58 protein-coding genes (2 of these 58 only partly in view) are annotated in these 54,955 nt (G+C 68.5%); 24 read left to right on the forward strand and 34 right to left on the reverse strand.

The genetic code is table 11. The features are described from left to right. Positions 1–390, forward strand: partial view of a multiple monosaccharide ABC transporter permease gene (gene mmsB, locus ACX80H_RS09460; RefSeq protein ID WP_459312813.1) — the end only. It extends 819 nt beyond the left edge of the window; the window shows 390 of its 1,209 coding nt (coding positions 820–1,209); its start codon lies beyond the left edge, outside the window; the stop codon is at positions 388–390. 81 nt (positions 391–471) lie between these two features. Here mmsB and ACX80H_RS09465 read toward each other — a convergent pair whose 3' ends face one another. The 11 genes from ACX80H_RS09465 to ACX80H_RS09515 all read right to left on the reverse strand — a co-directional run bounded on the left by ACX80H_RS09465 (position 472) and on the right by ACX80H_RS09515 (position 13,899). After that, positions 472–1,260 carry an alpha/beta fold hydrolase gene (locus ACX80H_RS09465; RefSeq protein WP_459312815.1) on the reverse strand — a complete coding sequence of 263 codons (789 nt, stop codon included), beginning with the start codon at positions 1,258–1,260 and terminating at the stop codon, positions 472–474. A 45-nt stretch (positions 1,261–1,305) separates the two neighbouring features. Continuing rightward, positions 1,306–2,364, reverse strand: a complete 1,059-nt coding sequence (locus ACX80H_RS09470) for a class I SAM-dependent methyltransferase (RefSeq protein ID WP_459312817.1) — start codon at positions 2,362–2,364, stop codon at positions 1,306–1,308. Between the two features lie 115 nt (positions 2,365–2,479). Continuing rightward, positions 2,480–4,066 (reverse strand): AAA family ATPase, encoded by a 1,587-nt coding sequence (locus tag ACX80H_RS09475; RefSeq protein ID WP_459312819.1) that lies wholly within the window; start codon positions 4,064–4,066, stop codon positions 2,480–2,482. Between the two features lie 40 nt (positions 4,067–4,106). Beyond that, the gene (locus ACX80H_RS09480; RefSeq protein WP_459312821.1) at positions 4,107–4,502 is read right to left on the reverse strand and encodes a hypothetical protein; all 396 of its coding nucleotides are present in this window, start codon (positions 4,500–4,502) and stop codon (positions 4,107–4,109) included. 46 nt (positions 4,503–4,548) lie between these two features. After that, positions 4,549–5,166 carry a DUF308 domain-containing protein gene (locus ACX80H_RS09485; protein ID WP_459312823.1) on the reverse strand — a complete coding sequence of 206 codons (618 nt, stop codon included), beginning with the start codon at positions 5,164–5,166 and terminating at the stop codon, positions 4,549–4,551. Beyond that, on the reverse strand, positions 5,166–7,757 hold the full coding sequence (locus ACX80H_RS09490; protein WP_459312824.1) for an AMP-binding protein: 2,592 nt from the start codon (positions 7,755–7,757) through the stop codon (positions 5,166–5,168). Before ACX80H_RS09490 ends, ACX80H_RS09485 begins: the two co-directional genes overlap by 1 nt. Before the next feature lie 38 nt (positions 7,758–7,795). Continuing rightward, positions 7,796–8,950 (reverse strand): ABC transporter ATP-binding protein, encoded by a 1,155-nt coding sequence (locus tag ACX80H_RS09495; RefSeq protein WP_459312826.1) that lies wholly within the window; start codon positions 8,948–8,950, stop codon positions 7,796–7,798. Next, the gene (locus tag ACX80H_RS09500) at positions 8,947–10,635 is read right to left on the reverse strand and encodes an ABC transporter permease (protein ID WP_459312828.1); all 1,689 of its coding nucleotides are present in this window, start codon (positions 10,633–10,635) and stop codon (positions 8,947–8,949) included. The genes ACX80H_RS09495 and ACX80H_RS09500 overlap by 4 nt, the downstream gene beginning before the upstream one ends. Further along, positions 10,632–11,654, reverse strand: a complete 1,023-nt coding sequence (locus ACX80H_RS09505) for an extracellular solute-binding protein (RefSeq protein WP_459312830.1) — start codon at positions 11,652–11,654, stop codon at positions 10,632–10,634. Before ACX80H_RS09505 ends, ACX80H_RS09500 begins: the two co-directional genes overlap by 4 nt. A 117-nt stretch (positions 11,655–11,771) precedes the next feature. Continuing rightward, entirely contained in the window at positions 11,772–12,440 is a 669-nt protein-coding gene (locus tag ACX80H_RS09510; RefSeq protein ID WP_459312832.1) for a DNA alkylation repair protein, read from the reverse strand. Positions 12,441–12,537: 97 nt separating this feature from the next. Next, positions 12,538–13,899 carry an MATE family efflux transporter gene (locus ACX80H_RS09515; protein WP_459312834.1) on the reverse strand — a complete coding sequence of 454 codons (1,362 nt, stop codon included), beginning with the start codon at positions 13,897–13,899 and terminating at the stop codon, positions 12,538–12,540. A gap of 77 nt (positions 13,900–13,976) precedes the next feature. Here ACX80H_RS09515 and ACX80H_RS09520 point away from each other — a divergent pair, with 77 nt between their 5' ends. Both ACX80H_RS09520 and ACX80H_RS09525 read left to right on the forward strand, forming a co-directional pair. Then, positions 13,977–14,333 carry a hypothetical protein gene (locus ACX80H_RS09520; RefSeq protein WP_459312836.1) on the forward strand — a complete coding sequence of 119 codons (357 nt, stop codon included), beginning with the start codon at positions 13,977–13,979 and terminating at the stop codon, positions 14,331–14,333. A 203-nt stretch (positions 14,334–14,536) separates the two neighbouring features. After that, positions 14,537–15,631 (forward strand): S1C family serine protease, encoded by a 1,095-nt coding sequence (locus ACX80H_RS09525; RefSeq protein ID WP_459312838.1) that lies wholly within the window; start codon positions 14,537–14,539, stop codon positions 15,629–15,631. A 248-nt stretch (positions 15,632–15,879) separates the two neighbouring features. Here the strand turns inward: ACX80H_RS09525 and ACX80H_RS09530 are convergent, their stop codons facing one another. Further along, the gene (locus ACX80H_RS09530; RefSeq protein WP_459312840.1) at positions 15,880–16,617 is read right to left on the reverse strand and encodes an ANTAR domain-containing protein; all 738 of its coding nucleotides are present in this window, start codon (positions 16,615–16,617) and stop codon (positions 15,880–15,882) included. A 338-nt stretch (positions 16,618–16,955) separates the two neighbouring features. After that, positions 16,956–17,720 (reverse strand): metallophosphoesterase family protein, encoded by a 765-nt coding sequence (locus ACX80H_RS09535; RefSeq protein WP_459312842.1) that lies wholly within the window; start codon positions 17,718–17,720, stop codon positions 16,956–16,958. Positions 17,721–17,836: 116 nt separating this feature from the next. Here ACX80H_RS09535 and ACX80H_RS09540 point away from each other — a divergent pair, with 116 nt between their 5' ends. Continuing rightward, on the forward strand, positions 17,837–18,121 hold the full coding sequence (locus ACX80H_RS09540; protein WP_459312844.1) for a DUF6766 family protein: 285 nt from the start codon (positions 17,837–17,839) through the stop codon (positions 18,119–18,121). A gap of 49 nt (positions 18,122–18,170) precedes the next feature. Further along, entirely contained in the window at positions 18,171–19,055 is an 885-nt protein-coding gene (locus ACX80H_RS09545; protein ID WP_459312846.1) for a putative protein N(5)-glutamine methyltransferase, read from the forward strand. Here ACX80H_RS09545 and ACX80H_RS09550 read toward each other — a convergent pair. After that, positions 19,020–19,433 (reverse strand): hypothetical protein, encoded by a 414-nt coding sequence (locus tag ACX80H_RS09550; RefSeq protein ID WP_459312848.1) that lies wholly within the window; start codon positions 19,431–19,433, stop codon positions 19,020–19,022. The genes ACX80H_RS09545 and ACX80H_RS09550 overlap by 36 nt on opposite strands. 224 nt (positions 19,434–19,657) lie before the next feature. After that, a complete protein-coding gene (locus ACX80H_RS09555; protein WP_459312850.1) occupies positions 19,658–20,320 on the reverse strand; it encodes a hypothetical protein in 663 nt (220 codons plus the stop codon). A gap of 153 nt (positions 20,321–20,473) precedes the next feature. Here ACX80H_RS09555 and ACX80H_RS09560 point away from each other — a divergent pair, with 153 nt between their 5' ends. Beyond that, complete coding sequence (locus tag ACX80H_RS09560; RefSeq protein ID WP_459312852.1) at positions 20,474–20,830, forward strand: PadR family transcriptional regulator; 357 nt, start codon at positions 20,474–20,476, stop codon at positions 20,828–20,830. Further along, positions 20,830–22,176, forward strand: a complete 1,347-nt coding sequence (locus tag ACX80H_RS09565) for a permease prefix domain 1-containing protein (protein ID WP_459313399.1) — start codon at positions 20,830–20,832, stop codon at positions 22,174–22,176. Before ACX80H_RS09560 ends, ACX80H_RS09565 begins: the two co-directional genes overlap by 1 nt. Positions 22,177–22,215: 39 nt before the next feature. Here ACX80H_RS09565 and ACX80H_RS09570 read toward each other — a convergent pair whose 3' ends face one another. The 5 genes from ACX80H_RS09570 to ACX80H_RS09590 all read right to left on the reverse strand — a co-directional run bounded on the left by ACX80H_RS09570 (position 22,216) and on the right by ACX80H_RS09590 (position 26,221). Beyond that, on the reverse strand, positions 22,216–22,563 hold the full coding sequence (locus tag ACX80H_RS09570) for an iron chaperone (RefSeq protein ID WP_459312854.1): 348 nt from the start codon (positions 22,561–22,563) through the stop codon (positions 22,216–22,218). 117 nt (positions 22,564–22,680) lie between these two features. Then, on the reverse strand, positions 22,681–23,088 hold the full coding sequence (locus tag ACX80H_RS09575) for a universal stress protein (protein WP_459312856.1): 408 nt from the start codon (positions 23,086–23,088) through the stop codon (positions 22,681–22,683). Continuing rightward, positions 23,085–24,605, reverse strand: a complete 1,521-nt coding sequence (locus ACX80H_RS09580) for a tripartite tricarboxylate transporter permease (protein WP_459312858.1) — start codon at positions 24,603–24,605, stop codon at positions 23,085–23,087. Before ACX80H_RS09580 ends, ACX80H_RS09575 begins: the two co-directional genes overlap by 4 nt. Before the next feature lie 9 nt (positions 24,606–24,614). Further along, positions 24,615–25,208, reverse strand: coding sequence for a tripartite tricarboxylate transporter TctB family protein (locus tag ACX80H_RS09585; RefSeq protein ID WP_459312860.1), 594 nt, complete (start codon positions 25,206–25,208; stop codon positions 24,615–24,617). Next, positions 25,205–26,221 (reverse strand): Bug family tripartite tricarboxylate transporter substrate binding protein, encoded by a 1,017-nt coding sequence (locus ACX80H_RS09590; protein ID WP_459312862.1) that lies wholly within the window; start codon positions 26,219–26,221, stop codon positions 25,205–25,207. The genes ACX80H_RS09585 and ACX80H_RS09590 overlap by 4 nt, the downstream gene beginning before the upstream one ends. Before the next feature lie 135 nt (positions 26,222–26,356). Here ACX80H_RS09590 and ACX80H_RS09595 point away from each other — a divergent pair, with 135 nt between their 5' ends. From ACX80H_RS09595 to ACX80H_RS09615, 5 genes are all read left to right on the forward strand, one after another. After that, complete coding sequence (locus ACX80H_RS09595; protein WP_459312863.1) at positions 26,357–27,241, forward strand: LysR family transcriptional regulator; 885 nt, start codon at positions 26,357–26,359, stop codon at positions 27,239–27,241. Positions 27,242–27,377: 136 nt separating this feature from the next. Beyond that, on the forward strand, positions 27,378–28,292 hold the full coding sequence (gene kdgD, locus ACX80H_RS09600) for a 5-dehydro-4-deoxyglucarate dehydratase (protein ID WP_459312865.1): 915 nt from the start codon (positions 27,378–27,380) through the stop codon (positions 28,290–28,292). A gap of 10 nt (positions 28,293–28,302) precedes the next feature. Next, positions 28,303–29,913, forward strand: a complete 1,611-nt coding sequence (locus ACX80H_RS09605; RefSeq protein ID WP_459312866.1) for an aldehyde dehydrogenase (NADP(+)) — start codon at positions 28,303–28,305, stop codon at positions 29,911–29,913. Continuing rightward, a complete protein-coding gene (locus ACX80H_RS09610) occupies positions 29,910–31,241 on the forward strand; it encodes an enolase C-terminal domain-like protein (RefSeq protein WP_459312868.1) in 1,332 nt (443 codons plus the stop codon). The genes ACX80H_RS09605 and ACX80H_RS09610 overlap by 4 nt, the downstream gene beginning before the upstream one ends. A gap of 38 nt (positions 31,242–31,279) precedes the next feature. Further along, positions 31,280–32,461 carry an L-talarate/galactarate dehydratase gene (locus ACX80H_RS09615; RefSeq protein WP_459312870.1) on the forward strand — a complete coding sequence of 394 codons (1,182 nt, stop codon included), beginning with the start codon at positions 31,280–31,282 and terminating at the stop codon, positions 32,459–32,461. 85 nt (positions 32,462–32,546) lie between these two features. On the opposite strand, the gene ACX80H_RS09620 is transcribed toward ACX80H_RS09615, so the two are convergent. Together ACX80H_RS09620 and ACX80H_RS09625 are read right to left on the reverse strand one after the other, a co-directional pair. Beyond that, positions 32,547–33,434 carry a DUF4031 domain-containing protein gene (locus ACX80H_RS09620; protein ID WP_459312872.1) on the reverse strand — a complete coding sequence of 296 codons (888 nt, stop codon included), beginning with the start codon at positions 33,432–33,434 and terminating at the stop codon, positions 32,547–32,549. A 17-nt stretch (positions 33,435–33,451) separates the two neighbouring features. Continuing rightward, complete coding sequence (locus ACX80H_RS09625) at positions 33,452–34,009, reverse strand: dihydrofolate reductase family protein (RefSeq protein ID WP_459312874.1); 558 nt, start codon at positions 34,007–34,009, stop codon at positions 33,452–33,454. A 138-nt stretch (positions 34,010–34,147) separates the two neighbouring features. Between ACX80H_RS09625 and ACX80H_RS09630 the strand changes: the two genes are divergently transcribed. Together ACX80H_RS09630 and ACX80H_RS09635 are read left to right on the forward strand one after the other, a co-directional pair. Further along, a complete protein-coding gene (locus ACX80H_RS09630) occupies positions 34,148–35,170 on the forward strand; it encodes a sigma-70 family RNA polymerase sigma factor (protein WP_459312876.1) in 1,023 nt (340 codons plus the stop codon). A 186-nt stretch (positions 35,171–35,356) separates the two neighbouring features. Continuing rightward, a complete protein-coding gene (locus ACX80H_RS09635) occupies positions 35,357–35,689 on the forward strand; it encodes a histone-like nucleoid-structuring protein Lsr2 (RefSeq protein WP_087071895.1) in 333 nt (110 codons plus the stop codon). A 252-nt stretch (positions 35,690–35,941) separates the two neighbouring features. On the opposite strand, the gene ACX80H_RS09640 is transcribed toward ACX80H_RS09635, so the two are convergent. After that, on the reverse strand, positions 35,942–36,376 hold the full coding sequence (locus ACX80H_RS09640) for a hypothetical protein (RefSeq protein ID WP_459312878.1): 435 nt from the start codon (positions 36,374–36,376) through the stop codon (positions 35,942–35,944). 198 nt (positions 36,377–36,574) lie between these two features. On the opposite strand from ACX80H_RS09640, the gene ACX80H_RS09645 reads away from it, so the two are divergent. From ACX80H_RS09645 to ACX80H_RS09655, 3 genes are all read left to right on the forward strand, one after another. Beyond that, entirely contained in the window at positions 36,575–37,669 is a 1,095-nt protein-coding gene (locus ACX80H_RS09645) for a WD40/YVTN/BNR-like repeat-containing protein (protein ID WP_459312880.1), read from the forward strand. Between the two features lie 8 nt (positions 37,670–37,677). Beyond that, complete coding sequence (locus ACX80H_RS09650) at positions 37,678–37,974, forward strand: MoaD/ThiS family protein (RefSeq protein ID WP_459312881.1); 297 nt, start codon at positions 37,678–37,680, stop codon at positions 37,972–37,974. Between the two features lie 172 nt (positions 37,975–38,146). Next, the gene (locus tag ACX80H_RS09655; RefSeq protein WP_459312882.1) at positions 38,147–39,433 is read left to right on the forward strand and encodes an ammonium transporter; all 1,287 of its coding nucleotides are present in this window, start codon (positions 38,147–38,149) and stop codon (positions 39,431–39,433) included. Between the two features lie 280 nt (positions 39,434–39,713). Here ACX80H_RS09655 and ACX80H_RS09660 read toward each other — a convergent pair whose 3' ends face one another. Further along, positions 39,714–40,088 carry a GNAT family N-acetyltransferase gene (locus ACX80H_RS09660; protein WP_459312884.1) on the reverse strand — a complete coding sequence of 125 codons (375 nt, stop codon included), beginning with the start codon at positions 40,086–40,088 and terminating at the stop codon, positions 39,714–39,716. 185 nt (positions 40,089–40,273) lie between these two features. On the opposite strand from ACX80H_RS09660, the gene ACX80H_RS09665 reads away from it, so the two are divergent. Beyond that, positions 40,274–40,765 carry a winged helix-turn-helix transcriptional regulator gene (locus ACX80H_RS09665; RefSeq protein WP_459312885.1) on the forward strand — a complete coding sequence of 164 codons (492 nt, stop codon included), beginning with the start codon at positions 40,274–40,276 and terminating at the stop codon, positions 40,763–40,765. Further along, complete coding sequence (locus ACX80H_RS09670; protein WP_459312886.1) at positions 40,762–42,102, forward strand: MFS transporter; 1,341 nt, start codon at positions 40,762–40,764, stop codon at positions 42,100–42,102. The genes ACX80H_RS09665 and ACX80H_RS09670 overlap by 4 nt, the downstream gene beginning before the upstream one ends. Positions 42,103–42,114: 12 nt before the next feature. Here the strand turns inward: ACX80H_RS09670 and ACX80H_RS09675 are convergent, their stop codons facing one another. The 6 genes from ACX80H_RS09675 to ACX80H_RS09700 all read right to left on the reverse strand — a co-directional run bounded on the left by ACX80H_RS09675 (position 42,115) and on the right by ACX80H_RS09700 (position 47,420). Next, positions 42,115–43,680 carry a 5-oxoprolinase subunit B/C family protein gene (locus ACX80H_RS09675; RefSeq protein WP_459312887.1) on the reverse strand — a complete coding sequence of 522 codons (1,566 nt, stop codon included), beginning with the start codon at positions 43,678–43,680 and terminating at the stop codon, positions 42,115–42,117. Next, positions 43,667–44,425, reverse strand: coding sequence for a LamB/YcsF family protein (locus tag ACX80H_RS09680; RefSeq protein ID WP_459312889.1), 759 nt, complete (start codon positions 44,423–44,425; stop codon positions 43,667–43,669). The genes ACX80H_RS09675 and ACX80H_RS09680 overlap by 14 nt, the downstream gene beginning before the upstream one ends. A gap of 83 nt (positions 44,426–44,508) precedes the next feature. Next, positions 44,509–44,760, reverse strand: a complete 252-nt coding sequence (locus tag ACX80H_RS09685) for a CDGSH iron-sulfur domain-containing protein (RefSeq protein ID WP_459312891.1) — start codon at positions 44,758–44,760, stop codon at positions 44,509–44,511. Next, a complete protein-coding gene (locus ACX80H_RS09690) occupies positions 44,757–45,791 on the reverse strand; it encodes an iron-containing redox enzyme family protein (RefSeq protein WP_459312893.1) in 1,035 nt (344 codons plus the stop codon). Before ACX80H_RS09690 ends, ACX80H_RS09685 begins: the two co-directional genes overlap by 4 nt. Positions 45,792–46,044: 253 nt before the next feature. Continuing rightward, positions 46,045–46,506: a DUF4383 domain-containing protein gene (locus tag ACX80H_RS09695; RefSeq protein WP_459312895.1), complete on the reverse strand. Its 462-nt coding sequence runs from the start codon at positions 46,504–46,506 to the stop codon at positions 46,045–46,047. Between the two features lie 32 nt (positions 46,507–46,538). Further along, positions 46,539–47,420 carry a manganese catalase gene (locus ACX80H_RS09700; RefSeq protein WP_459312896.1) on the reverse strand — a complete coding sequence of 294 codons (882 nt, stop codon included), beginning with the start codon at positions 47,418–47,420 and terminating at the stop codon, positions 46,539–46,541. Positions 47,421–47,701: 281 nt separating this feature from the next. On the opposite strand from ACX80H_RS09700, the gene ACX80H_RS09705 reads away from it, so the two are divergent. The 3 genes from ACX80H_RS09705 to ACX80H_RS09715 are packed head-to-tail and all read left to right on the forward strand — an operon-like array spanning position 47,702 to position 49,679. Continuing rightward, positions 47,702–48,535, forward strand: coding sequence for a hypothetical protein (locus ACX80H_RS09705; RefSeq protein WP_459312898.1), 834 nt, complete (start codon positions 47,702–47,704; stop codon positions 48,533–48,535). After that, entirely contained in the window at positions 48,535–48,987 is a 453-nt protein-coding gene (locus ACX80H_RS09710) for a phage holin family protein (protein ID WP_459312900.1), read from the forward strand. The genes ACX80H_RS09705 and ACX80H_RS09710 overlap by 1 nt, the downstream gene beginning before the upstream one ends. Further along, the gene (locus ACX80H_RS09715; RefSeq protein WP_459312902.1) at positions 48,984–49,679 is read left to right on the forward strand and encodes a DUF3618 domain-containing protein; all 696 of its coding nucleotides are present in this window, start codon (positions 48,984–48,986) and stop codon (positions 49,677–49,679) included. The genes ACX80H_RS09710 and ACX80H_RS09715 overlap by 4 nt, the downstream gene beginning before the upstream one ends. A 94-nt stretch (positions 49,680–49,773) precedes the next feature. Here the strand turns inward: ACX80H_RS09715 and ACX80H_RS09720 are convergent, their stop codons facing one another. Further along, positions 49,774–50,319 (reverse strand): cysteine hydrolase family protein, encoded by a 546-nt coding sequence (locus tag ACX80H_RS09720; protein WP_459312904.1) that lies wholly within the window; start codon positions 50,317–50,319, stop codon positions 49,774–49,776. A 28-nt stretch (positions 50,320–50,347) separates the two neighbouring features. After that, the gene (locus ACX80H_RS09725) at positions 50,348–50,731 is read right to left on the reverse strand and encodes a hypothetical protein (RefSeq protein ID WP_459312906.1); all 384 of its coding nucleotides are present in this window, start codon (positions 50,729–50,731) and stop codon (positions 50,348–50,350) included. 333 nt (positions 50,732–51,064) lie between these two features. On the opposite strand from ACX80H_RS09725, the gene ACX80H_RS09730 reads away from it, so the two are divergent. Beyond that, the gene (locus ACX80H_RS09730; protein ID WP_459312908.1) at positions 51,065–51,985 is read left to right on the forward strand and encodes a DUF2382 domain-containing protein; all 921 of its coding nucleotides are present in this window, start codon (positions 51,065–51,067) and stop codon (positions 51,983–51,985) included. A gap of 229 nt (positions 51,986–52,214) precedes the next feature. Beyond that, positions 52,215–52,637: a MarR family winged helix-turn-helix transcriptional regulator gene (locus tag ACX80H_RS09735; RefSeq protein WP_087071876.1), complete on the forward strand. Its 423-nt coding sequence runs from the start codon at positions 52,215–52,217 to the stop codon at positions 52,635–52,637. Here the strand turns inward: ACX80H_RS09735 and dnaB are convergent. Both dnaB and rplI read right to left on the reverse strand, forming a co-directional pair. Continuing rightward, positions 52,634–54,010 (reverse strand): replicative DNA helicase, encoded by a 1,377-nt coding sequence (gene dnaB, locus ACX80H_RS09740; protein WP_087071875.1) that lies wholly within the window; start codon positions 54,008–54,010, stop codon positions 52,634–52,636. The genes ACX80H_RS09735 and dnaB overlap by 4 nt on opposite strands. Positions 54,011–54,720: 710 nt before the next feature. Next, positions 54,721–54,955, reverse strand: the 3' portion of a protein-coding gene (gene rplI, locus ACX80H_RS09745; RefSeq protein ID WP_087071874.1) for a 50S ribosomal protein L9. It continues 215 nt past the right edge of the window; 235 of the gene's 450 nt are visible here — the last part of the coding sequence; the start codon falls outside the window, past its right edge; its stop codon occupies positions 54,721–54,723.

Here is a 54,955-nt window from a genome sequence, read left to right on the forward strand (position 1 = left end):
CACGTCTACGCGATGGGTGGGAACCTCTACGCGGCGATGATGTCCGGGGTGAAGACGAAGTGGGTCAACTTCTTCATCTTCGTGAACATGGGCTTCCTCGCCGGTCTTGCCGGCGTGGTCAGCACGGCCCGCGCGGGCAGCGCCGTGGCATCCGCCGGTGGAAGCTTCGAACTCGACGCCATCGCGGCCGTCTTCATCGGTGGAGCTGCGGTGCAGGGCGGGGTCGGGACGGTCGTCGGCGCGGTGATCGGCGGCCTGGTCATGGGTGTCCTCAACCAGGGGCTGTCGATCCTCTCGGTCGACGCGGCATGGCAGCAGGTCATCAAGGGCCTGGTGCTCCTGCTCGCGGTGGCGTTCGACGTCTACAGCAAGCGCCGCACGGGCCGCTAGGCGTACGGAGCCGGAGCGCCGGTTGCATGGCGGATGAAGACCTCTTGTGTCGGTGGTTGCACGACGACGACCAAGGGGTCTTCATCCTTTTTCGATGGAGTCGAAGAACGTCAAGGTGTCGCGCGCGACCAGGTCCGGGCATTCCCAGAGGACCATGTGAGCGACCCCCGGGTAGATCTTCACTGTCGAGCCGGGTATTCGAGCCGCCAGGGCTTGCTGGTCCTTCCGAGGCAGCAGTCCGTCATGCTCGCCCCATAGGAGCAGTGTGGGAACGCGGATATCCCCCGAGTCGGTCGGTGGTGTCGCGGTGCTCAAGCCCTGCAGGATGCCCTTCCAGGCATGGGCGGGCATCGTGACACCGTCGAGGACCCGGTCCTCGATGAACCACGAGGGAACCTCGTGCAGTAGCGGATACCAGGAGAGCGACTCCCGGACCCAGTTCTCGTCGACGGGATCGGTCAGGCGCTCCACTTCATCCGCGAACGGGGCCCGTCCGTGAAGACTCAGGGGAACACCCGCGAGTACCAGCGCCGAGACTCTCTCCGGGTATGTGACGGCCAGCTGCTGAGCGACATATCCACCGCTGGAGGAGCCAAGAATGCAGACCGTCGGCACGTCGAGTGCGTCGAGGATCGCGGCAACGTCTTCCGCCTGGTCCGACAGGGAGTAACCGGACTCCGGTTTGTCCGCGTCGCCCTGCCCGCGGAGATCGGGGGCGTAGATCCTGCACCCGGGAAGCAGCGGTACGAGCCGGTCGAAACACCGCCGGGACTCGCCCCACGCGTGCAGCAGCAGTACGGGCCGCGCGTCGACGTCGCCGTGGACGAGACACGGTACCGATATGCGTGTCCGGAGCTTCAGATCCAGCACCTGTGATTCCATCACCCGGCTGACCGACCTCCCTGGGCAGTGCAGCTAGGGCACCAGCTCGTAGAAGCGGAAGAACCCGAAGTCCTCGATCGGCAGGATCCTTACCTCGGTGAACCCGGCGTCCAGTGCGTATCGGCGCAGCGTGTCCGGTCGCATGACGGTGCCGGTAGCGGCACTGTCGGGGTGAGCCATTCCGTCGGGCAGGCAGATCAGCAGACTGAAGCCGTACATGAGCCGCTCCAGATCGTCGCCCGGAGGAGCGAAGGATGCGGCCACGGCCTCGTCCATGACGATCACGGTGCCGTCCTGCCGGAGCGCCCTGCGCGCCGCAGCCAGCACCTCGACCGGGTACGGCATGTCATGGATGCACTCGAAGGCGAAGATCGCGTCGAACTGGGCCGCGGGCAACTCCGTCGCGTCGGCGTGCTCGAAGCTGACCGCACTGCCCGCATCGGTCGCGTTGGTCCGGGCGAGCTCGATCGACTCGGTGTCGATATCGAATCCTCGTACCTGCGCCGTCGGAGACATCCGGGCAAGTGCGATCGTCGACCAACCGGCGCCACAGCCGATGTCGGCGATCCTGGCCCCGTCGGCCTGCAATCGGGACATCAGCGAAGGTACTTCACCCAGCGCTCCGGCCAGTCTCGACTCGAACCAGGGTCGGTTCATATCAGCCTGGGACTCGCGGGCATCAGCGCCGAACTCGGACCACGGGACTCCGGTGCCGGTCCGATAGGAACGGTGCAGCGCAGGAAGCTGAATGGCCGCACCCGCGAAGATCCGGGCCAGTGGTGCAAGGTAATTGAGGCTGCTGCTGTCCGTGAGGACTTCGGCCGAGCCCTGCGGCAGGGTGAAACGGCGGCTGCCGTCCTCCGTGACTGTCAGGAGGCCTGTGATGGCCTGTTGCTCGAGCCACTCGCGGACGTATCGCTCGGGAGTGTCCGTGCGATCCGCCAGTTCGGACGACGACGCAGGCCCCTCCCCTGCAAGGCTCCGGTACCAGCCGAGCCGGTCACCGAGGTAGATGGCGAGTATGTCTACCGTGCCGAGCGCCGCAGTGAGGATGCGTTCTGCGACAGCTTCGGCATCCGGCTCTGGGCGCATTCTTCCTCCGACGATGGTGTGCTCGTGGAGCTCAGGATGTACCCGTTGGAGACCGCTGGCAAGGCATAGGTAGTTGCGTCACCTGCCGCGGGGGTTCCGCAGCGGCCTGGCGGACCTAGTCCGGGCCCTCCGCCCGGTCGATGCCTTCCACGCCGTCCCCCTGGAAGCCGTCCTCCGAATAGCCCCCGTCGGCGAGGCCCTGCTGCACCTGCTCCTCCGGGGACGCGGAGAACGCGGACCCGTACTCCGGCAGGTAGATGCCGGAGTACGGCGCCACTCCCGGACCCGCAGGGAGGGTTTCCTGTCCTTCGGAGAAGCCGTCCGCCGTTGCGGGACCGTTGCTGCCGAGCAGGCTCCTCGTCAGGGATGCCGCGTCCGCCATGAGCTCGTCCACCGCCGCGAGCAGATGATCGTCCGCCACCGGCACGCCCTGCAGCGCGGCGGCGAGGACCGCGCGCCGCACCAGCTCCCGCGTGAAGGACGCCGTCGTGCCCTCGATGCGCGCGGCAGCGGAGCCGATGACGCCGGGGCTGAACGGGAGGTTCCGGGCGTAGAGCCGCAGCAGCTCCGCCCGCTCGTGCTCGGCGGGCAGGGGCACCTCGACGGCCAGGTCCACGCGGCCCGGGCGCTGTGCGAGCGCGCGTTCGAGCATGTCGACACGGTTGGTGGTGAGGACGAAGGTGACGTCGGCGTCGTCGTCGAGCCCGTCCATCGCATCCAGGACCTCGAACAGCAGGGGCTGGGGGCCGTGACCGAAGCTGCGGTCCTCGGCGATCAGGTCGCAATCCTCGAGCACCACGATCGACGGCTGCAGGGCACGTGCCATCCGGGCCGCCTCCCCCACATGGGCGAGGGTGCCGCCGGACAGCAGGATCGCCGTCGTTCCCGTACTCGCGCTCAGCAGGAAGCGGACGGTGTGGGTCTTGCCCGTCCCCGGCGGACCGTACAGGAGGATGCCGCGCTTGAGGTGCTGGCCGGCCGCCACCAGCGCTTCGCGGTGGGCTGCGATACCGAGGGCATGCTCCGTGACCCTCGCCAGGAGCCCCTCGGGCAGGATGACGTCGTCTGCCGTCAGGGTGGGGCGCGCGTGGAACGTCACGCCGGCGCTGCTCGGCCCGAAGTCCTCCATCGTGAAAGACAAGATCTGGCCCTTCAGCACACTCTCGCGCTGCATCCGCCGCCGGAATTCAGCAAGGAAGTCGGCGGTCACCGCGGGGTCCGGGCAGAGCACCTCGAGGGAGGCGGACTGCCGCCCGTACCGCGGATCCGCCTTGCGCTGCAGGAGCGCGACGGGCACACCCGCGCGGCGGAAGAGCCGGAGGCCGAGTGCCACCGTCTGGCGCTGCCGGTCGGGCGCGACCGGCAGGTTCGCATAGTCCGGCTGCGCCAGCGGGAAGTTCGGATACAGCGCGGACTGCTGGAGCATGTCGCTCAGCGACATGTGGTGGCGCTGGTCCCCTCCTCCGATGCCCACGAGCCGCCCGTCGGGCCCCGTGAGGGACACGAGGATGATGTCCGCGTCGACGTAGCGGCTGCCCGAGACGTCCTCCACGACGACGGGAACGCTGCCCGCCTCAGCACCCAGATGGGCGCTGAGGGTGTCGAGGAGTTCCCTGCCGCGGGCGGTGGAGGGCTGCGCCTCCTGCGCGAGGCGGACCAGCGTGCCGAAGGTACTGATGAATCCTGCTACGTCATCCTGCATGAGGGGAGGCTAGCAGTAGCGTCAAGAGGGCGTGCGGGGATCAGGTGTCCTGCTTCGGCAGGCGCTCCCCGTAGCGAGGCTCCTCGTCGGGCCAGGGCTCCGCATCGGGCGATGCCGACGACGCGGACTGCGCGGGCGGTGCCTGCCGGTCCGGCCTGGCGGATGAGCGGTTGATGCCGGAACCCTTGCTGAGGTGCTCCGAGTTCGGCGTCTCGGCCATCATGAGCATGGCGCAGATGACGAGCGAGGCGATGAACGCGATACCCGCAGCCGTCAGGCCCAGGTCGACGCGCAGCTCCTTGCTGCCGCCGCCGGTGGCGAAGATCGACGTCGCGACCCCGGCCACCACGGCCAGGACCGCGGAGAAGACGAGTGGTGCCTTGATGCCGTGGCGGAATCGTCCCTGCGTGGGCTTCCCCGGCTGGCGCTTGGCCACGGGCACTCCTTCCGGTGATACGAGATTTCTACAAGACGTAGAGGCTCTAGTTTACGGGGTCCGGCTCGCCCTGGGCGCCGGAAACGGACGGTGCGCTGAACGCTGAATCGTGCCGGTAGCCGAGGGCGGCGATACCGAGGACGACGGCGGTCACCAATGCGCCCCCACCGGTCACGCCGAGCAGGGCGTGCGGACCGAGCTCCTCGACGAACGGGAGGATCGCGCCCGTGGCCAGACCGATGGCTCCGGCAGTGACGAGGTCCCGGGCGGCAACGTGGCCGCGGACCGCGAGCCCCCGTACCAGTTCGGCGGCACCGGCGACGACCAGCGCGACGGCGCCGGCGAAGGCGAAACTGCGGTCATCGAAGAAGACAAGGCTGGCGATGCCCGCACCGATGAGCAGGCCGCCACCGACCTCGGTCAGCAGCTTGAACCGGGGCCCCCAGTGCGTTCTGCGGTGCGTCCACAGGTAGGCCCCGCCGTCGAGCAGCAGATAGAGCCCGCCTGCGAGGGACATCACCAGTGTCGACGGGTCGCGCCAGAAGATGGTGACGAGCCCGAACACTGCGCTCACCACGGCGCGGACCAGGAACGGCTTCCAGACCGTGAGCTGGGCGTCATCGGAGCCGGGGCCGGCGCCAGGGGCAGGCGATGCAGCAGCCATCAGGGGCCTTCCTGGACGGGGTACGGGGGCTGGGAGATCGCGTCCAGTTTAGTCCTCCGCGCCCGGCGCCCCATCGACGGTGGAGCCGGTGACGCCGGGACCACCGACCGCCGCCGGCGCATGATCGCAGCGGGCGACCAGCTGCACAGCGCCCAGTAGGCCACGCCCATCACGAGCGAACCCCCCACGGCCAGGACCGGGCTGAGCGGGAGCAGGACCGGATAGACGAGCCAGTGGGTGAGGTAGATGTACAGGGACGCTGCGGCCAGCCAGCCCACCACGCGGCGCAGGACCGTCGGCACCGGCAGCGCCGGCACCCAGATGAGCAGCAGGATCCCGGTGGTTACGGTGGCCTCATGGACGGTGCTGGTGGCGCTGCTGGAGAAGCCGGGAACACTGAGTACCGTCAGGACCGAGACCGTCCACCGGTGCATGCCGGTCCGGGCGCCGGCGAGGGCCCAGCCGAGGGCGAAGAGCCAGAACACGGGCGCCGGCTTCGGCAGCCCGGGATCCATGATGTCGTAGCGGCTGATCAGCCCCACCACCACCAGGCCCAGTGCGAAGCCGAAGGGTGCCCGGCGGTGGAGCCGGTCGACCCACGGCACGGCCAGAAGGGCCGTCACCCCGATGAGGATGTAGGTCAGCATCTCCACGAACCAGAAGTGCCACTGGGTCGTGAGCTCCTGCGGTCCCACCATGCCGTTGAGCAGGAAGACGTTCGCGACGCCGTAGTCGTCGGTGAGCAGGTAGGCCACCGCGATGAACGCCACGCAGGGCACCACGATCCGCGTCAGGCTGCGCAGGTGGCGCCGCAGCCGCGGAGCGCGTTCGCCGCCCAGCTGGAATCGCGCGAAGTTGTACCCCGCCACGGCGAAGAGGAGGTGGGCGGTCTGGAAGTGGAAGAGGTGCACGTGCGTCGCCACGATGCACACGATCGCCACGGCGCGCAGCACGATCGACGTCTCCAGGAAGGACACGACGCGACGCCGGGGCTTCCGGCGGCGCTCCAGTTCGCGGACGGACAGGAGGTGCCAGTCGGCCGGAAGCCGGCCGATCGCCTGTTCCAGCCGCACCGACACGGCGACATAGGAGAGGGAATCACCGTCGAGGGAGACGAAGGTGTCGCCGTCACCGATGTCGGTCCGGTCCAGCGCCTCCGCGAAGATGCGTCGTACGTCGTCGCGATCACCGCTCAGGGGCTCGGGGGCGGCCGTGGGTGCCTGGGCGGCCAGCCGGCGCACGGCCGGGTAGTCGACCTTGCCGGTCGCCAGCCGTGGCAGGTGCTCCACGGAGTGCATCTCGACCGCCGCGCGCGGCAGGCCCACGCTGCCGGCGAGGACCTTGGTCAGGAGCGAGGAGTCGTGCTCGCCCTCGACGGCGATGACGAGGCCGTCGTCGGACCCGGCGGCCGCCGCCGGGACGCCCAGCTCGGCCAGGATGCGCTCGACCTGCCCGAGGTCGATGCGCAGGCCCGCGAGCTTCACGAACCGGCTGCGCCGCCCGACCACTTCGTAGAGTCCGTCGGCGTTCCTGCGGGCGAGGTCGCCGGTGCGCAGTTCGTGGATCTCCCGGCCCAGGGCGAGGTCGGCGGGACGTTCGGCATAGCCGAGCATGACGTTGGGGCCGGAATAGACGAGTTCCCCGTCCTCCAGGTCCTCCACCGGCTCGATGCGGAAGGATCCGCCCGGGACCGGCACCCCGATGGACCCCGGGTGTTCGGCGGCGAGGTCCGGCGGCAGGTAGGCCATGCGGGCGGTCGCCTCCGTGGCCCCGTACATGACGACCAGGTCCCAGCCGCGGCGCCGTCCGACCTCGGCCCAGGAGCGCACTTTCTCGGGCGCAAGCCTGCCGCCCGCCTGGGTGACGTAGCGCAGGTGCGGAAGGTCAGCCTCCGCGAAGCCCACGCGTTCCAGCAGGTCGAAGGTGTAGGGGACGGCCGCGAAGGACGTCGCCCGGCTGTCCCGGAAGAGGTCCCAGAAGCAGGGGTCGACGACCGAGAGGTCCGTGAGGACCAGCCCGGCCCCGCGCATCAGGTGGCTGTTGACCACGGACAGGCCGTAGCAGTAGTGCAGGGGCAGGGTCGTTGCGGCGCGGTCGTCCGGCCCGATACGGAGGTACTCCGCGATGGAAGCGGCGTTCGCCGTGAGGTTGGCATGCGAGAGCCGCACGAGCTTCGGGGAGCCGGTGGATCCCGAGGTGCTGAGCAGCAGGGCCAGGTCGGGATGCAGCTCGTGCCTCGAGCCGGGACGGCGTTCCTCGATGACCGGGGCGCCCTCACCGGGGCGCAGCACCACGTCGGGATCGTAGGCGGCCACCAGGGAGTCCAGTGCTGCGGGCTTGTCCGCCGGCACCAGGAGCAGGGGATGTCCGGCCGACAGCGCGGCCAGGTAGCCCACGAGGGAGTCCAGCGCGTTGCGGGCGGCCAGCAGCACCAGCCGGCGCTCCGTGCCCAGGCGGGCGGCGAAATCGTCCACGCGCCCGGCGAGCTCACGGTACGTGATCACGCCGTCGTCGGTGACGACGGCGGGCCGTCCACCGTGGCGGGCGAGGTCGGTGAAGGCGATCTGGGCGAGTTCGGGCTGCGCGGTCACAGCGCTGCCGTCCCGGGATCAGTCAACAAGGTGGAGGCCTAACGTAGCGGAAGGGGGTCGGATGACGGCCGTGCCAGCGAGCTGCTCGGCGGCGGAGACGTGATGGCCCGGTCGCCCAGGAGCAGCGTGGGCGTCGTACCCGCGGTGACGGAGACGGCTACTGCAGTTCCCACCGGGTGGCGTACGGTGTGGGGCTGCCACGAGCGCAGGGTCCGGCCGGAGGCCAGCCGGACATGGTGGAGCACGAACGCGCCGTGGTACTCGACCGCGCTGACACGGGCGGACGCGGTCGGGTCCGGCCGCAACGCCACCTCGTGCGGCCGCAGCACGACGTCGACGTCCAGATCGCTGTTCGCCCATCCCGGGACCGTCGAGACGATCCCGATCTCGCAGGTCAGCAGGGCGCGGTGCACGTGCGCCGGGAGGAAGTCGGCATCGCCCATGAAGGAGGCGACGAAGCGGGTCGCGGGTTGCTCGAACACCTTCTCCGGCGTATCGGCCTGTTCGATGACGCCGTCGCGCATGACGACGACGCGGCTGCCCACGGAGAGGGCCTCGGTCTGGTCGTGGGTCACGAGCACTCCCGTGGTGCCGGTCTCGCGCAGGGTCGCCACGGTGTCGCGGCGCACCTGCGCGCGCAGGGACTCGTCCAGGCTGGAGAAGGGCTCGTCGAGGAGCACGACGGCTGGCCGGGGCGCCAGCGCACGGGCCAGGGCCACCCGCTGCTGCTCGCCGCCGGAGAGCTCATGGGGATAGCGGTGCGCGAGGTGGGACAGCCGCACGAGGTCCAGGACCTCACCTGCCCGCGCCCGTCGTTCGCTACGACCCAGCCGGTCGAGGCCGAACTCCACGTTGCGGGCGACCGTCAGGTGCGGGAAGAGGGCATGGTCCTGGAACACCAGCCCCACCCGGCGCTGCTCGGGTTCCACGAAGCGGCGCCCGTCGGCCATCACCTTGCCTGCGACCCGGATGATGCCGGCGTCCGGCCGTTCCAGTCCCACGGCCAGGCGGAGGGTCGTCGACTTGCCGCAGCCCGACGGGCCGATCAGGGTCACGAGTTCGCCGGCCGTGACCGTCAGGTCCAGTGCATCCACCCCCACCGACCGGCCGTAGTGCCTGGACACCCCCTCCAGCGACAGGGCGGCAGGGACGCCGTCGGCGGGGAGCCGGGCTTCCGTCATCCGTGGAGTCATGCGCCCGCCCTCCCATGGGTCTCGGCCCAGCGGGCCTGGCGGACGAGGACGACGACGGGCAGGATCGCGGCGGTGACGATGACCAGCGCGGGCAAGGAGGCCTTCTCCCAGAAGTTCTCGCGGGCCAGTTCGTAGACCCACACGGACGCGGTCGTGAAACCGAAGGGCCGCAGCAGCAGCACGATGGGCAGCTCCTTCACGGCGTCGATCATCACCAGCATCAGGGCCACGGCCACCCCGGGCCTGGCAAGGGGGGCATGGACGCGGGCCAGGATCCGGCGCGGAGTGGCGCCGAGGCTCAGGGCCGCGAACGTGACGGTCGGGGGTATCTTCGCGAGGCTTGCGTCCACCGCCTGGTAGGCGGGGGCGAGGAAGCGGATCACGTAGGCGTAGAGGATGCCCAGGACCGACCCGGTCACGAGGATCCCCGTGCCACCCGGGACGCCGGCGCGCTCGAGGGCCGTATCGACCGCCGCGAACGCGATCAGGACCCCGATGCCCACGACGGCGCCCGGGACGGCGTAGCCGAAGGTGGTCAGCTGGGCCGCGGAGGCGGCGATCCGCCCCCCGCTGATGCGCACGGCATGGCTCACCGCCACCGAGAGCACCACGCAGACCACGGCGGTCACCGATGCGACGAGCAGGGTGCTGGCAAGGTACTCGCCGAAACGGGGGTCTGCCAGGACGCCGGACTTCCCTGCCTCGCCGACCGCCCATACGAGCAGTTGCAGCACGGGGATCAGGAAGCCCGCGGCGAGAGCCGCGATGCACAGCGCGGTCGCCGCCCAGCCGCGTGCGCCGCGGAGCCGCTCGGGCTGCAGGCCCTGTCCCCGCCCGCCCTGCTGGTGGTAGCGCGCACGGCCGCGCAGCGCCCGCTCACCGGTCAGGACGGCCACGGCGAACAGCAGCACCAGGACCGCCAGCTGGGTCGCGGCATGGAAGTCGAACGTGCCCTTCCAGACGAGGTAGACGCCCACGGAGACGGTCTGCACATTGAAGTACTGCACCGTCGCGAAGTCGGTCAGCGTCTCCATCATCACCAGGGACAGTCCCGCCGCCAGTGACGGCCGCGCCAGCGGAAGCAGCACCCGGCGCAGCGTCCGCCCCCGCCCGGCACCCAGGGTGCGCGCCGCATCGTAGGTGCCGGCGGACTGCTCGATGAGCGCCGCACGCACCAGGAGGTAGACATAGGGGTACAGGGACAGGGACATCACCAGCACCGCGGCCGGCAGGGAGCGCACCTCCGGCACCCAGACATCGGGGCCCAGCACAGCGCGCAGCGCCGACTGCACCGGTCCCGAGACGTCGAAGACCGAGAGGAAGACGAAGCCGAGGATGTAGGCCGGCACCGCGAGGGGCAGGACGAGCAGCCACACCAGGACGTTCCGGAGGGGAAAACGGTACGCGGTCACCAACCACGCCAGCCCGCCGCCCACCAGGAGCGTACCCGCTGCCACGCCCACCATGAGGGCCAGAGTGGTGAGCACCATCGCGACGATTCCTCGCGGCGGGGCGGTATCCCCCACGCTGCCCACGCCGTCGAGCACGACGGCCAGGACGGGCGTGGCGACGATCAGTGCCACGACGACGACGAAGGCGGACCACGCCGGACGCCCGGCTCCGGACGTCCGGCGGAGGCTACGCGTCGGGGTCCTCGCCTCCGCAAGGACCCCCGTGCCGGTCACTTGTATCCGGCCTCGGCGAGCAGATCGACGGCCTCCGCGTTGAGGTCACCGTAGGCCTCCGCGTTCAGCGGCATGCGCTTGAACTCGCCGAACTCCGCGATCAGCGGTTCCGGTGCCGCCGCGGGGTTGACCGGGTACTCGTGGTTCCCGTCCACGAAGGGGTTCTGCCCGTCGGTGGCGAGCCATTCGATGAGCCGCTGCGCGTCCTCGGCGTTGTCCGAGCCCTCGACGACGCCGGCACCGGAGATGTTCACGTGGGTCCCCGCCCCCTCCTGGCTCGCCCAGAACAGGTCCACGTTCAGGTCCGGGTTCTCCGCGAGGGTCCGGGCGAGGTAGTAGTGGTTGTTGATGCCCACGTCACAGGATCCGGCATCGATGGCCTCGAGCAGCAGGACGTCATTGCCCATGATCTCCACGTCGTTGGCAACCCACCCCTGGACGATCTTCAGGGCCTCCTCCCGGCCGTGGAGGTCGATCAGGCTCGCGACGAGGGACTGGGTGTAGGCGGAGGTGGCGTCGCGCATGCACAGCCGTCCCTTCCACTTCGGGTCGGCCAGCCCCGCGTAGGTCTCGGTGGCGTCGAACTCGGCGGGATCCACGGCATCCGGGTTGTAGGTGACCGTGCGGGCGCGCATGGCCAGTCCGTACCACTGGCCCTGCGCGTCGCGGAGGTCCTCGGGCACGGCGTCGTCGAGCACCGGCGAGTCGAGCTCGGCCAGTTCGCCCTGCCGGGCCGCGTTCCAGAGGTTGCCGGCGTCCACCGTCATAAAGACGTCGGCCGGCGTGTCAGCTCCCTCGGCCTTCAGACGTTCGAGGAGTTCGGCGTCGTCACCGCTGATGAACTCCACGGTGATCCCCGTCTCGTCGGTGAACTGCCCGAACGCGCCCTCGAGGTCGTAGTGGCGGGCGGAGTAGATCTGGAGATCGGCCGACTGTCCGCCGATGATGCCGCAACCGGTCAGTGCGGCTGTGAGGACGGTGAGCCCTGCGGTGGCTGCGATCAGGGGGCGCGGGTGCATCGGGGGCTCTTCTCGGCGAGGGGCAGTACGGCGACCCCGGTGGGAATTTGGCAAGGAAAGCCTAACTTAATTCCTCGCCCGGTTCCCCTTCGCGTGCACCGGAGCGGGCCCGCTGCCTCAGGATCCCCGCCGGGCCACCATCTCGTTGATCCAGAGCGGGGCGAACGGGGACGTGCAGTTCGGCGGCGTCGGGTAGTCCTTGAGGACCTCCAGCCGCTCTCCGATCGCGAGGGCTCGCTCCCGGTGGCCGGCGTGCTCGATCCCGATCTGCGCCAGCGTGGTGTTCATGGCCCACTGCAGCCGGTCGGGGGCCTCCTTCATCTCCGCCTCGATCTCATCCAGGAGGCCGTCGAGGTCGAGGCCCTGCGGATTCTTCACCACCCGTTCGCCCGTGAGCGCCCATCCCGCGCTCGCGACCACGGGATCCGCGTCCGCCCTCCATTCCATCCGGAGCCGCTCCGCGTGCGGGCTCTTCTTCACGACGTAGTTCACGAGCCAGTCGTGCACCTTCGGAACACGGGCCTCGCGCAGCATCGTGTCCAGCTCGTCGTGCCCGAAATCCTTCGGCCGGCAGACCAGCAGCGACAGCAGCCGTGCGGGGGTTCCACCCGTGGCCCAGAGATCGCGGGCCAGCTCCTGCTGGGTCTTCAGGCGCCTGGCCATCGCACGGACGGCCGACAGGTTCACGCCGTGGTCGTCGCCGTGCTTCTCGTTCACCGCGCGCATCCGCGGATCCTCGAGGGCGGACAGTTCCGCCAGCAGCTGCTCCACCGTCGTCTCGGACATTCCCTGCCTCCGGTCTTCCTGGACGCCATTCCGCGGCTCCCGTGACAATGGTCCCGCCCGCGCGGGGATTGCGCTACCGGACGGAGCGCGACGGCGGCTATGCGGCGCGCGCAGCCCTGCCGCGCGTCGCACCGGTCACCATCCACCGGTCGTCCCGCACACGCCAGCCCAGGGTGGCGGCCCTGGCCAGCATGTAGCCGACGCCGAAGGCGAGCCACAGCCACACGATCCCTTCCGCGCCCGTGAGGTCCGCCGTGGCGACGAGGACCAGCAGCGGCAGGTAGGCCACGAGGTTCACGACACCCGCGACGGCCAGGTAGCGGGCATCACCGGCACCGATGAAGACGCCGTCGAGCACGAAGACGAACCCGCAGACCGGCTGGGCCGCTGCCAGCACCCAGAGCCCGGCGGCGAAGGCTGCCTGCACGGCGGGATCCGGTGTGAAGATCCAGCCCAGGAACGGTGCCACGGCGGCCAGCAGCCCTCCGGTGAGCACACCGAACCCCACCCCCCAGATGATCATCCGCCGCGTCAGCGCGTGTGCCAGGGGCCGGTTCCCCGAGCCGAGTTCCTTGCCGATGAGCGCCTGCGCGGCGATGGCGAGCGCGTCGAGCGCGAAGGCGAGGAAGGTGAAGACGGTCATGACCAGCTGGTGCGAAGCGAGGCTGAGGGGCCCCTGCGACGTCGCCACGAACACGGTGGCGAGGATCGCCACCCGCAGGGACAGGGTGCGCAGCATGAGCCACGAGCCCACGCCCGCTGTGGCGCGGATGCCGCGGAGGGTGGGCCGCAGGGGCACCCGTTCCCTCCGCGCGGCCCGCACGATCAGGACGACGTACACGGCCGCCATGCCCCACTGGGCGAGACTCGTCCCGAGGGCGGAGCCGGCCACCGACATCCCGGCGCCGTACACGAGCAGGTAGTTGAGGACGATATTGACGCCGAAGCCCGCGCCCGCGACGACGAGCGGCGTGCGCGTGTCCTGCAGCCCCCGCAGCACACCCGTCGCGGCGAGCACCAGGAGCATGGCGGTGAGACCGGGCATGGACCAGCGCAGGTAGTCGACGGCGAACGCGTGCACCGCGCCCTCGGCACCCATCAGGGAGGCGAGCTGGGGCGCCGTGGCCCAACCGATGCCGGACAGCAGGAGCCCGAGCACGACGGCGAGACCCACGCCGTCGCGCCCTGCCGCGAGCGCGTCCGGCAGGCGGCCGGCTCCGAGGAGGCGCGCGACGGCGGGAGTCGTCGAGTAGGCGAGGAAGACCATGAGCCCGACGGCGGTCTGCAGCACCGTGGAGGCGAGTCCTACCCCAGCGAGCTCGGCGACTCCGAGGTGCCCGACGATCGCGGAGTCGGCGAGCAGGAAGAGCGGCTCGGCGATGAGGGCACCGAGCGCGGGCACGGCGAGGCGGAGGATACTGCGGCTGAGCAGGCGGTTGCCGGGAAGGGTCTCGTGCACCAGTCCAGCCTAGGCGGGGCGGCGGCAGGGCCTAAGCTGGAGGAACCCGAACCGCCCGCACGGACACCAGGGGAGTCATGAAGCTCGGCACCAGGCAGTACCTGGCAGGACTGGTCCTGCTGTTCCTCAGCACGCTCTTCGTCCCCCAGGCAGTGTCGGACTTCGCCCGCGCCGAGTCCACCGGCACGCCGGCGCCGGCGGCGGCACCCCTGCTCCTGGCGATCGGCCTCCTCATCATCCTTGCCGCGGCGGCCTGCATCGGCTGGGGCTACTGGCTCACCCACCGGCACGGCGCCCCGCGGAAGCGCAATCCCGAGGACGATCCCGACGAGCCGTTGCTGCGCCCCGGCTACGGCCCCGCCCCCTCGGAACGCGATGCGTGGCGCGAGCATCCCCTGCGCCGCCCCGACCGGGACGCCGACGGCCGCTCGTAGGCTCCACGTCAGCGTCGGCACGCCTCCGCAGGATGCGCGGGCGGGACATCCTCTCCTGTCCAGTCCCGCGGCTCCATTTTTCCTTCTTGTCCACCGGGTGATGCCCTTCGTACGGTCGTAGGCAGGAGCGGATACCGCGTGACGCGGACGCCGCATGCGCCCTGCTGCCCCGTCGACGGGGACGTACCGAGGAGGATCACTGCATGACGACGAATGCCGGCACCCGGACCGCAGCCGTTCCGCTGACCCTCGCCCTGCTGCTCGCCGTCACCGGGTGCACCGACGGCGGCCCCACCGACTCCGCGTCGAGTGCCCCACCCCAGGTGCAGGGCACGGCGGACGCCTCGTCGGGCGAATCGTCCTCGGGCGGGACGCAATCGGACGGACAGCAGGCGGACATGAGCATCCCCGATATCGTCGACATGGTGCAGCCCTCGGTGGTCACCATCTTCACCGAGGGCGGCCTCGGCAGCGGCGTGATCTACACCGAGGACGGCCTCGTCCTCACCAACGAGCACGTGATCAGGGGCAACGAGGACGTCGAGGTGGCCTTCGCCGACGGACAGCGGGTGTCAGGGACGGTCGAGGCCGCAGACGCCGTCTCCGACCTGGCGCTCGTGCGTGCCGACCGCACCGACCTCCCCGCAGCGACCTTCCAGTCCGGCCTGCCGCGGATCGGCGAACTCGCCGTCGTCATCGGATCGCCCCTCGGCTTCGAGAACACCGCGACGTCGGGCATCGTCTCCGGCCTGCACCGCGAGATCCCGGGGTCCGCGTCCACGAGCCAGTCGCTCGTCGACCTCATCCAGACAGACGCGGCCATCAGCCCGGGCAACTCCGGCGGCGCCGTCGTGAACGGCCGTGGCGAGATCATCGGCATCAGTGAGGCGTACATCCCGCCGTCCCAGGGCGCTGTGGCGCTCGGCTTCGCGATCCCGGCTCCCACCGCCACGGAGGTGGCCGAGGAACTGCGCGAGGACGGCACGGCGGACCACGCGTTCATGGGGCTGGCACCGGGAGCCATCACGCCCCAGATCGCCCAGCAGCTGAACCTCGAGGACACCACGGGTGTGGTGGTCCTGTCGGTGTCGCAGGGCGGACCGGCGGACGACGCCGGGATCCGGCCGGGTGACATCATCACCCGGATCGGTGACGAGGACCTGTCGGCGCCCGAGGACCTCCTCGCGGCGCTGCGCCGGCACGACCCGGGCGAGACGGTCGCCGTCGAGGCCCGACGGGGTTCGGAGACGGAGACCGTGGATGTGCGGCTGACGGACCGGCCCTTCGCGGAAGGCTGACGGGACGCTCGGAGGATGCTCCACGCCTTCCAGCCCGGGAACACCTCGTGCTGCATCTCCTGCGCGAGGAGCTCGAGGTCCTGGTCCGCCTCACCCACCGCAGACTTGATGAACTGACGGTCGTCCGCGAACAGCGCGAGGGTCGCCACTTCACACCCGAACCGTTCCGCAGCCCGCCGGGTGATCCGGTCGAACCGGCCGGCGTCCTTCGTTCATCGCTCCCCGTTCCCCGTTCCCCGGAGTCCGCCCTACTCGAAATGCGTCTTCGCGGGCCCGTGGCCGAGTGACTGCAGAACGGAGGCCGCCACGTCCCGGAGCTTGATGTTCCTCGCGCTGGAGGCCGCCTTGAGGATCGACATCGCCTGGTCCTGCGAGCACCTGTTCTGCCCCATGATCACACCCACGGCCAGGTCGATGGTGGTCCTGCTCTCCATCGCGGCACGCATGTCGGCGCTCGAATCCGTCAGTTTGGCGATGCGCACCGCCAGGCGGAGCGACACCGAGGCCTCCTCGGCGAACCTCCGGGCAGCGTCGATCGCCTCCTCGCTGAACGCATCCGTCAGGGGCGAGTAGAAGTTCAGTGCCGCCGTCGCCTCGCCCTCGAGTGGAATCGGAACGCCCAGGGCGGACTTGATGCCGTGCCCGCTGATCGCCCTGCTGTACTCGGGGAAGCGTTCCTCGGTGTCGAAATCACTGACGTAGTGGACGACGCCCTTGCGTGCCGCGCGCAGGCACGGTCCGTCGTCGTACTCGTACTGGACCTCGTCCATCTTCTGGGCTTCGATGCCGTTGGTCGCGACCGTCGTCTTCGTCCGCGCCCGCAGCAGGGTGACGCCGCACAGGACCTCGTCGTCCTCGGCCGACAGGGTGGAACCCGCGATCTTCACCAGTTTCGTCAGGAAGTCCTCGACATCGGCGCTGTCGAGGACCATGTCCTGGAGCAGGCCCGGAACCGCCGGGCCCCTGTCTCTTTCACGATCAACCAACGGGAAAACCTTTGCGTCAACCCTTTTGAGCCACGCGCGATGCCGGGCAAGGGAACGTGGTGGACCGCCTGCTGCTAAACGGTCAAGGAAATATTACCGAGTTCCGCAGGCTCCCCGGTGATCGTCGCCGACGGCCCCACCCCGGGAGTTCGACTGTCAAGCTGAGGCGATCTCGGGGCAGCTCACCTCAGGGCGTGAGGAGCACGGCGGACACTGGAAGTACGCAGCAAATGGCCCGGACCTGTCCGCCGACTGACGCTGAATACATCGAGGTGCTTGCACGGACATGGGGCCGCCGGTCAGGAGTCAAGCAGCCGGCTCCCGACCGACAGTCCGCCTCACGGCTCCAGACGCAGCCCCAACACGGCATGCTGCCCGCGGTAGACGGCGGTACGGAGTTCGATCGCGTAGGGTTCGAGGGCCGGCATGCCGAGCGCCGCGGCGGCCGCGATCTCCGCTTCGATGTCGTACGGCACGCGCACGAACTGGATGCCGAAAGGCGCCGACCGACCGCCGTCCGGCTCCCCCTCGAGAATCACGTAGGACGCCTGCGGCTCGTCCAGCGGGTTGCCGACGCTCCCCACATTGACGAGCGTGCGGCCCCGGTAGGTCGAGACGAACGCGTCATGGATGTCGCCGTAGCAGACCGTGTCCGGCCGGGGCCCCTTCCCGGTCAGTTCCGTCGCCGCGAACATCCCCTCGAAGTCGTCGTCGGTGTGCCGGGCATGCACGCGGTGGTAGACGCTCTTCGCCGATGCGTGGAACATCCGGATGCGCCGCCCGCTCAGCACGATGTCGTGGGAGAGCGGGAGCGACTGCAGCCAGCGGCGGTCCTCCGGCGTCAACTCGTTGTGCCACCACCAGCCGGCGTCGTCGCGCCATTCAGGCGCCTCGCCGGGCAGGAAATCGTCCCAGTTGCCGCGCACCGTGACGGCACAGTGCAGGCGGCTCAGGCGCACGCACTCCGAACCGCGGGGCCCCTTCCCGGCGACGTCGCCGAGGTTGTAGACGGTGCTGATGCCGCGGTGCCGGAGATCCTCCAGCACGGCCGTGAAGGCCGTGACGTTCCCGTGGAGATCCGAGATCACCGCAACGCGTTCCATGCGGTTCAGGCTATCCGCAGCCCGCCGCACCCGCGACCGGGGGGCCTCGGGAGCACTGTGCAACTCCTGATGCGGCGCAGGTTCCGCTTGCCGCCGCCGTCGTGCCCTTCCTAGCGGTGAGGAGACGCGAAAGTGCACTTGGTCAACGGAAGGACGGGTACCACGATGAAGCACTGGATGCGGGACCACGGCCTCCTGCTCACGAATGGGGCACTGGGGAGCCCGGGACCACTGTGCTGGGCTACATGAGCACGTCGCGGTTCTGGTTCGAGTCCTTCCAGAACTGGCAGAGCGAATGCATGGTCATCGCCCTGATGATCGGGGCGTCCGTCTACCTGCGCGAACGCGGGAGCGTGGAGTCCAAGCCGGTGGCCATGGCCCACAGCGACACGGACACCTGATCGCCGCTATCCTCGTGGTGCCAGGCCGCCTCCGCCGAAGGGCCCTTCGATGCCGCACCACCTGCAGGGCCCTCCTGCCACTCTCCGCCTCACGGAGGCCGAACTGACGGTGCGGCTCCGTGCCGCGGGCTGCGTGTTCGCCGAGGACGAGGCCCGCGTGCTCGCGGGGAGCGGCGCCACGGATGACGCCCTGGCTGCGATGCTCGACCGCCGGGTCTCCGGGTTTCCGCTCGAACACATCCTGGGCTGGGTGGACTTCCGTGGGCTGAGGCTGGAGGTGGGACCGGGAGTGTTCGTACCGCGCCAGAGATCGGCATTCCTCGTCGCCTGCGCCGCGGACCTGACGACGGCGGGGGCGACCGTCCTGGACCTCTGCTGCGGTTGCGGGGTGCTCGGAGTGGCGCTCGCGGACGTCGTGCAGGGTCTGCGGCTGCACGCCTCGGACATCTCCCCGGCCGCCGTCACCCTGGCCCGGCACAACGTCGCCGGCCTCCGGGCGGAGCTCTACGAGGGCGATCTGTTCGACCCGTTACCCGTGTCCCTCAAGGGGACCGTGGACACGCTGCTCTGCAACACGCCCTACGTGCCCTCAGCACGCCTGCAGACCCTTCCGGCTGAGGCGAGGGTGCACGAGCCCCTGATCAGCCTCGACGGTGGGGAGGACGGACTGGAGGTGCAACGCAGTGTGGCACGCGGGGCACCCGACTGGCTGGCCCCGGGTGGGCACATCCTGTTCGAGGTGGGAGAGGACCAGGAGCAGGAGTGCCTCCGGCTCCTGCGGGACGAGGGCTTCGATGCCTGGTCCCGCAGCCTCGAGGACGAGGGGGCGACGGTGGTGATCGGGCGTCATGATCCTCGTCCGGGCGCGCCCGAGCCGCCGGCAACTGCTCCGGATGGGTCACCGTTCCCGGCGCACTGTCCGACGGGCGGGTAGCTGCGGCGAAGGCTGGTGGACCCGACGTGCTGCGGTCCCGGGAGGACCGTCCGGCAGGGTGACGGCCCCGGGACGGCTGTAGCCTGCTGCCGTGCAGGTGCTGAAGGTGGAAGCACTCCCCGAGCCGCCGGCCGCGGAACCGCTGTAGGGGGCGCGGCAGCAGGCGCGCGGGCCCATTCTGGCGCGGTCGTCGAGGAGTTCGTTCACGGCCTGCGCGACGCAGTCCCGGTCGGCATCGGGGAGGGTCATCATCCCGTGGAGGTAGGCATCGACCTCGAACTGTCCGACGGACCCTCCCATGTTCAGGAAATGGTCCCAGACGAGCACCAGGGGCAGGTCCGCGTGCCTCATCGCGGTATAGGTGAGCAAGCCTTGCATTGGCGGATTCCTTCGGGCGGCCCGGACGGGGGCAGGAAGCCGCTCGGTAGCCGCCACCCGGCGGGCAGCGCGGCAAGGTACCCTCGGCAGCCGGCTTCCTGACTATCCGGGGAAGCACCGGCGCGTGCCGGGGACCCTTGTTCTCTTCATTCTGGCATCGGCACTGCACCCTCTGCAGGGCTTTTCTGCGACTGGACGAGTCGGGAATGAGCGGGTATTCCCGTTCACGTCAGCGGACGCAGCGCGGACAGCACGACGACGACGCCGACGCCGTAGTCGGCGTCCCAGCGCGCCTGGAGGGAGCCGTCGTCGTACACCACCGTGATCGTGAGGTACCCGTCGCGGACTTCTCCGCTGAGCGGCAGGTCGTCACCGGCCCCGGAGAAGAGCTCCTGCTGGATCCGCTCCAGCTCCTGCGGGTTCGCCGGGCCCCGTCCCCCCTCGGGGAGACGGGGATCCTCGAAGGGCAGGGCGTCGTAGAGGGACAGTGGGACCGGCGCGCCGGTCCTCGTGAGGACCGTGCCGTCCCACGTGCCCGTCACCGCGTAGGCGCCCCAGGTGACGCCGGATGCCGTCTCGGACTGCCCGGCGAGTGCCCAGTCCCAGTTGTCGATCCGGGGTCCGCTGCACTGGGGCGGATAGGACTCCATGACACCGCCGAGGCAGAATCGCGGCGGGGTGTCGCCGACCTGCAGCACCGTGCCCTGTCCGATCAGCTCGCGGTCGCCGGTATGGGCAGCGGGAGCCGGCGCGGACGCAGGCTCGGCGGCGGAAGGGTCGGGGCCGGGCGCGGGGACGGGCTCGGCACCGGGGTTCCCCGGTATCGCACACGCAGCGAGGAGGACTGCTGCAAGGGCTGCAAGGCCCGGTCGAGCCGGCCATGTCATGCACCCATGATCGACCGCTCCCGGCCGGCAGGCACTGCTCGGACCGTAATCGGCGCCGAACCGTGACCCCGGGCGGGACGGATCCCGGCCGGGTCTTGTCATACCTGGCGCTGCTATGCTTCCATACCTGGTAGTCCTAGGTATGGAGGCATCGTGCGCATCGACAAGGACCTGGTGGCCGCATCGGCCACACCACTGGTGCTGGGCATCCTCGCAGGAGGCGATCTGCACGGCTACGCCATCCTGAAACGGGTGGGCGAGCTGTCCGGCGGAAGCATGCAGTGGACCGACGGTATGCTCTATCCCCTCCTGCACAGGCTCGAGCGGCTCGGGTACGTCTCGTCGTCCTGGGGGTCCTCCGAGATCGGCCGCAGACGGAAGCACTACACCATCACCCCGTCGGGCCTCGATGCGTTCACCGAACGGCGGCAGCAGTGGACCGTCGTCGCCGACACGCTGCGGCAGGTCTGGCAGGACGCGCCGCCCACCGCGACAGAGGCCTGGGCGTGATGGACGCACACGCGGGACTGGAAGGACAAATCGATCGCTGGCGAGGCTACGTCCTGCGCCACCGGGCGATCTCCGCCGCCGACGTGGAGGAACTCGAGGACCACCTCCGGGAGCAGATCGCCGACCGCCGCGCCACGGGACTGGACGACGAGGAGGCCTTCCTCGTCGCGATCAAGCGCCTCGGCAACCTGGACCAGATTTCCCGCGAGTTCGCCCGCGAGCACTCCGAACGGCTGTGGAAGCAGCTCGTACTCGTCCCGGCCGATACGGGCGGAAGCACGCCACCGTGGCGTGAACTCGTCGTCGTGCTCTGCCTGGCCCTCGGCGCAGGCGCCGCCGTGAAGGCCGGGATCGCCGGAATCGGCAACGGGTCGGCGCTCGTACGGAACCTCGCCCTCCTGGTCGTGCCCTTCGTCGCCGCGTACTTCGCCTGGAAGCGGCACCTCGGCCGGCCCGTCCTGGCAGCGATCGCACTGGCCTTCGCGGCCCTGGCCGCGGTCCTCAACCTGTACCCCTTCACCGCGTCCGGCTCCACCGAGGTCCTTGCCGCACTGCACGCGCCCGTCGTGCTGTGGCTGCTGCTGGGGCTCGCGTATGTCGGGGGCCGCTGGCGTTCGGACCGGCGGCGCATGGATTTCGTCCGCTTCACGGGTGAACTGGTCATCTATCTCGCCCTTCTGGCACTGGGCGGGGCCGTCCTGGTCGGGCTCACGCTCGGGACCCTCTCACTGATCGGCGTGGACTTCGAGCCGGTCCTCGAGGACTGGATCCTGCCCTTCGCGGTCCCCGGCGCCCTGGTCGTGGCCGCGTGGCTCGTCGAAGCCAAGCAGCAGGTCGTCGAGAACATCGCCCCTGTGCTGACCAAGGTCTTCACTCCACTGACGGTGGTCATGCTCCTCGTCCTCCTCTCCGTGCTGGTGGGCGCGGGAGGCCTGAACGGCATCGACCGGGACCTGCTGATCCTCATGGACGCCATCCTCGTGCTGGTCCTCGGCCTGGTGCTGTACTCGATCTCCGCACGGGACCCCCTCGCACCGCCGGGGCTGTTCGACGCCCTGCAGGTGGTGCTGGTCGCGCTGGCCCTGGCGCTCGATGCCGTGATGCTCACGGCGATGCTCACCCGCCTCGCCGAGTTCGGGGCTAGCCCCAACAAACTCGCTGCGCTGGGCCTCAACATCCTGCTGCTGGTCCACCTGGTCCGCGCACTCTGGCTGGCCGTCGGATTCCTGCGGGGGACACGGACCTTCGCCGCCGCCGAACTCTGGCAGACCCGATATCTACCGGCCTACGCGCTCTGGGCCGCCGTCGTCGTCGTGGTCTTCCCTCCCCTTTTCGGCTTCGCCTGACCGACTCGGCTTAGCCTGACCGACGCCGTCCGCCGGAGCCTACTCCCCCGTGATCTCGAGGCTCCGAAGCCGTACGACCTCCCGCACGACGGCGTCGGGCAGCGGGTTCGCCGCCGAGAACCGGATGGTCCCCCTCGAGAGGGAGAATCCGCCGAGCGACGGCGCGACGGCGTCGATCACCGCGGGAGAGAACGGATAGAGCGAGAGATGCTTCGCTGCGGCGGCGACGGCGACGAGCGGTTTCCCCTCGAGCAGAAGGGCCGGGAGCCCGTAGCTCCTGCCGTCCTCTGCGTCCGGCCGGGCCGCGCGGGCCACGTCGACGACGTGCTGGAGGCAGGCCCGATCGGGTTCCCGCAGTTCGCCGATGGTGTCGTCGAGCGATCCCATGCGCCGATGCTAGACCCCTGCAGGATCGGAGGAAAGAACCGGGGCCACCCTGCCGCGCTATCGGTTTTCAGGATGGCCCCGGAGTTTCTGGTGCCGGTGTCCGCCGGCAGGAAACCGTCAGCGGGCGGAATCGCTCGTCGCCTTGACGGCGAGGACGGGTCGGTCGACCTGGAGCAGGATCCGCTGGGCGTGACTGCCCATGATGAACTTGCCGACCTGGCTGCGCTTCCGCAGCCCGATGACGATGAGGGAGGCATCGATCTCCTCGGCGAGATCGATGAACTCGTCGGTGAGGTCGTCCGTGTGTCCGGGTTGCCGGACGACGGCGTCCACGCCGGCAGCCCGAGCCCGCCGGACCAGCTCCGCCACCTGGTCCTCCGGGATGAGGACGGGATCCACGGGGGCTCCCTTGCGCGGCGAGTTGAGGATGACCGCGTTGGTGCCCCGGAGCTGGGCCTCTTTCAGGCCGGCTTCGAGGGCGGCCTCTCCCTCGGGAGTGGGGACATAGCCGATGAGGATGCTCATACCGATTCCTTGCGCTTGGTGTCGATGGTCGTGGCCGTCCGCTTCTTTCGAGCCTTCTGGATGAAGGGAAGCATCAGAACGACGATGAAGATGAAGAGGAGGACAGCACTGATGGGGCGACCGGCGAACTGGGTCGCATCACCGCCGAAGAGCAGGAGTGACCGGCGGAGGCTCTCCTCGAGCAGCGCCCCGAGGACGAACGCCAGGACGAGCGGTCCGGGTTCGAACCCGAACTTCTTCATCAGGTACCCGACGACGCCGAAGAAGATGACGAGCCAGATGTCGAAGATGCTGTTGTTGATCGTGTACACCCCGATGAGGGTGATGAGCACGGTGACCGGTGCGAGGATCGCCGGGCGGACACGGAGGATCCGCACGAAGACGCCGACGAGGGGGATGCTCATGATCAGCAGCAGGATGTTGCCGATGTACATGGAGTTGACGACGCCCCAGAACAGCTCGGGGTCGTTCTGCACGAGCTGGGGACCCGGTGTGACGCCCTGGATGAGCAGTGCCCCGAAGATGATGGCCATGGTGGCGTTCGCCGGGATGCCCAGCGTGAGCAGCGGGATGAAGGAGGACGTCGCGGCCGCATTGTTGGCCGACTCGGGGGCGGCGACGCCTTCGATGGCGCCCTTCCCGAAACGTGACGGGTCCTTGGCGCGCTTCTTCTCCATGGCGTAGGCGGCCAGGGACGAGAGGGTCGCACCTCCGCCGGGAAGGATACCCAGGAAGAAGCCGAGCACGGATCCTCGGCCGATGGCCCCGGATGCCTGCTTCAGGTCCTTGCGGGAGGGCCAGACGTTGGCCACCTTGGCGGGGGCCGAGACCTTGTTGTGGCGTTCTTCGAGGTTGTAGAGGATCTCGCCGAGCCCGAAGATGCCCATCGCGATCGGGACGAAATCGAGTCCGTCGGCGAGCTCCAGGCTGCCGAGGGTGAAGCGGGACTCGCCCGTGAAGCCGTCGCGGCCCACGGTGGCGAGCAGGAGGCCGATGGCCGCGGCGATGAGCGATTTGATCCGGCCGCCGTTGCTGACGGTGGCGACCAGGAGGATACCGAGCAGGGCCAGGGCCGTGTACTCGGGTGGGCCGAAGTCGAGGGCGAAGCCGGCGATGACGGGAGCCAGGAAGGTGAGGCCGATGATGGCTACGGTGCCACCCACGAAGGATCCGATGGCGGCTATTCCGAGTGCGGTCCCTGCCCGACCCTGCTTGGTCAGCGCATATCCGTCGAAGACGGTGACGACGGAGGATGCTTCTCCAGGGAGCCGGAGCAGGACCGAGGTGATGGTCCCGCCGTACTGGGCGCCGTAGAAGATGCCGGAGAGCATGATGATGGCGGTGACGGGCTCGACGCCGTAGGTCAGGGGCAGCAGGATCGCGATGGTCGCCGCCGGACCGAGGCCGGGCAGGACGCCGATCAGCATGCCGATGACGACGCCGAGCAGACAGTACAGGAGGTTCGTCGGCTCGAGGACGACGCCGAAACCGTTCAGTACCGGTTCAAAAAATTCCATGGGGGTTCCCTAGAACAGATGCGGGATGGGCACGTTGAGGGCGGAGACGAAGAGCAGGTAGAACGCGACGGTGATCCCCACGCTGAGCAGGGCGGTCATCCGCCAGGTCTCCCGGCCCAGGAAGCGGAGCCAGACCACGGTCAGGAGCAGCGCCGGGATCTCGAATCCGATCCGTCCGATGAGCAGGGTGAAGACGACGAGGCTGGCCAGTCCGGCGACGACCTGGAGGCTGGAGCGGGAGAACTTCTCAGCATCGAGGACGTTCCTGCCGAACAGGGCGAGGGCGATACCGAGGATCACGAGCAGGACACTGATGAGGAACGGCCACAGCCCCGGTTCCGGCTCGGCCGGGGATCCCAGTCCGAGCCGCACGGAGCCGATGGTGCCGGCGATTCCGAGGGCGGTGACGACGACGGCTGATGCGATGTTCGCGCCCGGTCCGGCGGCGGGTGGTTTTTCCTGCTCCCACTGCGCGGCGAGGTCCTCCGGCGTCAGGTCGTCAACGAGGTGGTGCCCGTGGTCAGGAGCTTGGTGTTCGGGCTCCGGGTGGAGGGGGTGCGAACCGCCGGCTGCCCGGCGGTTCGCGTCGGAAGCGGAAATCACTGCTTGCCGCCGAGGTCGATGTCGTACTTCTCCACCAGTTCCTTGTACTTGGCAGCGTTGGCCGTCCATTCCTCGGTGACCTGTGCGCCGTCGATCTCGTGGGGGGTGAAGAGGTTCTCCTCGTTGAAGGTCTTGTACTCCTCGCTCTCGAACGCGGCCGAGACGGCTTCGCGGAGCTTCTCCAGCGCCGGCTCCGGGGTACCCTTGGGCGCCGCGATGGCACGGTATTGGGACACGGGGACGTCGTACCCTGCCTCAAGAGCGGTGGGTACGTCGGGGAGGTACTGGTTGCGCTCCTCGGAGAACGTCACGATCGGCCTCAGGGTGCCGGCTTCGATCTGTGGCATCGCCTCGCCCAGCTGGATGGTGGCGAAGTCGACCTGGTTCCCGAGGATCGCCGTCATGGCCGGGGATCCGCCGTCGAAGGGCACGTCGGTACCTTCGACGCCTGCCTGCTTGAAGAGCAGCGCCTGTGCCAGCTGGCTGCCCGTGCCGACGCCCGTGGTGGCGAAGTTGAACGGCTTACCTGCAGCGACGATGTCCTCGACCGTCTCGTACTCGGACTCGGCGTTGGCCACCAGCACGTAGTCGTCCTGGGAGATACCGCTGATGACTTCGAGGTCATCGAGGCTCACGGCTTCGTCCTCGCTCACAGCCAAGGGCGTGATGGCGATCAGGGAGGCATTGAGGAGGATCAGGGTCTGGCCGTCCGGCGTCGCATTGGCGACTTCCTGGGTCGCCAGGGCGCCGTTCGCGCCGGGCTTGTTGACCACGGGAATCGGGACCCCGAGGGCATCCGTGGCGTTCTCGGCGATGGCACGACCGATGAGGTCGGTGCTGCCCCCCGGGTCCTGGCCGATGGTCAGCGTCACCGGACCGGAGGGGAACTCGCTTGCCTGCTCGCTTCCACCGGAGCCGGCGACGTTGCCACCGCAGGCGGAGAGAGTCAGTGCCAGGACAGCTGCCACACCCATGGTCGACGCTGAGCGACGGGTGAACTTCGTGGAAAACATGAAATCTCCTTTGATGGAGGTCTAGGAGTGACCGTCTGTGATGGCAGTCACCCTGAGCCTGTTACCGAAAGCTTAGGAATCCTCGTCATGCATGTCTAAGCCCAATAAAGTATGAGCTGATACCCTCTGTGCATCATGTACTCCCTCGATCAGTTACGCGGATTCGTCACGGTCGCCGAAGAACTGCACTTCGGCAGGGCCGCCGAACGTCTCCGCATGACCCAGCCACCGCTGAGCCGGCAGATCCAGAAGCTGGAGAAGGCTATCGCCGTCCAGCTGTTCGAGCGGGACAGTCGTGGCGTCACCCTCACGGCCGCCGGCACAGCGTTCCTCGGGGAGGCGCAGCGGTTGCTGGCACTGGCCGAAAGCGCCCCGGATCTGGCCCGGCGCATCTCGAAGGGGTCGGCCGGGTCCATCCGGCTCGGTTTCACGGCGGCGTCGACCTTCGGCATCCTTGGCGCCCTGCTCAACGAGATCTCCAGCGAGTTGCCCGAAGTCGACGTCGAACTGCGGGAGATGGTCACGCGTGAGCAGATCGACGCCCTCCGGGACGGCGACATCGACCTGGGGCTCGCCCGTCCCCCCTTCGACGAGCAGGTCTTCGGATCCCGCTTGCTGTACCGCGAGCCCCTCGTCGCAGCAGTCCCGGAAGGCCACCGCCTCGCCACCCTGGGCCGGCCCGTGACGATCGAGGACCTGAAGAGCGAAGCGCTCATCATGCACTCCCCCACCCAGGCCAAGTACTTCTACGACCTCATCGTCCGCCTCGCCCCGGCCGGCCAGCTGCACTACGTCCACACGGTGGCCCAGATCCTCACGATGGTGTCCCTCGTGGCAGCGCACCGCGGCATCGCCCTGGTGCCGCACTCGACCACGGTTCTCGGCATCGACGGCGTGCAGTACTGCGACCTCGACGGCTTCGGCTCGGACCCCGTGGAGCTCTTCGCCATCTGGCTCAAGGAATCCAAGAACCCCGCCCTGCACCGCGCCCTCGATGCCATGACCGAGCGCCCCGACTAGGACAAGTGATACCGAGAAGGTATCAACCCATTCTAAAACAGTCTTAGACACGTATCGCTGGTGTTCATACGCTGGGTCCTATCGAACTTCCCTGGCGCCCTCGACGGTCGCGCCACCTCTACCGAAGGGTCTCCCCGTGGCTCACCTGAATCCCTCCGAGCTGGCGCAACGCATCAAGTCGGGCCTGCTCTCGTTCCCCGTCACGCACTTCGACCAGCAGCTGCAGTTCGACGAGGCCCGGTACAGGGAGCACCTGGCATGGCAGTCCGACTTCGATGTCGCCGGGCTCTTCGCTGCCGGCGGCACGGGCGAGGGCTTCTCCCTGACGACCGCCGAGATGGACCGGGTGGTCCGGGTCGCCGTGGACGAGATCGGAGGCAAGGTCCCCGTCATCGCCCCTGCCACCGGCGGGACGTTCTCGGCCATCGGGCACGTGCGGGCAGCCGAGGAGGCTGGAGCGGACGGCATCCTCCTCATGCCGCCCTACCTGACGGAGGCCGATCAGGAAGGCCTGATCGAGCACGTCAGTGCGGTCTGTGCAGCGACAAGCCTGGGCGTCATCGTCTACAGCCGCGCGAACGCCGTCCTGACCGACCGCTCCGTCGCCATCCTTGCCGACCGCAACCCGAACCTCATCGGGTTCAAGGACGGCATCGGGAACATCGAGCAGATGACCCGGATCTACGCCCGGGTCGGCGAGCGCCTCACCTACATCGGCGGCCTGCCGACCGCGGAGACGTTCGCACTGCCCCTCCTCCAGCTGGGCGTGAGCACGTACTCGTCGGCGATGTTCAACTTCGTCCCGGAGTTCGCCCTCGCCTTCTACCGCGACGTCATCGCCCAGGACCGCGCGGCGGTCTACGAGAAGCTGAACGACTTCGTCATCCCCTACCTGGACATCCGTGACCGGGTGAAGGGATACGGCGTCAGCATCATCAAGGGCGGGCTCGACGCGGTGGGCCGCGACGGCGGGCGCGTGCGTCCGCCCCTGCAGAACCTCACCGATGCCGACCAGTTCGAACTGTCCACCCTGATCAAGAAGATCAGCTAGGAGTCCTGACATGACCACCACTTCCAGCACGACCATCACCGGCCGGTCACTCATCGCCGGCCGTGCCGTCGAGGGATCCGCCGGCACCGCACACGCCGTCAACCCGGCCACGAACGAGAAGCTCGAACCGGTCGTCACCCTGATCGACGGGGTCCAGCTCGCCGAGGCCACCGCAGCAGCAGCTGCCGCCTTCGACACGTACCGGGCCACGACACCCGCGGAACGCGCCGCTTTCCTCGAGCGCATCGCCGACAACATCGACGCCCTCGGTGCGGAGCTGACCGAGCGGGCCGTCCTCGAGACCGGCCTGCCCGCCGCACGTATCGACGGCGAACGCGCCCGCACCGTGGGCCAGATGCGCCTCTTCGCCGACGTCGTCCGCCAGGGCGATCACGTGCAGGCCCGCATCGACCCCGCGCTCCCCGACCGCACCCCCCTGCCCCGACTGGACATCCGCCAGCGCCACATCGCCCTCGGCCCTGTTGCGGTCTTCGGCGCCAGCAACTTCCCCCTCGCGTTCTCCACCGGTGGAGGCGACACGGCGTCGGCCCTCGCCGCCGGCTGCCCCGTCATCGTCAAGGCCCACAACGCGCACCCCGGCACCGCGGAACTCGTCGGCCACGCCATCACGCGGGCCGTCGAGGAATCCGGGCTGCCGGCCGGGGTCTTCTCCCTGGTCTTCGGTGCCGGCACGTCCATCGGCCAAGCCCTCGTGGCCGACCCGCACATCAAGGCCGTGGGGTTCACGGGCTCACGCAGCGGCGGCACCGCCATCATGGCGACCGCCGCGGCCCGGCCGGAACCGATCCCGGTGTATGCGGAGATGTCCTCGATCAACCCGGTCTTCGTCTTCCCGGGGGCCATCGGTGACGACGTCGATGCCCTCGCCTCCGGCCTCGTCGGATCACTGACGATGGGCGCAGGACAGTTCTGCACCAACCCCGGCCTGGTCTTCGTGCCCGCGGGCGCCCAGGGAGACCGGTTCGTCGCGGCCGCCTCCGACGCACTGCGGGAGACCCAGGGCTCCACCATGCTCACCCGTGGCATCGCCGAGGCATGCGCGGCAGGAGTGGCGAAGCTGCGTGACGAATCCGACGTCGACGTCGTCGCGGAAGGCCGGCCCGGCCCCACGGAGAACGCCCCTGGCGCCGTGCTCTTCACCACCACCACGGACACCTTCAGGCACAACGCCGGCCTCCAGGAGGAAGTCTTCGGAGCCGCTGGGATCTTCATCCGCTACACCGGGGAGGACGAACTCCTCGCCGCCGCCGAGACCCTGGAAGGCCAGCTCACAGCGACCATCCACGCGACCTCGGCCGATTCTGCGCACATCGCCCCCCTGTTGCCGATCCTGGAGCGCAGGGTCGGGCGGATCCTGTTCAACAGCTGGCCGACCGGCGTCGAAGTCGGCCACGCCATGGTCCACGGCGGCCCCTACCCCGCCACCTCGGACTCCCGCTCCACCTCTGTCGGATCGCTGGCCGTTCTGCGGTTCCAGCGGCCGGTCAGCTACCAGAACATCCCCGACGAGCTGCTCCCGGCGCCGCTGCAGGACGCCAACCCGTGGAAGCTCAACCGCCGTGTGAATGGAACCGTCGTGAATGCGGAGACCGAACGATGACATCAGCAACCCCGACCGTGGCCTCCGTCGAAGTCGTCCCCGTCGCCGGGCACGACAGCATGCTGCTGAACCTCAGCGGAGCCCACGGCCCCTACTTCACCCGCAACATCGCCATCATCACCGACTCGGCGGGCCGCACCGGCCTGGGCGAGGTCCCCGGTGGCGAAGCCATCCGTTCGACGATCGAGGAGGCCGGTGACCTGCTGGTCGGCCGGCCCATCGCGCTCTACCGCCAGCTGCTGCGGCAGGTGTCCGAGCGCTTCGCCCACCGCGACGCCGGCGGCCGGGGCGCCCAGACGTTCGACCTCCGTACGACGATCCACGCGGTGACCGCCATCGAATCGGCACTCCTGGACCTGATGGGCCAGCACCTCGAGGTCCCCGTCGCGGAACTCCTGGGCGAAGGACAGCAGCGCGACCGGGTCCAGATGCTCGGCTACCTCTTCTATATCGGCGACCGCACCAGCACGGACCTGCCCTACCTCAGCGGCGATGACACGTCGGACGCCTGGGGACGCCTCCGCCGGGACGAAGCCATGACCCCGGAGGCCATCGTGGCCCTCGCGGAAGCGGCCCAGGAGAGGTACGGGTTCCAGGACTTCAAGCTCAAGGGCGGGGTGCTCTCGGGCGCGAAAGAGGTGGAGGCCGTCAAGGCCCTGGCCGCCCGCTTCCCGGAAGCCCGGATCACGCTCGACCCGAACGGTGGCTGGCTCCTCAAGGACGCCATCGAGCTGTGCTCGGGACTTTCCGGCGTCCTCGCCTACGCCGAGGACCCCTGCGGGGCGGAAGGAGGGTTCTCGGGCAGGGAGACCATGGCCGAGTTCAAGCGCGCCACCGGGCTCCCCACAGCGACAAACATGGTCGCCACCGACTGGCGCCAGATGGCACACGCCATCCGCTCCAACGCGGTGGACATCCCCCTCGCCGACCCGCACTTCTGGACGATGCAGGGCTCAGTCCGCGTGGCGCAGCTCTGCAACGACTTCGGCCTCACCTGGGGATCCCACTCCAACAACCACTTCGACATCTCCCTCGCCATGTTCACCCATGTGGGAGCGGCAGCTCCAGGAAACATCACGGCACTGGATACGCACTGGATCTGGCAGGACGGGCAGCCCCTCACCAGGGAGCCCCTTCCGATCGAGGGCGGATTCATCACGGTCCCCCAGCGTCCGGGCCTCGGCATCGATCTGGACCGTGACGCGCTCCAGGCGGCGCACGAGCTGTACCTGGAACACGGCCTCGGTTCCCGCGACGACGCCGCCGCCATGCAGTACCTCGTGCCGGACTGGACCTTCGACCCGAAGAGGCCCTGCCTGGTCCGTTGACCATTCCTGACCGCCCGACCCCAGACGAAGGATCTTCCATGAATTCCGGTACCACCCTGATCAGCCCGGTGGCCACGCCGGCCGGCACCGACGCGGCGACCGATCGGATCCGCCACGTCAAGCTGTCGACCCTGACGCTTCCGCTGGCCACGCCCATCAGTGACGCGAAGGTCCTGACCGGCCGCCAGAAGCCCATGACGGAGATCGTCTTCCTCTTCGCGGAGATCACCACGGAGGACGGCCACTCCGGCATCGGGTTCAGCTACTCGAAGCGTGCGGGCGGTCCGGCGCAGTACGCGCACGCACGGGAGATCGCCGACAACCTGCTGGGCGAGGACCCGAACGACATCGGGCGCGTGTACCAGAAGCTGCTCTGGGCGGGTGCGTCGGTGGGGCGCAGTGGGGTCGCGACGCAGGCCATCGCAGCGCTGGATATCGCCCTCTACGACCTGAAAGCCAAGCGGGCCGGCCTTCCCCTGGCGAAATTGCTGGGCTCGTACCGCGATTCGGTGCAGACCTACAACACGTCCGGTGGGTTCCTCCAGGCGTCCATCGAGGAAGTGAAGGACCGCGCCACCCGGTCGCTCGCCGACGGGATCGGCGGCATCAAGATCAAGGTGGGCCATCCCGACTCCCGCGTCGACCTGGCGCGGGTCGCCGCTGTCCGGGAGCACCTCGGCCCGGACGTCCCCTTCATGGTGGACGCCAACCAGCAGTGGGACCGGCCCACGGCGATGCGGATGGGCCGTACGCTGGAGCAGTTCGACCTCGTGTGGATCGAGGAGCCCCTCGACGCCTACGATGCCGAAGGGCACGCACAGCTCGCGCAGGCGCTGGACACGTCCATCGCGACGGGCGAGATGCTGTCGAGCGTCAGCGAACACATCGACCTCATCACCCATCGGTCCGTCGACATCATCCAGCCCGACGCACCACGGATCGGGGGCATTACCCCCTTCCTTCGCCTGGCCGCACTGGCCGATCAGGCGGGGCTGCAGCTTGCTCCCCACTTCGCCATGGAGATCCACCTGCATCTGGCCGCTGCCTATCCGAGGGAACCGTGGGTCGAGCACTTCGAGTGGCTCAACCCCCTGTTCAATGAACGCCTCGAGACCCGCCAGGGGCGGATGATCGTCCCGAACCGGCCCGGCCTGGGATTCACCCTGACCGACCAGGCCCACGCCTGGGTGACGGACTTCGTGGAGTTCGGCCGGAAATGACCGCCCCGGGTCCTGCCGCGGTGCGGTAGGACCCGGACGGGTGGCAGGTACGGACGCTGGAGGCCTGCACCACCAGCCCTTCGGGTCAGGGCCGGGCGAGCGAGGCGAGTTCCAGCGCCATATTGGTGCCGGCCCGGTCCGCCCAGAGCGCCTGCCCCCGCCCCGTGCGGTACAGCGGGTTCAGCGCGAGCAGCCGCTGCAGGACACTCCGCCGGCCGGCGATGAATGCGTCATCCGGAATATACGAATATTCCGCCCGTACCGCCGCCGCGTAGCGCGCGTAGTCCTCGGGTGATCCGCCGAGTACCGAGAGGTCGGCGTCGCACAGGAGCTGCCCCGCCCTGTCCTCGGGCCGCGGATCGTGGCCCGCCGTGAGGAGCACCAGGCGCTCGACCTCCCGCACCACGGCGCCGTCCACGCGGCCCGTCAATCGCTCGACGGCGAGGGCCGCGGAGGTCTCTTCGTCCTTTCCTGCCGCGCCCTCGTAGACGGCGTCGTGGAACCAGGCGGAGAGGAGGACGGCCATCCGCTGCGGTTCGTCGGCGGGTTCGAAGAGCCGGTCCAGGGCCTCCAGGACGCCAAGCAGGTGCACCGGGGTGTGGTACCTCCGGTGGGGTTCGCCCCAGCGGTCCAGCAACTGCCCGCCGAGGTCGGGATCCCCGGGCAGGGTCGATGCCCACCGCGACAGGAGGGCCGCCCGGAGCTTCGGTCCCCGCCGTCGGGCAGGGATCCGGAGGCCACTGGCGATCAGGGCCCGCACCAGCTCGGTCCCGCTGACCTCGAGGGCGCCCTGCTCCACCAGTTCCCGGTAGCGCCGGGCCGGCACGTCGTAGTGGTCCTCGTCGAAGGCCCGGTGCGGGATCCCCGCAGCCGCCGCGAAGGCGTGCAGTTCCTCGAGCGACGACGTCGACACCAGGTGGGAGAAGACGGTTCCGTGAGCGGGCCAGGACGGCGGATCGATGAGGACGGCCATGACCAGCAGTCTAGGGTTCAGCCCTCTTCGCCGCGGAGTCCGTAGGACGCCAGGACGTTGCCCTTGCTCGTGGTGGTCGTCTCCTGCAGTTCCAGCCGCGTCACCGGATCCGTGGGCGCGAAGACGTGGCGTCCCGAACCCGCGACCACCGGGTGGATCATCAGGAGGAGTGAGTCCAGCAGCCCGGCGAACAGGAGCTGGCGCACCAGCGAGATGCTGGCACAGATGGCGATATCCCCACCGTCGGTCTGCTTCAGTGCCCGGACGAACTCCTCGAGGGGCGCGTCCATGAGGGATGCATTGGTCCAGGCCAGGTCCCCGCTGAGCGTGCGCGACGCCACGAATTTCCGCACCGGGTTGATGAAGCTGCCGAAGGGGTCGGCGGACCCGGCGGAGGGCCAGTACTCGGCCCACTCCTCGTACCCGTGGCGGCCCAGCAGGACGGTGTCCACCCGACTGATCATCGCCCCCATTCCCGCGCCGAGTTCCGCGTCGAAGCTGTCGAACTGCCAGAGGTTCGGTGATTCGACCACTCCGTCGACGGAGGAGAAGAGGCCTGCTGTGAGTTTGCGCATGGGTGCTCCCGGTATCGGTTGGCGGCTTTCCACACAATAGACGGAGCGGGATCGGTTCGATCATCGACGGAGGAAGAAATTTCGGGCCGCCTCCTCCCGCCCCGGGACGGCCGTCGCTACGCTCGATGCATGCAGCCCGTGACCGCCACTCCCCCCCGAAGCACCCTGCCGGGAACGGGAGCGGAGACGGAGCCCTTCGAACGGCTCCTGGAAGCCTCCCGACGTGAGCTGACCGGGTACTGCTACCGGATGCTCGGTGCAGCGTCCGAGGCCGAGGATGCCGTGCAGGAGACCATGATCAAGGCCTGGTCCCGCCGCGAGTCGTTCGCCGGTGAATCCTCCCTGCGCACCTGGCTCTTCCGGATCGCGCACAACGTCTGCGTGGACATGCTCCGCAGTCCGCAGCGCCGCGCGCGGCCGATGGACCTCGGTCCGTCCACCCGCACCGCGGACGCCGTGCTCGGGGCGCCCCTCACCGAAGGCGTGTTCGTGCAGCCGATCCCCGACGAGCGCGTCATCGACCCCTCGGGAGACCCGGCGGCCGTGGCCGAGGCCCGCGACACCATCCGCCTGGCCTTCATCGCCGCCCTGCAGCACCTGCCCCCGCTCCAGCGCAGCGCGCTGATCCTGTGCGAGGTGCTGCGCTGGTCGGCGGCGGAGGTCGCTGCCCTCCTCGAGGTCACCACGGCCTCGATCAACAGCGCACTCCAGCGTGCGCGCAGGACGATGGCCCACCACGAGCCCACTGCGCACATGCCCCTCGAGGACCCGGCGCACAAGGAGCTGCTCGCCAAGTACCTCCGTGCCTTCGAGTCCTACGACATGGAGGTGCTCGTCTCGCTCCTGCGGGACGACGTCGTCCTCTCCATGCCACCCTTCGACCTCTGGCTCCGTGGTCCGGCCGATGTGCGTGCCTGGTTCCTGGGCGAAGGCAGGGTCTGCGAGGGCGGGCGGCTCATCCCCCTGGCCATCAACGGGTCGGGTGGCTTCGCCAATTACCATCTCGTCGAACCCGGTCTGTGGGAGCCGTTCGCGATCCAGGTCATCGAAACGGAGGGCGAGCGCATCGTGGGCCACCACAACTTCCTGTACCCGGAGATGTTCGAGGCATTCGGACTGCCACTGGTGATCGACGAACGCGAGACGGTGGCGGGGGACTGATGCCGCCGCCCTGCACGACGGCGGCATGTGGCAGCGGGTCCGGATCCGGAGAATTTCCGCGCGGAGCGGCGTCAAGAATACCCCTCTCGTCCCCATTCCCGGGAATCCCGATACTTTCCGGGGATTGCAGGATAAGGTCGGGAACCGGGGGCTGATGAATTCATTCGGACAACACAGGAGAATGTGATGGCACAGCGCGTACAGGTGCAATTGGTCGACGACCTCAGTGGCGAAGAGGCACAGGAAACAGTGCGGTTCGCACTCGACGGCACGAACTACGAAATCGACCTCACCCAGGACAATGCAAATTCCCTGCGTTCCGCCCTCTCCGCCTATGTGGACAAGGGCCGCAAGGCAGGCGCCGGCCGCCAGTCGGCAGCGAGCCCGAAAGCATCCTCCCGGTCGAAGCGCGAGGACACGCAGCAGATCCGCCAGTGGGCCCAGGAGAACGGTTTCAATCCGAGCTCACGCGGCCGCATCACGCAGTCGATCATCGACGCCTACAACGAGAGCCGCTGACCGCACCCGGCTCCTCCGGACCTATCGGACGAACCTGTCGGACGATATGCCCGGATAATCGAGCCGGTAAAGGAGCCATTGTCGCCGCCGCCGTCCCCGGAACCACCGGAACGCCTCGAATGCACGATATGGTGCGACGTCGGGAAATACGGCGGGAGGTCGATTCACCGCACGGCGAACTGAGGGGGAGGCGGGAACCGGGAATGGGCCGCCTCCTTCCCTTCCGGACCGGAGAAGAACGGAACCGACTCGCTAGTCCCCGGTCCGGGCCTCGCGTGCCCACGACTCGGCCTTGGCGGGACATTCGAAATAGCGGGATTCCGAAAGGGACTGCTCGACGAAGGCGGCGATAACCTGGTCCACGGGACCGGTGCCGACGAAGCCCACACGTGAGGTGAGGTCGCACTCCAGGATCGCGGTGCGGGCGTTCGCCGTGATCCCGACCATCCCCTGCAGGTGGATCACGAGGGGCAACAGGTAGCCGTCGGACAGCTCGCGGATACCCTCGTACGACTCGAGGATGTCGACGACGGTGAGCAGCGAGCCGGGCGCCCACCAGAGCGCGAGCAGGCCCGAGCGGACTTCGATGCAATGCTTGCCGGCGCAGTGCCGGCGGGCGCCGGGAGTGTGGCCGGGACCGGGACCGGGCCGCGCGGGCGCGGCGTTCCCGAGGACGATCTGATGCAACGGTGCCTCCAGGTGAACGGATGATCCGCTCCCCAGCGATCGAATACGCCAACTCTGGCAGGCCCCGCTGGTGATTTCTTGCATGCGGACAGAAGCGGGTAGCGGCACCTGTACAAAACGGGTGGTGCGTGGCATCGTCCCAAGTGATTTGCATCAACGGGCCGGAGTGGAAACCGGAACACGCCAACGGGGGCAGCCATGTCAGCAGCAGGAACAACCCTTCTCGCCATCGGTACGAAGAAGGGCCTGTGGCTCGCTTCGAGTACCGACCGGGAGACCTGGACGGTGTCGGAGCCGAAGTTCCTCATGGAGGAGATTCCCAGCGTCGGCATCGACACCCGCGGCGGCAGGACCCGTCTCTTCGCCGGGCGTATGTCCTGGCACTTCGGACCCTGCATCGCGCATTCGGACGACCTCGGGGAGACCTGGGCGGAGCCCCAGGAGGGCAGCATCCGCTTCGGAGCGGACGACGGCGCTGCGCTCGAGCGGATCTGGCAGATCCAGCCCGATGCGGAGAACCGGCCCGGAGTGGTCTGGGCGGGGTGCCAGCCGATCTCGGTGTGGAAGTCCACGGACCACGGGGAGACGTTCGAGCTGAACCGCGGCCTCTGGGACCACCCGCACCGCAGCGAGTGGGGCGCCGGCTTCGGCGGAGCAGCCGCGCACACGGTCCTGCCGAGTCCCGCGGACGACACCGTCCACGTCGCGATGAGTACGGGCGGCGTCTACCGGTCCGACGACGGCGGGGATTCCTGGCAGCCCCGTAACCACGGCATCAGCGCCTACTTCCTGCCGGACCCCGCACCGGAGTTCGGCCAGTGCGTACACAAGGTGGCCCTCGACGCCGTCGACCCCGACCGCCTGTTCGCGCAGAACCACCACGGCGTGTACACGAGCCACGACCGCGGCGACACCTGGCAGTCCATCGCGGAGGGCCTGCCCGCCGACTTCGGCTTCGTGATGCTCACCCACCCGCACCGCAGCAGCACCGCCTGGGTCATCCCGCTGAAAGCCGACGGTGAGCGGATCCCGCCCGACGGCCACCTCATGGTGCACAGGACGGACGACGCCGGTGCGACCTGGCAGGCCAGCGACGCCGGACTGCCGCGGGCGGAGTACAACGCGGTGCTGCGTGATGCGGCCTGCGTCGACACGGCGGCGGTCCCGGGCGTCTACTTCGGGACGCGCGGAGGAACCGTCTACGCGAGCGCCGACGAGGGCCACACCTTCCGGGAGGTGGCGAGCCACCTGCCGGACGTGCTCTCGGTGCGCGCCGCCGTCGTTCCCGCCTGACCAGGAGCATGCCCATCATGGCCTCCGTGACCGTCCTGATCCCCACGCTCCTCCGCCCGTACGTCGACGGACGCAGCGAGATCAGCATGAGCGTGCCCGACGGCGGCGACGTGTCATCACTGCTGGACAGCCTCGGCGCCGGGCGCCCCCTGCTCGACCAGCGCATCCGCGAGGAGACCGGCACACTGAGGCGCTACGTGAACATCTACATCGACGGCGAGGACGTGCGTCGGCTGGACGGCCTGGGCACTCCGGTTCCCTCAGGTGCAACCGTCATGATCATCCAGTCGGTCGCGGGAGGCTAGGGCGGGGACGAGGCGTAACACAACGTTAACCGCCCCCGCCGCGGACGGAAACGTGCCGCTGTCTACCATTGCTCAGCGCGGTGTGCCATCCCGGTTCCGCACCCACCCCCGTGCGACTCCGGGCTCTGTCCCCTCGGGCACACGAAAGCGCTGTCACGGAAATGGACTTCCCATGGATTCTGGAAACGTCGCTTGGATTCTCGCCAGCGCCGCGCTCGTCTGTCTGATGATCCCGGCACTGGCCCTGTTCTACGGAGGAATGGTCGGCTCCCGCCGCATCCTCAACATGATGATGATGTGCTTCGGCGGCGCGAGCCTCGTCGCAGTGCTGTGGGCCCTCTTCGGGTACTCGATGGCCTTCGGCAACTCGCTAGGCGGCCTCGGACTGATCGGTGATGTCGCGGAGTACGCCGGCCTGGGCCAGCTGCTGGCCGAGGACCCGGATGCATCCATCCCTCCCATCCTGTTCGCAGCCTTCCAGCTCTTCTTCGCCTGTGTCACCACCGCGCTGGTCGCCGGTGCCGCAGCGGGCCGCATGAAGTTCGGCGCGTGGATGATCTTCGCCGGTGTCTGGGCGACCCTGGTCTACTTCCCGATCGCCCACTGGGTGTTCGCCTTCAGCTCGGAGGACGGATCGGTGGTCGGCGGCTGGATCGCGAACAACCTTGGCGCCATCGACTTCGCCGGTGGTCTCGCCGTGCACATGAATGCCGGTGTGGCCGCGCTCGCCCTGTCCCTCGTGCTCGGACGCAGCCACGGCTGGCCGAAGGTGGACCACGCCAAGCCGCACAGTCGGCCCCTCGTCCTCGTGGGCGCCGGGCTCCTGTGGGTCGGCTGGTTCGGATTCAACGCAGGCTCCGCTCTTTCCGCGGGGCACGCCGCCTCGGTGGTCTTCCTCAATACCGCCATCGCCGCTGCCGCGGGCCTTCTCGCATGGGCCCTCGTGGAACGCATCCGCAACGGGGCCGCCACCAGCATGGGAGCCGCTTCGGGCCTGATCTCCGCGCTCGTCGCCATCACCCCCGCCTGTGGAGCCGTCAGCCCCATGGGAGCCCTGGCCATCGGTGCGATCGCCGGAGCCGTCTGCTCACTCGCGATCGAGCTGAAGTTCCGACTGGGCTTCGACGACTCGCTCGACGTCGTCGGCGTACACCTCATCGGCGGCATCCTGGGAACCCTGCTCATCGGGTTCTTCGCCACCGAGGATGCCCCCAACGGCGTCGCCGGGCTGTTCTACGGCGGCGGTGCCGGCCTGCTGGGCGTCCAGACCGTCGCGACCGTGGCCGTCCTGGTCTACTCCTTCGTGGTCACCTGGGTGATCGCACAGGTCATCCAGCGCACCGTCGGGCTCCGCATCGAGCAGGAGGACGAGCTGCGCGGCATCGACATCGCCGCCCACTCCGAGTTCGCCTACCTGACCGACGAGGACCCTGTGGACCTCGGAGCACCGCGCAAGTAATCCCGCGGGCCGTGCCCGGGTCGTCGAAACGGCCCGGGACCGGCAGCGAAGCAGACGATGTGCAAGACAGTGTGCAGGGAGAACCGGAAGCAGTGCGTCCCGAACGGGGCGCACTGCTTCCTTGTGTTCATGCTGCTGTTCATGCGTCGCTCGTTATATGCCACTCGTTATATATGGTGCGGCTGTCGTCCCTGGGCCCCCGGCCTGCAGCCGGGAATGGCAGGCCACGGCCGACATGGCCGCGCGGCGGGTCGACCGCGCGGGGACGGAGGTCTGCGCCTCAGAGCCGCAGGGCGTTGAGCTGCGCGAGGGCTTCGTCGGGGCCGACGGCCGTGATGCCGTGCACGCGCGCCCAGGACGTGAGTTCCTCCGTGATGGCCTGGGACACCCCGGACCAGCGGGCGTAGGGCAGGACGTAGATGGAGTCGATGTCGGCGTGCGTGGGGCCGAGGAGCCGCAGGCCGCCACAACCGACCGGCTGCCCCGTGGCGAGTTCGTAGGCGATGAGGAAGACGGCGATGCCGTCTCCGTCGTCGGCCCGCACGGGAAGGGCGCTCGGCCCCCGTCCTCGCTCGTTCTCGGCACGCAGCGCTTCCCGCAGCCCTGTGGCTACGGGGTTGGTCCAGGGGACCTGTCGAACCCTCAGCGTCTGCATTGCCGCCTCCTGTGGAAGTGTTGTGCTTCCTACGCTACGGAGCGGCGGTTTCGGCCGCATTTCGGTCCGCGAAACTCCATGTGCACGTCTTCCCACCTGCCACCCGGGAACCGTGGGTGCTCCTGGCGGGGCAGCCCCCTGCCCCCCTCTGGCTTTCCTGAAGGAAGTAGCCTACGATCGCCCGCATGCCCCTGAGATCCGATTGGTCCGACAGCCAGTGCCCTCTTGCCCGTGGGCTCGAGGTCCTGGGTGATCCGTGGAGCCTCCTCGTCCTGCGCGAGGTCTTCTTCGGCCAGGCCCGGTTCGAGGACATCAAGGCCTCGACCGGTATCGCAGACAGCGTCCTCAGCAAGCGGCTTGCTGCCCTCACCGCGCACGGCCTGCTCGTCCGGAGGCCGTACGACGACGAATCCGGCAGGACACGCCACGAGTACGTGCTGACGCCGAAGGGCGAAGGCACGCTGCCGGTCCTCAATGCCATGATCCACTTCGCCGAGGAGCACCTCGGAGCACCCTCGGACTCCGCGCACATGCAGATCGTCCACTCCTCCTGCGGTCGCAGGACCACCAGCGCGGACAGGTGCGACGCGTGCCGCGAGGAACTCACCGCCGATACGACGACGTGGGTGAGTTTCGCCCGCGGGGGCGGACCGGTCCAGCTCGCGGGTGCGCGATGAGCCGCGCCATCAGGGAGCGCCGGGGCCTGAGTATCCACCCGGCCTGGATCGTGGCCGCCGTGGCCTTCCTGACACTCGTCGGAGCCGCAGGGTTCCGTGCCGCTCCGTCCGTGCTGATGGTCCCCCTCGAGCAGGAGTTCGGGTGGTCCCGTGGCATCCTGTCCCTGGCCGTGAGCATCAACCTCGTCCTCTTCGGGCTCACGGCACCCTTCGCCGCCGCCCTCATGGAGAGGTTCGGTGTCCGCAGGGTCACCTCCTTCGCCCTCCTGGTCATCGGCGCCGGAAGCGCCCTGACCGTCTTTGTCCGGGAGCCCTGGCAGATCCTCCTCACGTGGGGCGTCCTGATCGGGATCGGAACCGGAAGCATCGCCCTCGTCTTCGCGGCGACCATCGCCTCCACCTGGTTCGTCCGCCGTCGCGGTCTCGTGGTTGGGATCCTGACCGCGGGCAGTGCGGCCGGGCAACTCGTGTTCCTCCCCGTGATGGCCGTGCTGGTCGAGGTGGCGGACTGGCGGACGGCTTCACTGGTCATCGCGGCGGGCGCACTCGTGGTGATACCCCTCGTGCTCCTCTGGGTGCGCAACTCCCCTGCGGACCTCGGCGTCCGCCCCTACGGCGCGGCTCCGGGCGATGAAGGGACGGAAGAACCCCCCGCACCGCGAACGGTCGGCTCGACCAACGCCGCGGTGCGGGCGCTGCGTGCGCTCCACGCGGCGTCCCACCACCGCACGTTCTGGGCGCTGGCCCTCGGCTTCGCCATCTGCGGGGCGACGACGAACGGCCTCATCGGCACCCACTTCATACCGTCCGCCCACGACCACGGCATGCCGACGACGACGGCCGCGGGGCTCCTCGCCGTCATCGGGATCTTCGACATCGTGGGAACCATCGCCTCCGGCTGGCTCACCGACCGCTACAACCCCAAGGTGCTCCTCGCCGGCTACTACCTCTTCCGCGGCCTCAGCCTCCTCGTGCTGCCCGCACTGCTGGCAGCGACCGTACGGCCGCCGATGGTCATCTTCATCGTCATCTACGGGCTGGACTGGGTGGCGACGGTGCCTCCGACGGTCGCCCTGTGCCGGAGTGCGTTCGGCGCCGACGGGCCCCTCGTGTTCGGGTGGGTGTTCGCAGCGCACCAGCTCGGCGCGGCCGCCGCAGCCGTGGGAGCGGGGCTCATCCGGGACACGACGGGCGAGTACACGATCGCCTGGTTCGGGGCGGCCGTCCTGTGCGTCGTGGCGGTGCTGCTCACCGTCCTGGTGCGCCAGGACACGGAGACGGCGCCGCGGCGGGACGCAGGCACCGAGGCCCTCGTCCCGGCTGACGACCGACACTGACGACGCGGGAGGTCAAGTCCGGAAACGGACCACGGCGCCGGGCGGCAGTTGTGCCGCGCGGTCCAGGTCCGCAGAGGCGACGACGGCGATCACCGGGTACCCTCCCGTGACCGGATGGTCGGCCAGGAACAGCACCGGCAGGCCCGACGGCGGTACCTGCAGGGCTCCGCGCACCGTGCCTTCGCTCGGCAGTTCTCCCTCGCGGGTACGCCTCAGGGACGGGCCGTCGAGCCGCAGGCCGATCCGATTGGACTGCGGGGTGACCGTCCAGTCCGTTCCGCACAGGCGGGCGATCGCGTCGTCGTCGAACCAGTCGTCCCGGGGGCCCGGGACCACCCGCAGGACCTCCGGAGCCCCCGGCCGCCGCGGGACCTCCGGGGAACCGACTGCCGACCGCTCCGGCGGCCCCACCGGCAGGCCTCCACCCCTCACCAGTGCGGGAGGGCCGAGTCCCGACATCGAATCCGTCGACCGGCTGCCCAGCACCTCCTCGCTGGCGAATCCACCGCGCACAGCCGTGTAGGCACGCAGGCCCGACATCGGAGGGGATTGCCGCAGCACCTCGCCATGCCGCAGCAGGAAGGGCGAGCAGAGGGACGCCTCGCGCTCGCTGCCGTCGATCCGGGCAATGGTCAGGTCCACGTGGGCACCGGTCACCGCGAGCACCTGGTCCTCCACGGCCTGAAGGGCAAGTCCCCCGTTGAGGCTCTCGATGACCGCCGAGCCGGCAGCATTTCCCACGAGCCTGTTCGCCTGCCGGAGAGCGGCGCGGTCCAGCGCCCCTGCTTCGGCGACACCGAGTGCCATGCGGCCGGGCCTGCCGAGGTCCTGCAGCGTGCTGTAGAGGCCGGGGTCGACGACGGTGAGGCCACCCTGTCCGGCTGGAGGGGCGGGAGCCGCCCCGGCCTGCACCGCGGCCACCTCGACCAGTTCGCGGACCGCAGTGAACCGGACCCGGTTGCCGGGTCGAATGAGGGCAGGTTGCGCGCGGCGGGTGTCCCATAGAACGGCGGTGGTACGGCCGATGAGCTGCCAGCCGCCGGGCGACTCGCGCGGGTACACTGCCGAGAAGGTGCCGGCGAGCGCCACGGATCCTGCCGGAACCGCCGTGCGGGGCGAGTCCCGCCGTGGGACCTCCAGGCGGGGGTCCCCGCCCGTGAGGTAGGCGAACCCCGGGGCGAAACCGCCGAAGGCCGCGATCCAGGGCGTCGCCGTATGGGCCGTGATGACGGCGTCCTCGCTCAGGCCCGTCAGCCGGGCCACCCCGGCGAGGTCTACGCCGCCGTAGTGCACGTCGATGGTGACGAGCGTGTCGTCCTGCTCGGCGGGCAGGGACGCATCCATCACACGGAGGCGGCCCGCGAGCGCCACCACCTGGCGGGTTTCCTGGACCGTGACCAGGAGCGTGCAGGCGGCAGCCACCACGTCCATCTGACCCTCCACCGGGTGTTCCTGGAGTTGCGCCTGCACGCTGAGCACCTCCGGGAGGCCGGGCAGTTCGATGAGCAGCCCGCGGTCCCCGACGGGCCGCAGAGTACTGCCGGCCTGCTGCGGGCCGGCCGTGTCAGGCGAAGGCACCGACCGTCACGCCCGCGGACGTGAGCGCACGGCGCACCGCTGCCGCCATCGCGACGGCGCCCGGCGTGTCCCCATGGACGCAGATGCTCTCGGCGTCGATCCGGATGCGGGAACCGTCGATCGCCACCACTTCCCTCTCTGCTGCGATGCGCAGGACGTGCTCGACGACGTCGGACTCCTCCTTGAGCACGGCCCCGCGCTCCCGCCGGGAGACGAGCGCGCCGTCGGGCAGGTAGGCCCTGTCCGCGAAGGCCTCGACGACCGTGCGGAGCCCGGCCGAGCGTGCCTCCGCCTCGATGACGGAGTTCGGCAGCACCAGGAGCGGCAGCGCGTCATCCACCTCGAGGACCGCCTGCACCACGGCGCGTGCCTGGCCCTCGTGCACGGCGATCGTGTTGTACAGCGCACCATGTGGCTTCACGTACTTCACCACCGTGCCCGCCGCGCGTGCCAGGGCCTGCAGTGCTCCGATCTGGTAGATCACGTCGTCGGTCAGTTCGGAGGGGTCGACGTCGATGAACCGCCGGCCGAAGCCTGCCAGGTCCCGGTAGCCGGGGTGCGCACCGACGGTGACCCCGGCCGAAGCGGCCGCCGCACACGTGACCCGGATCCCCGTCGGGTCTCCGGCGTGGAACCCGCAGGCCACGTTGACGCTGGAGACCGACTCGATGATGCGGGCGTCGTCTCCGAACGTCCAGTTGCCGAACGATTCTCCGACATCGCTGTTCAGGTCCATTGCCGCCATGTGGCCTCCGTTCAGGCTTCGGGTCCCGCGTTCCAGTCCAGCATGCCCGACGGACGGCCTTCAACCCGGACGCCGGGCGGCTGTCAGGGCTCCGACTTGAACCCGGTGAGCTTGTGCGAGCCGTCGCAGTAGGGCTTGAGCACGGACGCGCCGCACCGGCAGAGCGCCACCGTCCGCCGGGTGCGCGGCAGTTCGTTGCCGTCCGCACCGACGAGTTCGAAGTCGCCACGGACGAGGAGCGGACCGTTGGGGCAGGCGACGATGGACACCGGGGTACTGCCGGAGTTGAGCGGGCGCTCCGGTGTCGGCTCGGACACGCCGGGTGCCTCGCTCACGAAGCCATCGATTCCGAGGCCCGCAACGACGAGCGGCCCGCCTCCCAGGCCTTCATGATGTGGACCGTCATGAGCCCGTCGACGGCGAGTCCGGCGGCAGCTCCGAACAGGACGTCCTGCAGCAGTCGCGGATCGGACTCGACCAGTCCGCCGGCCATGTCCCGCCCGGCGATCTGCTCGTGGACGGCGTCGGCCTCGACGTGTTCGTCGAAGTACTCGAGCGCGTCCTCGCCGTGTCCGAGGCGCTTGAAACCCCGTGAGTACAGGCGGTTCGGCTGCGATGACGTCATCTCGTAGGCGGCCAGGTGTCCGACGATCGCCCCGCGGAGCCGGCGGTTGAGGCCGAACAGCGACATGAGGTTGTTCACCGCCAGGGTGATCGCGGGAGTGGCATCGAGATAAGCGCCATACGAGTCGTCCATGCCGAATTCACGCATGGTGCGGGCGAAGAGCGCGGAGTGCATCCGCGCGGGCAGGCCGTTCCCGTACTCGTCGGCCTGGATCTCCACGAGGGCTGCCTTGGACCGGCCGGTGAGACGCGGGATCGCCCACGTGTGCGGGTCGGCTTCCTTGAGCTGGTAGATGGACTTGTGCACGAGGAACTCGCGGAGTTGCTCGTTCGTCGCGGACTTCGCCACGTACCGGGACATGCTCGGACCCGAATCCTCGCTGGTCATGCGGAACAGCTCAGCGCACACGGCCTCGCTGGTCGCCCCCGGCAGGTCACCCAGGACGACTTCGTCCCGTACCCTGCGCTCGAAGGCCGCCTCGAGTTGCTGCCGCACGCGCAGGAGGTCCGGGTTCCATTCCCAGTCGTCGCCCGCGCCATCGATTCCGCTGTAGTGCAGCTCGTACAGGCAGAAGAGCGCAAGCTGGAGGTCGTCGTCGTGCAGGATGTCCGCCGTTTCGGAGAGCGCGGCCTCGACGAGCACGCCGAGCCGCTCGAGCGCATCCTGCTGCGAGTCGGTTGTTCCGGCGATGATGGCCAGGACTAGCGCGCTGACTTCTCCGCGCGGGGAGGGCTGCTTCATCAAGGACCTCTCTGTCGACAGGGCTACCCCATGGGGCCGGGGCGTCAATGCTAAGCGTACTTCGCTTTCGCGCGTCGTGGTGTCCGTCGCCGCGAGGGCCCGGTACGACGACGCCGGATCGAGGGGTACCCGGTGGTACCCCTCGATCCGGCGTCATGGTCCGACACTCGACGCGCCGTGTCCGTGATGCTGATTACCTGTGCGGATTCGAGCTGCCGCACACCGGACTCCCGCCCCGGGGCGGAGGTCCCGGTCAGACGCGGCGCGTGGCGGAGCGGTCGCGGCGACCGAGCGCGAGCGCCAGGCCGATCATGCCCACCGCGAGCAGGAAGTGCAGCCAGTCATCCGCGGTGTTCAGCGGGACGAAGTTGGCCGACGACTCCTGGCCGATCACGAGTCCGTAGAGCCACAGGATGGCGTAGATGATCCCGCCACCGAGGAGGTACGAGCGCGCCCCGGACACCGTCCTCGACATGGCCACGCCGGCGATGCCGAACAACAGGTGGACGATGTTGTGGAGGATCGAGACCTGGAAGATCCCGAGCAGCATCGCCTCCGACTGGTGTCCGGCGAACATCATGGTGTTGTAGTTCGAGGTGATCCCGGGAATGAAGCCTAGGATTCCGACCAGCAGGAAGACGACGCCTACTGCCTGCGCAGCGCGTTGCAGTGAGGTGCGGCCACTCTCCACCGTGCGGTTGTTCGTATTTGTCATGACAGTCTCCTTCTCTTCGGTAGTGCGATGGGTTATTCGCGGTTCAGCTTGTCCTGCACGGTGCCCGCTATCTTCTCGACGGTGTTCGGGATCTCCGTGGTCCCGTAGAAACGGGAGTCCGGATGGGTGGCCGGCGGCATGGGCGCACTCGTGGTGGGGCCCTCGTGGTAGGTGAATTCACCCTTCCCGTCCGGGCTCGGTCCGGAAGCCCAGCGGCCCTCGGCCGCCGCCTTGCCGTCCGAGAAGTTGAGGTACTGGTAGGAGACCTCCCGGGCTTCCTTCTTGATCGGGAAGTTGCTCGGTACGGGCATCTCCTCGAGCTTCGATTCCTGCAGCTCTCTGGCGGCCGCCATCCACTGGTTCTGGTGCATGGTGTCCCGTGCAAGCAGGAAGGACAGCATGTCCCGGACCCCGTGGTCGTCCGTCATGTGGTAGAGGCGGGCCACCTGCAGCCGGCCCTGCATCTCTGCGTTCGCATTCGCGGTGAAGTCCGCGAGCAGGTTACCGCTCGCCGTCACGTAGCTGCCCTGCCAGGGGTTGCCCATACTGTCCACGGGTCGGGCACCTGCTCCGGCCACGATCGCGTGCTGGAGGTCGGTACCCCCGATCACAGCGGCGATGGCGGGATCGGACTGTACGGCATCCTCGGTGATCCCGAGCGGCGCTTTCTCCAGCAACTGTGCGATCATCGTCGCCAGCATCTCGACATGCCCCATCTCCTCGGCACCGATCCCGAAGAGCAGGTCACGGTACTTGCCCGGGATGTGGGCGTTCCAGGCCTGGAAGCTGTACTGCAGGGCCACGGTGATCTCGCCGTACTGGCCGCCGAGGACTTCCTGCAGCTTGCGCGCATACACCGCGTCGGGCTTGTCAGGGCTGGCCTTGTACTGCAGCTCTTGCTTGTGGAAAAACACGGGGTGCCACCTCCCACCTAGGGTCCTCGCTGGCTTGGACCCGCTCCTTCTTGAAGCGGCCGCGGAGGTCCTCTTGATTCGACGCTAAGGGCGCCACTAGGATTTTTGGAAGATACTAAGTCTACTTATTTAGATGTTGCGGGATCTTACGAAAGAGCTTGCAAAAGTTAAGGTAAGCATGCTTAGCTTCAGTGATAAGTCCAGCACGAGATGCAGGACCGTCGCATCGAGAACACGATGGAGCGTCCGCGTTAACGGCAATATCAACGTTAGGAAGAACCATGACTACGCAGAATTGGCCGCAGGATCCCCTGGTTCCCTCCACCACAGGCAACGAGTCATCCACTTCGGACCTCGGCGCCCACGAGCTCGGCACCACTGGATCCACCGGCGGTAACTCCGGATCGAAGACTTCCGCTGCCAAGCACCAGGCCCAGCAGGTCGGCCAGGAAGGCAAGGAAGCAGCCAAGAACGTAGCCGGCACCGCCGCCTCCGAGGCGAAGAGTGTCGCCGCCGAGGCCGGATCGCAGGCCAAGAACCTGCTCGGCACGGTGACCTCCGAGGTCAAAAGCCAGGCCGGCACGCAGCAGCAGAAGATCACCGAGGGCATCCGCAGCATCTCCGATGAACTGAAATCCATCGCGGAGAAATCGGACAACCACGTAGTGTCCAGCGTCGTCCAGCAGGCGGCCCAGCGCACCAACTCGGCCGCTTCCTGGCTCGAGGGCCGCGACGCCACCGACATCCTCGAGGACGTCAAGGCCTTCGCCCGCCGCAAGCCCGGAGTATTCCTCGCCATAGCAGCCGGATCGGGACTCGTCGCCGGCCGCCTGACGCGTGGATTGACCGGTAACCGGGAGTCCGAGACATCCGGTTCCGCTCGGAACTTCGCATCGACCGGAACCTCGACGACCGGGACCTATCCCGCTTACACCGAGACGGACTCCGGCCTCTACAGCGGTACCCCCGCTACTGCAGGCTTCGGCGAGACGACCCACGGCCAGCACGTCGCAGGATCCAACCCCGCCTTCGTCGATCCCACGGAGGACTACCCCACCATCCCCCCGGGAACGCCGCCCGTGGGCACCCTGCCGAATGACGGGAGCCTGCGCTGATGGCTGAGGCATACACCGGCGGTGCCCACCAGGCCGCCGCACCCCTACCTACGGAGGCCGAGCAGCGCGCTGCCAATGCCTCGGTAGGTGAACTCCTCGGGGAGGTGACAAAGGACCTCTCCAAGCTCATGCGCCAGGAAGTGGCTCTGGCGAAAGCCGAAGCCACGGAATCGGCGAAGAACGCCGGAAAGGGTGCCGGCATGTTCGCCGGCGCAGCGGTCGGCGGTCACTTCGTCCTCCTGTTCCTGTCCATCGCCCTGATGTGGGGCCTCGGTGCACTCATGCCCCTCGGCTGGGCCGCTCTGATCGTGGCGGTTCTCTGGGGCATCATCGCCGCGGTGCTGGCACTCCAGGGCAAGAAGGAAATGAAGAAGGTCAAGGGTCTCCCACAGACTGCGGAGACCGTCAAAGAGATTCCGCCGACACTGAAACCAGGTGAGCAGACACGATGAGCCAGACGCCAGAAGAGATCCGCGCAGATATTGAACGCACCCGCGAGGAACTGGGCACCAACGTCGACGCCGTGGCAGACAAGGTGAATCCCGCAAATATCGCGCACCGCCAGACCGAGAAGGTCAAGAACAGCTTCAGCAATGTGAAGGAGACCGTCATGGGCAAGGCCGAGGACGTCAAGGACTCCGTTATGGGCAAGGCCGAGGACGTCAAGGACTCCGTGACCGGCAAGGCCGGCGACGTGAAGGACAGCGTCAGGAGCACGGCCGGCAGCGGAAAGGGTACCGCCCAGTCCGCCACAGGCACAGCCAAGGACAAGGCCGCCCAGGCCGGACACGCCGTCCAGAACGCCCCGCGACAGCTTTCCAGCAAGGCTGCCGGCAACCCTCTCGCCGCCGGTCTGATCGCCTTCGGCGCCGGTCTGCTCGTTGCATCGGTCATTCCGGCCAGCCAGAAGGAGCAGGAGGCCGCATCGCAGCTCAAGGAGCAGGCAGCGCCCCTGAAGGAGAAGGTTACCGAGGCCGCGAAGCAGATCGTCGAGGACGTGAAGGAGCCGGTGCAGGATGCCGTCCAGTCCGTAAAGGAATCCGCGACCGATTCGGTGCAGACCGTGAAGGACGAGGGCCAGCAGGCCGCCGGCCACGTCAAGGGCCGCGCCCAGGACGCCACGGCGAACGTCAAGCAGAGCTGACCCACGAGGTACAGATGACGGAGGCCACCGGGATTCGTTCCGGTGGCCTCTGCCGTTCCCGGCTCCGCCGGGGCGAGCTGCGGGGCGCCGCCCGTCAGGTGAGGAGGGCCTCCGCTTCCGACCGGCTGAGGACCGCCTGCCGGTACTCGACGGAGAGGATCTCGAGCATCGCCGCCGCGTACTGGGCGTTGGTGCTGCCGATGGCGTCGAGTGCGTAGCTGACACGGAAGTCGTGCGCGAAAGCATCGGCGCCCGTGTGCGCCACGCAGTTGTGCGTGGAGACTCCGGCGAGGACGAGCCGCTCCACGCCGTGGCTCCGGAGGCGCTCCGCGAGGTCCGTTCCGAAAAAGGCGCTGTCGCGGGTCTTCGTCACAGTCTCCAGCCCTTCGACACGGAGACCCTCGACGGCCTCGGCCTGGTGGGTCCCCCGGAAGATGAATCCCTGGTCGTCATCAAGCATGGAGACGGTCCACGTGGAGCGGTCCGGGAGGTGCTCGGTGCGCGCCACCAGGACTGGCGTCCTTCCGCGCTGCGCAGCATCGATCAGGGCGTTGCAGGCCCCCACCAGAGCTTTCTGAGCGCTGGCAAGGACCTCGTCCTCGAAGAAGGCGTTCTGCATATCGATGATGAGCAGCGCCACCCGGCCCCTCTCCGACCCGACCGAAGCATCAGAGGGCGGCATCCGACTCCCGAGGGGCATCCCGGACAAGCTCCTCGCGTGCGGTGACGTCCGCTTCGAAGGGCACGATGTCCAGTAGGGACGGGTGAAGGCCGATCAGGGCGGCGTCGTGGCCCCCTGCAAGCCCCGGCAGGGCAGCAAGATCCACGGGACCGGGCAAGGTGTCCGGCAAGGCCTCCGCGAGGCGCCGCACGTCAGCTTCGGCCATGGCCGCCGCCTGGGCGATCTGGGCGACCGTGTGGCCCTCGGCAAGGGCCAGTCGGATGGCGGCGCCGCACACCATTGCGAGCCGGTCACGCTCGAACTCGGCGTTCTCGAGGTCCGCGGCAGCGATCATGACCTGATTGATGTGAGGGGGACGTGCGGCTGGCATGGGCGCCTTCCGGTGAGGTGGGCGAGCGCCCGACACACGCCTGTAGGGGCATAGATCGGGTCGTCCTGCAGGATGTTCGGCCGGTGGCTGGACCTTCCAGTCATTCTACGGAAGCACTCGTGGCCGGCAAAGCCGCCCGCAGGCAGTCTTCCTACCGCTGAACCATGGGATCACGGCTACGGATTTCAAGAGGAACGCTAAGCCAGCTTCCAATTAACTACTAAGTGTGCTTACTCTAGAGGCCGGTGGTTCGCCAGGGACTCCGGTCCCGGCGAGACCTACAGCCGAGAATTCCATACCCCTCGCAGTGAGATTACTCAGAAGGAGAAGGAAATGATTACCCAGGAACACATCGATACCCTGCTCGGCAACGGCGGCAACGTCCTCGGTTCTGACGGAGAGAAGATCGGCTCCATCGGCCAGGTCTACCTCGACGACCAGACCGGTGAGCCCAGCTGGGTCACGGCAAAGACGGGCCTGTTCGGCACGTCCGAGTCCTTCATTCCCCTTCAGGGCGCCGACGTCGAAGGCCATGACGTCCGCGTGCCGTACACCAAGCACCAGGTGAAGGATGCCCCTCGGATCGAGACCGACGGCAACCTGAGCCCGGAGGAAGAGGATCGCCTCTACCGCCACTACGAGATCGGTGGCGGCACCAGCGGCTACACCGACACGACGACCACCGGCACGACGACCACCACCGGCACCGTCGGCCAGGGCGACCGCGACGTCGACATCGACACCACATCGGGCCGCCACGCGAACCTGACGGACACGGATACGAGCACCTACTCGGACCGTGGAGCTGTCGGGCACGACACCTCTGGTCCCACCACGGACGAAGCCATGACGCGCTCGGAAGAGCAGCTGCGCGTCGGTACGGAACGCCGTGAGGTAGGCCGCGCCCGCCTGCGCAAGTACGTGGTCACCGAGAACGTCACCACGACCGTTCCCGTCAGCCGCGAGGAAGTCCGCATCGAGCGCGAGCCCATCACGGAAGCCAACCGCGGCGAAGCCCTTGCCGGTCCGGACATCAGCGAGGAGGAGCACGAAGTGACCCTCCACGCCGAGCGCCCCGTCGTCGAGAAGGAAGCCGTCCCTGTCGAGCGCGTGCGTCTCGACAAGCAGACCGTCACCTCGAACGAGACGGTCAGTGGTGAGGTCCGCAAGGAAGAGATCGAGGTCGAAGGCGCGGAGGACACCCGCCGGGGCACCGATCTCGGTGACGACACCCGCCGAGGCGAGAACCTCTAAGCACAATGTGCACGACGAAGGGCCCGGGGCATGGCTCCGGGCCCTTCGTCGTCCTCAGCCGGCCGGCACCCACTCCGGCCGCACCGTCGCGCCCAGGGAACGGTAGAAAGAGCCGCCACCGCGACCTCGCATGATAATAAGCCTGCTGTCTATTTCGGGTGAAATTGTTTAGAGTAAGTAGTAGGAACAAGCGCATCCACCGCGTACAACCGAGGAAGGACACGCCATCGTGCCGGAGTTAAACGATTGGTCGACCAGCCGCCTGCTCACGACCGCGGCCCGCCTCGTCGAGCACTCATGGAACGAGAAGCTCCTGAGCATCGGCATCACGCACGCGGGCCTGACGACCCTCGGCGTTCTCGAACGGGAGGGCACCCTCACGGGGGTGCGTCTGGCGCAACTGGTCCACGTCCAGGCTCAGACCGTTGGCCGGACCCTGGACCGCCTCGAGAAGCGCGGGCTCGTGACGCGCTTGCGCAACACGGCGGATCGCCGCAGTCAGCGCATCACCATCACCTCCGCAGGGCTGAAGGCGCTGGAGCGGGCGAAGAACATTGAGCACGAATTGATGGCCGAGGACGGTCTAGCTTCCGAAGACCTGCGCGATCGCCTGAAGACGGTCATCAACGAACTCGGGCCGAAGAAGGACTAGTAGCCCCCGCCGTCCGCGGCCATGTTGTTGAACCGCGAGTAGTGGCCCTGGAAACCGACCACAAGGGTCTTGGTCGGTCCGTTACGGTGCTTGGCCACGATCACGTCGGCCTCGCCGGCACGGGCCGACTCCTTGTCGTACACGTCGTCACGGTGGAGAAGGATGACCATGTCGGCATCCTGCTCGATCGAGCCCGACTCGCGAAGATCGGAAACCTGCGGGCGCTTGTCCGTCCGCTGCTCGGAACCACGATTCAGCTGTGACAGCGCGACGACCGGCACGTTGAGTTCCTTGGCCAGCAGTTTGAGTGCCCGCGAGAACTCGGACACTTCCTGCTGGCGGGACTCGACGCGCTTGCCCGATGACATCAGTTGGAGGTAGTCCAGCACCACGAGCTTGAGGTCGTGCCGCTGCTTGAGCCGCCGGCACTTGGCCCGGATCTCCATGAGCGACATGTTCGGGCTGTCGTCGATGAACAGGGGCGCGTCGTTCATCCGGCCCATCGTCGTGGCGATCTTGCCCCACTGCTCGTCCTTGATGGTGCCCTTGCGCAGGTCCTGCAGGCCGATGGTGGCCTCGGCGGACAGCAGGCGCATCGCGATCTCGTTGCGCCCCATCTCGAGCGAGAAGAAGACGGTGGTCATATTGTGCTTGATGGCCGCAGAACGCGCCCAGTCCAGGGCGAAGGTGGACTTACCCATGGCGGGACGGGCTGCGACGACGATCATCTGCCCACCGTGCAACCCCTGGGTCAGCTCGTCGAGTTCGTAGAAACCCGTAGGGACGCCGGTCATGCCCTCGCCACGGTGGCCGGCCGACTCGATCTCGTCGACGGTGCCCTCGATGATGTCCTTGAGCGCGACGTAATCCTCAGCCGTGCGGCGCTCAGCGACCGCATACACCTCGGCCTGGGCCGCGTTGACGAGGTCGTCCACCTCGCCGTCGTTGGAGTAGCCGAGCTGGACGATCTTCGTGCCCGCGTCGACGAGTCGGCGAAGGACGGCCCGTTCGCGCACGATCTCGGCGTAGAAGCCGGCATTCGCCGCGGTGGGGACGGACTGGATCAGCGTGTGGAGGTACGCGGGGCCGCCGATGCGGGAGATCTCTCCGCGCTTGGTCAGCTCGTCCGAAACGGTGACGGCGTCGGCCGGTTCCCCACGGCCGTAGAGGTCGATGATGGCCTCGTAGATGCTCTCATGCGCGGGCCGGTAGAAGTCGATGCCTCGAAGCACCTCCACGCAGTCGGCGATGGCATCCTTGGACAGCATCATCCCGCCAAGGACGGACTGCTCGGCGACGAGGTCCTGGGGAGGCGTACGTGAGAATTCCGGGGTACGAGTGTCCGGTGATGAATCTGCATGTGCCAGGGACACTGTAGGGCCTTTCTCCTGCTGTCGATGCGGCAGTCGCCGAGGCGTCCGCCGGAAACCCGGGACGGGTCTGACAGGACAGGCCTATCACTCTCCACCCTCACTATTGGGAATCCCCAGCAACGCTAGACCCCTTCCCGTACTGCACAAAGCGCTGTGCCAACAGGGGGTGTGGGTAAGTGCGAATAACCTGTGGATTACGTGCCATCTCTTGTGCACAGGATGGGGACAACCCTGTGGACAAAGAAATTGTTTGGGCTACAACAGCGCTCTGACCTGCGAAAACGTTATCCCCGGCCTGTGGACTCCTACTAATTTCCCCGCCCCTCCGTCCACAGGTGCTCTGTTGACAACCGACGAAAAGGCGCTTCCATCTGCTCCCGGGAGGCACATATCCCCACCTCTCCATACGGTTCCGGCCCGGAGTGCCATGGGCGCGGGGGCAGGACTAGGCGATATGCAGTTGCCGGTACCCAGGACCTCCCGGAGATCCCGGAAGAAGTCGCTGCGGGACATGTACATCCGGGCATACCGCCTGAGCGTACCCACCCGGGAATGTTGCCGTGCACGGGCCCCGAGGGGACGTCCACGGGTTAAACGCAGGAAACCCCCGCTTCCGCGGAGGCTTCCTGGTGGACCTGGTCTCGCTGCCGGCGTATCAGCGCTGGCGGCTACCCCGAACTCGCTTTGCGAGCCCGGGGCCCCTCGCTGTATCAGCTGGCCACGACGTCCAGGTCGATGACTGCTGCTACGTCCTCGTGGAGACGGACGTTGGCCTGGTACGAACCGACCGACTTGATGTGAGCCGGCAGTTCGACCTTGCGCTTGTCGATCTTGCCGAGGCCTGCGGCCTCAACGGCCTTCGCGACGTCGTCGGCCTTGACGGTGCCGAACAGGCGGCCGGAGCCACCCGCCTTGACAGTCAGGGTGACGGGCTTCGCCGACAGT

The sequence above is a fragment of the Arthrobacter pasteuri genome (assembly GCF_054510955.1).

Excerpts from the sequence above, each read along its gene's own strand:
- ACX80H_RS09470 (WP_459312817.1), bottom strand. The coding sequence starts at position 2,364 with ATGCGCCCAGAGCCGGATGCCGAAGCTGTCGCAGAACGCATCCTCACT.
- ACX80H_RS09475 (WP_459312819.1), bottom strand. The coding sequence starts at position 4,066 with ATGCAGGATGACGTAGCAGGATTCATCAGTACCTTCGGCACGCTGGTC.
- ACX80H_RS09485 (WP_459312823.1), bottom strand. The coding sequence starts at position 5,166 with ATGGCTGCTGCATCGCCTGCCCCTGGCGCCGGCCCCGGCTCCGATGAC.
- ACX80H_RS09495 (WP_459312826.1), bottom strand. The coding sequence starts at position 8,950 with ATGACTCCACGGATGACGGAAGCCCGGCTCCCCGCCGACGGCGTCCCT.
- ACX80H_RS09505 (WP_459312830.1), bottom strand. The coding sequence starts at position 11,654 with ATGCACCCGCGCCCCCTGATCGCAGCCACCGCAGGGCTCACCGTCCTC.
- ACX80H_RS09510 (WP_459312832.1), bottom strand. The coding sequence starts at position 12,440 with ATGTCCGAGACGACGGTGGAGCAGCTGCTGGCGGAACTGTCCGCCCTC.
- ACX80H_RS09520 (WP_459312836.1), top strand. The coding sequence starts at position 13,977 with ATGAAGCTCGGCACCAGGCAGTACCTGGCAGGACTGGTCCTGCTGTTC.
- ACX80H_RS09525 (WP_459312838.1), top strand. The coding sequence starts at position 14,537 with ATGACGACGAATGCCGGCACCCGGACCGCAGCCGTTCCGCTGACCCTC.
- ACX80H_RS09535 (WP_459312842.1), bottom strand. The coding sequence starts at position 17,720 with ATGGAACGCGTTGCGGTGATCTCGGATCTCCACGGGAACGTCACGGCC.
- ACX80H_RS09545 (WP_459312846.1), top strand. The coding sequence starts at position 18,171 with ATGCCGCACCACCTGCAGGGCCCTCCTGCCACTCTCCGCCTCACGGAG.
- ACX80H_RS09550 (WP_459312848.1), bottom strand. The coding sequence starts at position 19,433 with ATGCAAGGCTTGCTCACCTATACCGCGATGAGGCACGCGGACCTGCCC.
- ACX80H_RS09555 (WP_459312850.1), bottom strand. The coding sequence starts at position 20,320 with ATGACATGGCCGGCTCGACCGGGCCTTGCAGCCCTTGCAGCAGTCCTC.
- ACX80H_RS09565 (WP_459313399.1), top strand. The coding sequence starts at position 20,830 with ATGGACGCACACGCGGGACTGGAAGGACAAATCGATCGCTGGCGAGGC.
- ACX80H_RS09570 (WP_459312854.1), bottom strand. The coding sequence starts at position 22,563 with ATGGGATCGCTCGACGACACCATCGGCGAACTGCGGGAACCCGATCGG.
- ACX80H_RS09575 (WP_459312856.1), bottom strand. The coding sequence starts at position 23,088 with ATGAGCATCCTCATCGGCTATGTCCCCACTCCCGAGGGAGAGGCCGCC.
- ACX80H_RS09580 (WP_459312858.1), bottom strand. The coding sequence starts at position 24,605 with ATGGAATTTTTTGAACCGGTACTGAACGGTTTCGGCGTCGTCCTCGAG.
- ACX80H_RS09590 (WP_459312862.1), bottom strand. The coding sequence starts at position 26,221 with ATGTTTTCCACGAAGTTCACCCGTCGCTCAGCGTCGACCATGGGTGTG.
- ACX80H_RS09595 (WP_459312863.1), top strand. The coding sequence starts at position 26,357 with ATGTACTCCCTCGATCAGTTACGCGGATTCGTCACGGTCGCCGAAGAA.
- ACX80H_RS09605 (WP_459312866.1), top strand. The coding sequence starts at position 28,303 with ATGACCACCACTTCCAGCACGACCATCACCGGCCGGTCACTCATCGCC.
- ACX80H_RS09610 (WP_459312868.1), top strand. The coding sequence starts at position 29,910 with ATGACATCAGCAACCCCGACCGTGGCCTCCGTCGAAGTCGTCCCCGTC.
- ACX80H_RS09615 (WP_459312870.1), top strand. The coding sequence starts at position 31,280 with ATGAATTCCGGTACCACCCTGATCAGCCCGGTGGCCACGCCGGCCGGC.
- ACX80H_RS09620 (WP_459312872.1), bottom strand. The coding sequence starts at position 33,434 with ATGGCCGTCCTCATCGATCCGCCGTCCTGGCCCGCTCACGGAACCGTC.
- ACX80H_RS09625 (WP_459312874.1), bottom strand. The coding sequence starts at position 34,009 with ATGCGCAAACTCACAGCAGGCCTCTTCTCCTCCGTCGACGGAGTGGTC.
- ACX80H_RS09635 (WP_087071895.1), top strand. The coding sequence starts at position 35,357 with ATGGCACAGCGCGTACAGGTGCAATTGGTCGACGACCTCAGTGGCGAA.
- ACX80H_RS09645 (WP_459312880.1), top strand. The coding sequence starts at position 36,575 with ATGTCAGCAGCAGGAACAACCCTTCTCGCCATCGGTACGAAGAAGGGC.
- ACX80H_RS09650 (WP_459312881.1), top strand. The coding sequence starts at position 37,678 with ATGCCCATCATGGCCTCCGTGACCGTCCTGATCCCCACGCTCCTCCGC.
- ACX80H_RS09655 (WP_459312882.1), top strand. The coding sequence starts at position 38,147 with ATGGATTCTGGAAACGTCGCTTGGATTCTCGCCAGCGCCGCGCTCGTC.
- ACX80H_RS09660 (WP_459312884.1), bottom strand. The coding sequence starts at position 40,088 with ATGCAGACGCTGAGGGTTCGACAGGTCCCCTGGACCAACCCCGTAGCC.
- ACX80H_RS09665 (WP_459312885.1), top strand. The coding sequence starts at position 40,274 with ATGCCCCTGAGATCCGATTGGTCCGACAGCCAGTGCCCTCTTGCCCGT.
- ACX80H_RS09670 (WP_459312886.1), top strand. The coding sequence starts at position 40,762 with ATGAGCCGCGCCATCAGGGAGCGCCGGGGCCTGAGTATCCACCCGGCC.
- ACX80H_RS09680 (WP_459312889.1), bottom strand. The coding sequence starts at position 44,425 with ATGGCGGCAATGGACCTGAACAGCGATGTCGGAGAATCGTTCGGCAAC.
- ACX80H_RS09690 (WP_459312893.1), bottom strand. The coding sequence starts at position 45,791 with ATGAAGCAGCCCTCCCCGCGCGGAGAAGTCAGCGCGCTAGTCCTGGCC.
- ACX80H_RS09695 (WP_459312895.1), bottom strand. The coding sequence starts at position 46,506 with ATGACAAATACGAACAACCGCACGGTGGAGAGTGGCCGCACCTCACTG.
- ACX80H_RS09705 (WP_459312898.1), top strand. The coding sequence starts at position 47,702 with ATGACTACGCAGAATTGGCCGCAGGATCCCCTGGTTCCCTCCACCACA.
- ACX80H_RS09710 (WP_459312900.1), top strand. The coding sequence starts at position 48,535 with ATGGCTGAGGCATACACCGGCGGTGCCCACCAGGCCGCCGCACCCCTA.
- ACX80H_RS09715 (WP_459312902.1), top strand. The coding sequence starts at position 48,984 with ATGAGCCAGACGCCAGAAGAGATCCGCGCAGATATTGAACGCACCCGC.
- ACX80H_RS09725 (WP_459312906.1), bottom strand. The coding sequence starts at position 50,731 with ATGCCAGCCGCACGTCCCCCTCACATCAATCAGGTCATGATCGCTGCC.
- ACX80H_RS09730 (WP_459312908.1), top strand. The coding sequence starts at position 51,065 with ATGATTACCCAGGAACACATCGATACCCTGCTCGGCAACGGCGGCAAC.